Source organism: Haloferax sulfurifontis ATCC BAA-897, from assembly GCF_000337835.1.
Classification (GTDB): Archaea; Halobacteriota; Halobacteria; order Halobacteriales; family Haloferacaceae; genus Haloferax; species Haloferax denitrificans.
On sequence record NZ_AOLM01000002.1, the window covers coordinates 109,126 to 151,860 of the forward strand.

Here is a 42,735-nt window from a genome sequence, read left to right on the forward strand (position 1 = left end):
GTTCGTCGCCAGCCACGACAGGAGCCGTTGCGTTCGGGGCGTCTCCTCGCTCGCTTCCGGTGGAACCGCCCCCGCGATGACGCTCACGTGCCGAACCCTGTCCGCCCACGCCGCCGCGACAGCCAGCGCGTCGCGGCTCCCGCCGGAGAACGCGACCAACCCCGCCGACTGCGCGCCGATGTCGTCGAGAAGCGCGTCGAAGAAGCCCGCGGGCGCAGGTGTCGTGGGTTGCCGGCTCGGCTCGCCCGGTCCCTCGGGTGTCGGTCGCGGCGACGAACGACCGTAGCCGGGTCTATCGGGGGCGAGCACTCTGATTCCGCGTTCCTCGGCCGCCGCGTCGAACAGTGCCCCGAGCAGACGCGACCCCGGCGCGCCGTGGAGAAAGACGACCGGGATGCCGTCGGAATCGCCGTACTCGGCGTACGTGAGTCGCCGTCCGCCGTCCAGCCCGAGGGTCTTCGCTTCGGCGGACTCGGCGGCTTCGCGAGGGTCGGACGGCGACGCGTCGCGTGTTGCCATCGAGTGTACGTAGTCGGAACCGAGGGGTGCGAGTGGTGCCGGACTAGTGCGGTGGGATAAATACGAGCGGCGAGGCGAGCGCGGCGAGAACCACCGGCGGAGCGCGAACTACTTCGCCAGCGAGACGCGGACGCCGTCGTCGCCCTCCGCGACGTCGACCAAGCCGTCGGATTCGAGGTCATCCACGAGGCCGCGGAGCCACTCCGCGCCCGTGTCGCCGCCGTAATCGACGCGGACCCGCGGCCCCAACTCCGAGAGGCCGAGTTCGTCGTACTCGCCGAGCACCCTGACGACCCGCCCGCGGAACTGCCGGCGGCTTCCCTCGAAACTCGGTTGCGTCGGCACGTCGGGCGCGGTGAAGTCGCCCGTCTCGTAGGCGTGGCAGAACCGCCGCCACGGACAGCCGGACTCGTCGCAGGTGGGCGTCTTCCCGCAGGCGACGCCGCCGAGTTCCATGATGGCGTTGTTCCAGACGCGGGACTCGCCGTCGGGCATGAGTTCCGAGGCGGCGGCCTCGAAGGCCACGTCGTCGTCGGGGACCGCGAAGGCGCGGTGGAGGACCCGCTTGACGTTGGTGTCGACCACCGCGTCGCCGTTGTTGAACGCGAAGGAAGCGACCGCGTTGGCGGTGTATGGGCCGACGCCCATCAGTTCCGAGAGGCCGTCGGGCGTCCGAGGGAACTCGCCGCCGTGGTCTTCTTCGACCTGCCGGGCGGCCTCGTGGAGGTACTTCGCGCGGTTGTTGTAGCCCAGTCGGTGGTTCGTCCAGAAGCCCACCACGTCGGCGCGGTCGGCCGCCGCGAGGTCGGCCGTCGTCGGCCACTCGTCGAGGAACGCCTCCCACGCCTCGACCACGCGGCCGAGTTGGGTCTGCTGGCTCATCACCTCGGAGACGAGAATCTCGTAGGGGTCGTCGGTGCGCCGCCACGGGAAGTCCCGGTGGTCGGCCTCGTACCACTCGGTGAGCGCGGACTGGACTGCTTCGCGGTCGAGGTCGGCGGGGAGTTCGGACGGCGCGTCGCTCATCGCCCCGGCTTGGGACGGCCCGCGTTTAGCCGTGGCGATGCCGAACGGTTATCAGACGACCGCGTTTACGAGGTCCACTTCGTACGTGGTTCCCTCGTACTCGACGAGCGGGGGACCGTGGCTGGTCGCCCGATTCTCCGATATCTCGTATAGCCGGTCTTTGAGCGCGGCGAAGTCGTCGGAGAGCGGTTCGCACTCGTCTACCTCTCCCTCGATTGCGCGTTCGAACACCGCGCGCTCGGCGTCGGAGAGGTCGTCGAGCGGAACGACGAGTTCCTCGTGAACGAAGGCGGCGAACGCCGCCCGGTCTTCGCCGACCTGTTCGAGCGTGTATCTGAAGGTCTCCTCTTCGACGGTTCGCGTCTCGCCGACGGTCACCTCGAACGGTCGCCCACCGTAGCGTACCCAGACGGTTCCGGCGTCGATGAGTCGAGAGTCGGCACCGTCGGGATAGACGTACGCGTATCCGCCGACCGAGAATCCTCGCGGGCCGTCGCCGTTCTCGAAATTCTCGCTCGGATACGCGGCGAGGAACGCCTCGCGGTCGGCCTTCGGGAGTTCGGCGAAGTCGAAGACGGTCGCCCCGGTCGGCGGCGACTCGTTACGGTCGTATTCGATTCCGACCTCGCGGGCGGTGCGTTCTCGCGTCTCGGTTCGCTCGCGTTCGACGCGGTAGTACGCGCCGTCGTGTTCGACGTAGTCGCCCGAATCGAGCGGGAGATGGCGGTACGTACTGTACGTAGCTTCCCCCTCGTTGGCCGCAGTTGCGACGAGATTCGACACCGTGTCTGCGTGCTCGTGGAAGTCCTGCGTCACGGTATCGACCAGTTCGGGGTCGGAGAGTGCCGTCGCTTCGAGCGAGTAACTGGAGGGACAGCTACTGCCGGCTAATCCACCGCCGAGACAGCCCGAGAGAAGGGCCGAACCGACCGCGAGGCCGCCGAGGAGGGAGCGGCGAGAGAGTTCCGGGGACATGCGCGGAAATTGCCGAATCACCAGTAAGTGTCTTCTGTCGGGGACCGCCGACCGACCGGCGGGACGCACAGCGAACAGCTACCGCGGTCGAAACGCGTATCCCCGTGACGGCCCCATCGCCGGGCGATGACGCTCGACGAACTCACAGACGACGTTGACGCGGCCTACGGAGACCTCGGCGACAGCCTCGACGTGTCGCTCGACCGCGAGACGCGACACGAACTGGCCATGCTCGTCGCCCTGTTCGACCCCGACGACGCGGACGAACTCGTCCGCCGGGCGGTCCACGCGCTGTTCCAGTCGGAACTCGACCGCGGCCAGCTCGACTTCCACCTCCGGCAGGGCTACGACGTGACCTACGACGAGTACCTCGCGGGGATGACCTACGAGGAGATGACCGGGCAGTCGCAGGCCCCGCCGCGGGACGACGTGCGCCGCTACCAGATGTAACCGCGGCCGAGGTTGGGTATCTGTAATCGCGGTCGAGACGGGGCGTTCAGACGATTTCGGCCTCGATTTCGACGCCGTCGATGCGGCGGTAGCGGTGGGCTCCGTCGTCGCCGTCGCGGACGACTTCGAACGCCCGGAGGAGCACCACCAGTCGGCCGTCGCCGAGGTTGGCGCGGAGGACGACGCCCTCGCCGGTGACGACCACGTAGGGCGGGGCCGCGACGGGCGGCGCGGCCATCGGCCGGCCGGTGGCAGTCACCGCGTCGGCGAGCGCCCGCGGCAGGCGAGAGAGCGCGCCGGAGCCGTCGAGGGCGCGCCTGAACGGGGGTACGACGCGCTCGCGGTCGGTCACCGAGTCGCCGTCCCACTCGGCGGCGACGGCGATTGCGCACTGGCCGACGACGGTCAGCAGTCGCTCGTGGTCGTCGCGGAGCACGCGGACGGCCTCCTCGGCGGCCCCGGTGGCGGGTGTCACGTCAGTCACGACCCGAGGTGCGTCGTCCCCGGATAAAAACCTCCGTCGAGTCGTCGGGTCGGGCGGCGACGGCGGCGCTAGGGTGCGGCCACGCCGACCACGTCCGACAGCGCGGCGTCGAGGAGGTCGACCGCGAGGTCGAGTTCGCGCTCGGTCACGTCGAGCGGCGGCAGGAGGCGGAGCGACCGCGCGCCGCATCCGAGGGTGAGCAGGCCGCGCTCGAAGGCGGCGTCGACGACCGCGTCACGGCGTTCTTTGGTGTCGAACTCGACGGCGACCATCAGCCCGAGGCCGCGCACGTCGACGACCTCCGCGAGCGACTCGGTCGCCGATTCGAGGCGCGCCCGGAGGGACGCGCCCTTTTCAGCCGCGTTGGCCGCGAGGTTCTGTTCCTCGATGAGTTCGAGCGTGAGCGCCCCCTGCATCGCCGCGAGGACGTCGCCCGCGCCCCACGTCGACGAGAGCCGAGCCTCTTCTTCGGGGAAGACGTCGCTCCGCGAGATGGTCGCGCCGACCCGGAGCGCCTTGGCGCTGGTGATGACGTCGGGTTCGAGCGCGTAGTGGTCCGAGGCCCACATCTCGCCGGTCCGCGCGACGCCCGACTGAATCTCGTCGGCGATTATCGTGATGTCGTGGGCGTCGCAGAGCGCGTTCACCTCGCGCATGAACTCGTCGCTCGGGACGCGGTAGCCGCCTTCGCCCTGCACGGGTTCGAGGATGAGAAACGCAACTTGGTCGGCGGGGAGATGCCCGTTCGCCCCGTCGAGTTTGGCGCGCAGTCGCTCGACGCCCTCCATGGAGTACGGCACGTCGACGATGCCCGACACCTCCGGGAACTTCCGGCGGTGGACCGACTTCGAGCGGTTGAGCGAGAGCGCGCCGAGGGTGCGGCCGTGGAACGCGCCCTCGAAGGTGATGCCGTACTTCGGCGTCTCGCAGTTGTCGTAGGCGATTTTGATGGCGTTCTCGACGGCCTCGGCCCCGGAGTTCGACAGGAACACCGTGTCCATGTCGTACTGGCCCGTGACCTCGGTCAGGAGGTCCATCAGGTGCGCCGGACCCGGAAGCGACGCGTCGTCGGGCGTGCCGCCCGTGCTGACATAGAAGTCCTGACCGGCGATTTTCATCGGGTCGACGAGGTCGAACTCCCGCAGTCGGTCGATGAGGTCCGGGTTGTTGTAGCCGAGCGGCGCGGCCGCGACGTGGCTCGTGAAATCGAGGAGAACGTTGCCGTCGGGGTCGGTACAGAACGGCCCGACCGCGTCTTTGGTCACGTCCCAGACGAAGTCGTAGACGTACGTGCTCGGCGCGGCGGACCGCTGGTGGTACGAGACCCACTGCTCCGCCTTCGGGCCGGGGAACTCACCGACGCTCGGCTCGACCGTGTCTCGGTTCATACGCCACAGATTTGACATACATACATAAAATTTTGCTAAGTGAGTCGATTAGGCCAGACAAATTCCCAAATACGAGTTGTTTGTTTCTAAATTGGACGGCTGTATTTGATATATGCAGACGGATTATCGGGCGCAGTCCGGCGCGTTCGCTCGACGTTCGGTCGTGGTTCCGGTCGAACAGCGCCGAATCAAGAGAGACGGTGTCACACGACACGACGGGTGGAGCCGCTCGCTCGTTTGATATATCCAGACGCGGCGAGCTCGAACGCCGAGTTCACCGATTTCGCTCGAAAACCGCGGTTTCGAGGTTCAGTTCGATGAGGTTCGCCGTCTCGGTCACGAGTTCGGGAACCTCGGTCTCGAACCGTTCGCCGCTGAGTCGGCTGGTCGGCGCGGTCACGCTGACCGCGCCGCAGACCGCGCCGTCGACGCCTCGAACCGGCGCGCCGACCGAGCGCATCCCGCGGATTTCCTCCTCGTCGTTGACGGCGTAGCCGCGTTCGCGGACCCGTTCGAGCACTGCGAACAGTTCGTCGCGGTCCGTAATCGTGTTCGCGGTCTGTCCGTCGAGGCCCTCGCTGTCGAGTATCGACCGGACCCGGTCGTCGTCGAACTGCGAGAGGAGCGCCTTCCCGCTGGCGCTGTAGTGGAGGTGTTGGGGCGTCTCCCGCATCCTGAGGTGGTAGTCGGTGGCGACGGCGTCGTCGCCGCGGCTCTCGTAAATCGTCACCTCGCGGCCCCGGTGTTCGACCGTGAGATGGGCGTATTCGTGCGTGGTGGCGGCGAGCGCGTCGACCTCCTCTTTGCCCGCGCGGTACAGCGGCGTCTCGTTTCTGACGCTCTCGCTCAGGGTGATAAAGCGGAGACCGAGCCGGTAGGTTCGCCCCGTTCGCGTGAGGAACCCCTCGTCTTCGAGCGTGGCGAGGTAGGTGTGTACCGTCCCCTTCGACGCGTCGAGTTCCGCGCAGACCTCGCCGAGCGTCGGGTTCGAAAGCCGCTGGACCACGGAGACGATTCGGCTCGCGGTCTGGACCGACTTGATTCGCCGCGGCTCGTCTCCGGCGTCTCCCTCGCTCATCGCCCTTCGACGTGGAACGTCACGCTGTCTGTCAGCCCCTTCGGTTCCGCGTCGGCGACCAACCGGGCGTTCGCGCCGGAGAGGTACGGTGCGACGAGGTCCGTGGCCTCGGACCCCTCCGCGGCCGCCCCGCCCCGACTCGCTGTGTCGTCCGGACTCATGAGACGACCCGTCGAGGCGCGCCGAGTTATAGCTGTCCGAACCCCGACGCCGGACCCTCTCATACGAGGGGGCTGACTTTTGCCCGAAAGCTGACCCAGCTACAGTATGCATCTGACCGAACGCTACGAGGGCCCCGTCGAGGCGATTGTCTTCGCGGAGGGGGCCTTCGGTGAGACGGCGGGGAAGACCGCAAACGGCGTCGTCGCCCACGGCACGCTGTTCGACGTTCGCGCCGTCGTCGACTCCGAGAAGGCCGGCCGCGACGCCGCCGACGTGCTCGGAACCGACCTCGCTGAGCCGCCCGCGGTCGTCCCCTCCGTCGCGGCCGCGTTGGAGGAGGCCCCCGACGCCGAGGCGCTCGTGCTCGGCGTCGCGCCCGTCGGCGGGAGCCTCCCGCGAGACTGGGTTCCGGGCATCGAGGCCGCCATGAACGCCGGCTGTGACGTGGTCTCCGGCCTCCACGAGTTTCTCAGCGACGACCCCGAGTGGCGCGACCGCGCCGAGAACGCCGGGGTCTCCCTCGTCGACGTTCGGAAGCCCCCCGAAGACGCCCTCCGCGTGGCCGACGGGCGCGTCGACGACTGCGACGCCGACGTGGTGTTGACCATGGGGACCGACTGCGCCGTCGGCAAGCGGACGACCACGTTCGAACTGTATCGCGCCGCCCGCGAGGCGGGCCTCGACGCCGGCTGGGTCGCCACCGGCCAGACCGGCGTGATGATCGGTGCCGACGCCGGCGTCGTCATCGACCGCGTCCCCGCCGACTTCGTCGCGGGCGTGGTCGAAGACCTCGTCTGCACAGTAGCTGAGGACCGAGACCTCGTCTTCGTCGAGGGGCAGGCCGCGCTCTCCCACCGCGCCTACTCGGCGGTGACGCTCGGACTCCTCCACGGGTCGAACCCCGACGCGGTCGTCGTCGCCGACGAACCGGGCCGGGACTCCCGCGACGACTTCGACCGCTTCGAGGTCGAACCGCTCGCGGACGAAATCTCGCTCATCGAACACCTGTCTCCGGCGACGGTGGCCGCGGTTTCGACGTGGGGCGACGCCGAGGCGGTGACCGCCGAAACCGGCCTCCCCGCAGGCAACGTGTACGCGGACGGCGGGACGGAGGCGCTCCTCGACGCCGTGTTGGAGGCGCTGTGAGCGACATCGTCTCGGTCGGCGTCGAGGCGCTCGACCTGCCGCTTGTCGAACCGTTCGAAATCGCCCTCGGAACCCAGTACGAAGCGCCGAACGTCCTCGTGACCGTCGAGACCGAGTCCGGCGTCGTCGGCTACGGCGAGGGGTCGCCCGACCACTACGTCACCGGCGAGACGCAGGGCGCGACGCTCGACACGGCGAGGCACGCCCGCGACCTCCTGGTCGGCCGCGACGTGGCGGACTACCGCGCCGTCATCGAGTCGTTGCACGCGACGTACCCCGGCGCGGTGTCGGCGCTGTTCGCCCTCGAAACCGCGATTATCGACGCGTACTGCCGGGAGCGCGAGCTACCGATGTCGGAGTTCTTCGGCGGGACGCCCGAACCGGTACGGACCGACATGTCGATACCGATTCACCCGCCGGAAGTCGCGGCCGACCGCGCGGCGGCCGCCGCCAACGCGGGCTTCGAGACCATCAAGGTGAAAGTCGGACAGCGCGTCGAGACCGACCTCGAACGACTCCGCGCCGTCGCCGAGGCCGCGCCGGACGCGACGCTCACCGTCGACGCGAATCAGGGCTGGTCCGTCTCGGAGGCCGTCCGATTCGACGACGCCGTCCACGACGCCGGCATCCCGCTTTCCCTGCTCGAACAGCCCGTCGCCAAGACGGACGTGGCCGGACTCGCAAGCGTCAGGGACCGGACGAAAACGCCCGTCGCGGCCGACGAGACCGTGTTCACGCCCGAAGACGCCGTGCGCGTGGTCCGCGAGGACGCCGCCGACGTCATCAACGTCAAACTCGGGAAGTCGGGACTCCTCGGCGCGGCGGACATCGCCGCCATCGCCCGCGCCGCGGGCCGCGACCTGATGGTCGGCTGTATGCTGGAGAGCTCTATCGGCATCCACACCAGCGCCCACCTCGTCTCCGGCATCGGCGGCTTCTCGCACGTCGATTTGGACGCGACGCGGCTCCTCGCCGAGGACGTGGTCCCCAAGGAGACCGGCCCCGTCCACGCGCTCGACGGTCCCGGCCACGGCATCACGCCGAACGTCTGAGCACCGCTCGTTCGCCCGCGACCGATGCGCCGACCGCTTCCCGGACGCTTTTTGCCGGCGCGGGCCGCCAGTTGGGACATGGAACTCGCCGCCATCGAGGACCTCATCGAATCGCACATCGAGGACGCCGACGCGACGGTCTCGCGGCCCCGGACGGTCGACCAGGACCACGAGGACGACCACTACGCCGCCGTCGTCGTCTCGCCCGCCTTCGAGGGGAAGTCGCTCGTCCAACAGCACCAGCTCGTTTACGACGCCCTCGGCGACCACATGACGACCGACATCCACGCGATGGAGCTGAAGACGTACACGCCCGAGGAGTACGCGGCGCGAGAGGAGTAATCGGGCCACCGCGGTCGACGCACCGACAGACGCTAACGGACGCTGACAGACGCCGACGAGCGCCGACGGTCGCGGCTGTCAGTGAGGCGCACGGACCAATGGATTTTACCTCCTGCCAAAACGACCCCCGAATCATGGGCGACGATGATTATCGAATCGAGCGGGACAGTCTCGGCGAGATGGAAGTGCCTGTCGACGCCTACTGGGGCGCACAGACCCAGCGGGCGGTCGAGAACTTCCCCATCTCCGGTATCACCTTCGGGCGGCGGTTCGTCCGCGCGCTCGGCGTGGTGAAGAAGGCCGCCGCGCAGGCCAACCGCGACCTCGGCATGATTGACGAGGACGTCGCGGCCGCCATCGTCGAGGCCGCCGACGAGGTCATCGCCGGCGAGCTCGACGGCCAGTTCCCCGTCGACGTGTTCCAGACCGGCTCGGGCACCTCCTCGAACATGAACGCCAACGAGGTCATCGCCAACCGCGCCGCGGAGATCATGGGCGAGGGCATCGGCGACCGCGTCGTCCACCCGAACGACCACGTCAACTTCGGCCAGTCCTCGAACGACGTGATTCCGACCGCTATGCACGTCGCCTCCCTCGAAGCCGTCGAGAAGGACCTGCTTCCCGCGCTGGAGACGCTCGCCGAGGCGCTCGGCGACAAGGAAGACAAGTTCGACGGCGTCGTCAAGACCGGCCGCACCCACCTGCAGGACGCCACGCCCGTCCGTCTCGGACAGGAGTTCGGCGGCTACCGCACGCAGGTCGAAAAGGGCATCCGCCGCGTCGAGAACGTCCGCGAGCACCTCGGCGAGCTCGCGCTCGGCGGCACCGCGGTCGGCACGGGACTCAACACCCACCCCGAGTTCCCGGCGAAGGCCGCCGAGTACATGTCCGAGGAGACCGGCGTCGAGTTCCGCGAGGCCGACAATCACTTCGAGGCGCAGGCGGCCCACGACGCGATGAGCGAGGCCCACGGCGCGCTCCGCACGGTCGCCGGCTCCCTCAACAAAATCGCCAACGACCTCCGCCTGCTCGCGTCCGGCCCGCGCAACGGCCTCGGCGAACTCGAACAGCCCGAGAACCAGCCCGGCTCGTCCATCATGCCCGGGAAAATCAACCCGGTCGTCGCCGAGGCGGTCAATCAGGTCCACAAGCAGGTCGTCGGCAACGACGCCGCCGTCTCCGCCGGCGCGGCGGAGGGCCAAATCGACCTCAACCTCTACAAGCCCGTCCTCGCGCACAACTTCCTCGAATCGGCGAAACTGCTGGCGAACTCCTCCGAGGTGTTCGCCGAGCGGTTCGTCGCCAAGCTCGAAGCCAACGAGGAACACTGCGAGACGCGGGTCGAACAGTCGATGGCGCTGGCGACGGCGCTCAACCCCGCAATCGGCTACGACAAGGCCTCGAAGGTCGCAAAGCAGGCGCTCGCTGAGGACAAAAGCGTCCGGCAGGTCGCCGTCGACGAGGGCTACCTCACCGAGGCGGAAGCCGACGAGGTGCTCGACCCCGAGAAGATGACCCATCGCGGCATCCTCGGCGACGACTGAGCAGGCCGGAAAAGCAGTCCGCTTTTTGATACGTCGGGGCGAGCGGGCGAACCGCTCGGTTCGAGTCGCGTTCGCGTCGGTTTCGGTCCGTTCAGCCGCGGAGGCGGTTATATTTACTCGGCTCGCGGTAGCAATCGCATCCCCGCATCGCCGTGACAGTCCGTCCCGAGTGAAGAACTGTCACGAAATATCGAAAATCGGTATTTTGAAGCTTGATTTTGACGATTATACCAGTATGGCCGGACTGCAACAGCAGCGGGCCCGCGGGCGAGACATGTTGGAGTGTCGAGGTTGTGGGGCCGTATTCCCGGAGGGACGAGCGACGAACGACGGGTGGACGTACGTCTGTCCCGAGTGTGAACAGGTCGAAGGCATCGGCGAGGGGCTTCGTCGCCTCTGACGGCAGACTGAATCCTTTTTTACTCCCCCCGAACGCAGGGAGTACCAATGACCGAGTACGACTACGACTACGAGGACCTCGGCCTCGTGGCTGGGCTGGAGATTCACCAGCAACTCGACACCGAGACGAAGCTGTTCTGCGGGTGTCCGACCGACCTCCGCGAGCCAGACGAGGCGGCTCGCACGTTCTCGCGGTTCCTCCATCCGACAAAGAGCGAACTGGGCGAACTCGACGACGCCGCGCTCGAAGAGAGCCGCGTCGAACGCGAGTTCGAGTACCTCGCCTACGACTCGACCTGTCTGGTCGAAGAGGACGACGAGCCGCCGCACCGCCTCGACCACGAGGCGCGCACGGTCGCCATGCAGATCGCCGAACTGCTCGACATGAACGTCGTCGACGAGGCGCACGTCATGCGCAAGCTCGTCATCGACGGGTCGAACACCTCGGGGTTCCAGCGCTCGTCGCTCATCGCGCAGGAAGGCGAGATTGGGACCAGCGACGGGCCCGTCTCCGTCGTCGACCTCATGCTCGAAGAGGAGTCCGCCCAGCGCGTCGAAGAGCGCGACGACGGCGTCCTCTACAGCCTCGACCGCCTCGGCATCCCGCTGGTCGAAATCGGCACCGGCCCGGACATCTCCTCGCCCGAGCAGGCGCGCGAGGCGGCCCAGACCATCGGCATGCTCCTGCGTTCGACGGGTAAGGTCAAACGCGGCCTCGGCACCATCCGACAGGACGTGAACGTCTCCATCGCCGACGGCGCGCGCGTCGAAATCAAGGGCGTGCAGGCGCTCGACCAAATCGACGAAATCGTCCGCTTCGAAGTCGGCCGACAGGCGGAACTCGTCGAGATTCGCGACGAACTCCGGTCGCGTGACGCCTCCGTCGGCGACGTGGCCGACGTGACCAGCGTGTTCGAAGACTCGGACTCCGGCGTCATCCGCGGCGCGCTCGACGCCGGCGGGAAGGTCACGGCCGTTCCCCTGTACGGCTTCGACGGCCTCGTCGGCCGCGAACTCCAGCCCGACCGCCGCCTCGGCACGGAACTGTCCGACCACGCCAAGCGCCACGGCGCGGGCGGCATCTTCCACACCGACGAACTCCCGGCCTACGGCGTCACCGAGGCCGAAGTGGAGGCGCTCCGCGACGCCGTCGACGCCGGTCCCGAGGACGCGGTCGCCATCGTCGCCGACGACCCCGAGACGGCCGACCTCGCCATCGACGCGGTCGCAGAACGCGCCGCGGTCGCCATCGAGGAAGTCCCCGAGGAGACCCGCGGTGCCAACGACGACGGCACGACCCGCTACCTCCGCCCGCTCCCCGGCGCGGCCCGGATGTACCCCGAGACGGACGTGCTCCCCGTCGACCTCGACCCGAGCGACGTGGAGACCCCCGAACTCCTGACCGAGAAGGTCGACCGCTATCAGGCCGAGTTCGGCCTCGACGCCGGCCTCGCGGAACAGGTCGCCTACGGGCGGACGATGCCGCTGTTCGAGGAGGCCGTGGACGCCGGCATCGACGCGACGTTCGCGGCGGGCCTGCTCGAATCGACGCTGACCGAACTCCGCCGCGACGACGTGGCCGTCTCCGAACTCACTGACGACCACCTGCTCGCGGTCATGCATCTCGTCGAGGACGGCAACCTCGCCAAGGAGGGCGTCAACGACGTGCTCTCGACCATCGCCGAGGACCCGAGCCTCACGGCCGAGGAGGCCGTCGAGGAGGCCGGCCTCTCCGGCGTCTCCGAAGACGAGGTCCGCGAGGCCATCGCCGAGGTCGTCGAGCGCAACGCCGACCAGGTCGAACAACAGGGCATGGGCGCGTTCTCGGCGCTCATGGGCGAGGCGATGGGCGCGCTCCGCGGCAAGGCCGACGGCGGCGTCGTCAGCGACGTGCTCCGCGAGGAGATTCAAAAGCGCGCCTGAGCCAACTCTAACTGCTCTCTCCGACCGTCTTTTTCGTTCTCACGTCGGCGAGCGCCCGCCACCGCGGACGAACCGCCGCCAGCCCCACCGACCCGCGAACTCGACGCCGGCCGCGACGAGGAGAAGCACCAACAGCGCCGGTCCGAAGATGAGGAACATCCCGAGCGCGTCCGTCTCGCCGCGGACGTGGAGGAACGCCCACCAGACGAGTTCCGTGACGCCGAACAGGCCGACGAGCGGCGCGACCAGCCCCCGACGGGCGAAAAGCAGGGCCGAGACGGCGACGAACCCGGCGAGCAAGAGGAACGAGAACCCGAGGAAACCCGCCGAAGTCAGCGGGTCCTCGACGAAGCCCGAGGGAAGGGCGTCGGTGACGAGTCGCGCCGCGGCCCAGACGGCGAGCGTGGCGAGGGCGTAGCCGCCGCCGAGGAGCGCGGGCGTCAGAGACTCGCGGTCGCCCCGCGTGCGGGTCGCGTAGACGGCGCCGACGGTCGTGAGCGCGGCGGCGACGGCGACGACGTGGGTGAGAAGCCAATCACCGAGCACCGGGTCGGGCGAGCCGGGCATCTCACCGCACCTCGATTCGCGTCATCGACTCGTCGGCCATCGCGGCCAGTCGCTCGACGCGCTCGTCGGTCGAGGGGTGGGTCGAAAGCAGGTCCGACACCGGGTCTTCGACCTCGACCTCGCCGTACACCCACAGCGGCGACAGGCCGAACCCCGGCCGAGCGGCCCGCTCTAACTTCCGCAGGGCCGACGCGAGCGCCATCGGCTTGCCCGTCACCTCGGCGGCCCGCGCGTCGGCGGCGAACTCCCGCTTTCGCGACTGCGACCGGACGAACACGGTGAGGCCGAAGCCGAACAGGCCGACGAACTCGTCCAGTCGGAGGCGAACCCGCCCGGCGAGCGTCTCGGGTCACGACCCCGGCCGGCCGCGCATCCACGCCGAGCCGAGGGCGACGCCCGTCGTCAGGAACGTCACCGGCGAGACGAACAGGTAGCCGACGCCGACGACCGTCTGGAGGACGCTCGCCACGAGCGACTGGACCAGCCCGTCTTTCCGTTCGAGGTGGGCGAGTTCGTGCGCCAGCAGGGCCTCGAACTCGTCGGCGTCGAGGAGGCGGAACAGCGCGGCGTCGAGGACGACCACGTCGCGGCCCATCGGGTCGAGCGCCAGCGCGTTCGGCGCCGAAAAGCGCGCGAGCTTCAGCGTCGGCGGGTCGAGGTCCATCCGCTCGGCGAGGCGGTCGCGCAGGCGGTGAACCGACGGCGACTCCGCGGGCGACATGTCCCGCGCGTCGAGTCGGCTGAGCAGGCGCACCGTGCCGAAGCGGAAGCTCAGATAGCCGAGGACGACGGCGACGGCGACGCCGACGACGGCGGCGGTCAGGGGGTCGGGGCGGAGCCGCCAGAGCGTCACCACCGCGAACGCGCTGAGCGCGCTGAGCGAGAGGTAAAAGGCGAGGACGACGACGCCGACGGCGACCATCGGGAGGCGAGAGCGGCGCGGGGGCGATGCCATCTCGCGTGCCGATAGGGCGTCGGACCGCAAAAGCTGTCTGGCGCGCCGGGGGAACGACCGCGCGGGCACGCGGCCGTGAGCGCCCGCCCGGACCGCCGGCATCGCTACATTCTCAACGGGGGTGGGCAAAAAGGGGATATGCAGTTTTTCGAGGATTTCGCGGTCGGCGACACCCACGAGTTCGGCGAGTACGACGTGACGCTGTCGGAGGTTCTCGAATTCGCCGAGCGGTACGACCCCCAGTGGTTCCACACCGACCCGGAGCGGGCGGAAGCCGAGTCGATGTACGGCGGCGTCATCGCCAGCGGCTGGCACACCGCGTCGATGACGATGCGCCTTTTCGTCGACGGCGTCCTCAGCGACGCCGCCTCGCTCGGCGCGAAGGGCGTCGAGGAGCTTCGGTGGTGGAAGCCGGTGTACCCGGGCGACACGCTCGTCGTCGAAAGCGAAGTGCTGGAGACGACCGTCGAGACCGACGACCGCGGGCTCGTCGAGATTCGGACGCGGACCTTCGCGGAGCGCGAGTCGGGCGAGGTCGAACTGGTCTGTTCGTTCGTGAGCGACGTGATGCTCGCCCGGCGGAACGGTACGTGGGGAAGCCCGTAGGGCGTCAGGGTTCGGCGCCGTCGGTGTCGTCGCCGCGGTCGCCCAGTCCGTCGCCGGCGTCGCGGAAGCGGTCGGGGTCGCGGACGGCCTCGGCGGCGCGGCGGAACACGCCCGTCAGCGTCGCGGCCTCGCGCTCGGTCGGGTGGGCGCGGCCGAGCAGTCGGCGCATCATCCGCGAGGTTTTGGTGCGCTTGTGCTCGCGGTAGTCCACGGCGTCGAGCAGTTCGTCGAAAAAGCGGTAGACGACCTCGATTTCGTCTTCGGAGGCGCGCTCGCGCTCCACGTCCGGCAGTTGCGTCTCCTCGACCGTGAAGCGGCGAAGCTCGTACATGAGAATCGTCGCCGCCTGCCCGAGGTTGAGCACGGGGTATCGGTCGTCGGCGGGGATGCAACAGACCTCGTCGAGCATCGCCAGCTCCTCGTTGTCGAGGCCGGTGCCCTCGCGGCCGAACACGAGCGCGGTCTTCGTCTCCACCGACTCCAGCGAGTCGGCGATTTCGACCGGCGTCTTGAACGGATAGCGGACGTGCCGGGTGGAGTCCTCGTGGGAGACCGCGGTCGTCCCGATGGTGTGGAACTCCTCGACGACCTCCTCTAAGGTCGTCTCGGTGGCGTTCGGGAGCACGTCCTCGCGGGCGTGGCCGGCGAAGCCGTACGCCTCGCCGTCGGGGTCGAGCGGCGGCGGGTTGACGAGGCGGAGGTCGTAGATGCCGAAGTTCTTCATCGCCCGCGCGATGGTCCCGACGTTGCCGGGCGTCTCGGGTTCGACGACGACGACGACGAACTCGCGGCCCCCGTCGGCACCGGCGTCTCGGTCGCCGCTCATCTCGTCGGGTAGTCCGTGTCGAGGTCGACGCCGTCGAGGTCGTCTTCGGTCAGGGGCGTCGCGTCCTCGTCGTCGTCCGCGTCGGGACCGTAATCGCGGAGGTCGATGCGCTCGCCCTCGACGAAGTTCTCCTCCAGCCGGCGCTGTATCTCGTTTGCGTCCGGCGGCGACGGCAGTTCGTCGGGTTCGGTGTCGACGTACTCCAGTCCGCCGTACCCCTCGGGGGCGCGGCCGCCGTCGGCGAACCACTCGTGGAAGGCGTCGGCGAACACCGCGTCGCCGACGAGGTCGCGGCCGTCCTCCTCGCGGAACCAGTAGAGGAAGTCCGGCTCGTGGTGTTCGCAGAGGAGCACCTCCTCGCGGGGCTCGCCGTAGACGATGGACGCCTGTCGGCACTGCTGTATCTCCTCGTCGCCGTGAATCAGATAGCAGGCGTCGCACGGCTCCTCGACGAGCGAGACGAGGCGCACGAGTCGCTCCCGCGGGTCCTCGGGAATCTCGTCGAGCGGTTTGAACTCGCCCTCGTCGGTGAATATCTCGGCCTCCTCGAACCGCCATCCGCGGAGTCCGACGCTGACCTTCGCCATGGGCCGAGATAGCCGAGCGGCGGATAAAAATGGCGTGATGCCGGTCAGCCGTCCGCGAGGAGCGCGTCCAGCCGGTCGAGGTTGTCGGCGGCCGCCTCCTCCGTGACGGGCACGTAGCCGACGACCGCCGGCTCCGACGTGGACCGTTCGAGGTAGTAGCGGACGAACGCGGCGACCTCCGGACGCGACAGCGCCTCGCGGGCGACGTAGACGTACAGGGGTCGCGAGAGCGTGTCGTAGGTCCCGTTCTTCGCGTTCGCGGGCGACGGGAGGGCGCATCCGTCCGGCTCGGAAATCGGGACCGCGCGGACGGTGTCGCGGTTCTGGAGGTAGTACGCGAGGCCGAAGTAGCCCATCGCGTGCGGGGAGTCGCCGACGGTCTTGGCGATGACCGTGTCCTGTTCGGTCGTGAGGTGGTCGGTCCGCTGGACCGCGCTCGGGAGGACGGCGTCGGAGAAGTAGTCGAACGTGCCCGAGGCGGTCGTCGGGCCGGCGAGGCGAATCGGCTCGTCGGGCCACTCGGGTCGGACGTCGCTCCACGACGAGGCCCCGCCGACGCGCCATATCGCGGCGAGTTCGGAGAGCGTGAGGCAGTCCACCCAGTCGGCGTCGGGGTTGACGACGACCGAGACGGCGTCGGTGGCGATGCGGAACTCCACGGGGCCGATGCCGGCGGCCGCACACGCGTCGCGCTCGTCCGCCTCGATGGCCCTGCTCGCGTCGTTCACGACGGTCCGGCCCGCACAGAAGAAGTCGGCGAACCCCCCGCCGGTCCCGGTCGAGGCGACGGACACCGTCACGTCCGGGTGCGCCTCCGAGAACGACTTGCCGAGCGAGAGCGTCAGCGGGTAGACCGTACTACTCCCGGCGATAGCGATACGCCCCGAGAGCGCGTCGTCGGTCGTCGCGGTCGCGGTCCGACTCGCGGTCGGCCCCGGCACCGACCCGACGCTCCCGAGACAGCCCGCGAGCCCGACTGCCCCGGCCGCCCCGAGCGCGCCGAGGAACCCGCGCCGACTCGCTCCGTCTCCGCCCCGACAAGGTGGCTTCACGGTCGGTCGTTTCTCGCGTCCGGTCATGGTGGTTGCTAAGTGGGGTATATAGTCACACGAGGGAGACGGCGTCGTCGGCACCGCCGCCGACATGCTCGACGCCGCTGAGTTCGAACCGCGCGCCGCCGGTCGCCGACTCGCAGAGCGCGAGGTCCCAGCCGTGGGCGTCGGCGACCTGCAGGACGATTGGGAGGCCGAAGCCGGTCCCGCCGCCGGCGCGGTTCGTCGTGTAGCCCGGTTCGAGCACGCTCGCCCGGTCGGCCTCCGGGATGCCGGGGCCGTCGTCTTCGACGTAGAAGCCGGGGGCGTCGCAGAGCGCGCCGACGGTGACGGTCACTCCGTCTGGGTCGCCGTGCTCGACGGAGTTCCGAAACAGGTTCTCGAAGACGTGGGCCGCGAGGTCGGGGTCGGCGGCGAACCGGGCGTTCTCCTCGACGACGAGCGTCGCGTCCCCCGTCTCCACGTGCCCCCACGCCCGCCGGGCCGCGTCCGACAGCGCGACCGGGAGCGTGTCTTCGACCCGCCGCTGGAGCGCCAACACGAGCGCGTCGTCGATGATGGCGTCGATGCGGTCGAGCGACTCGACGAGCGGTTCGACGTGGTCGCTTTCGGTCTCGTCGGCGAGGAGTTCGGCCCGGCCGACCGCGACGTTGAGTGGGTTTCGCAGGTCGTGCGAGAGCACGTTCGAGACGGTTCGGAGCTGTTCGTTTCGCTCCTGTACGTCGGCCATCATCTCGTTGAACGAGCGGGCGACCTCGGCCATCGCCTCGCTCTCCTCGTCGGGCTCGATTCGCTCCGCGAGGTCGCCGTCGGCGCAGGCCCGCATCACCTCGCCGTAGGCCTCCGCGGTCCGTTCGAGGTGGCGGCGGCGGCGCTCGGAGGCCTCCTTTTCGGCCCACGCCACCCCTCTCGCCGCCTCGGCCTCCTCGCGGGCGCGCTCGGCTTCGAGAATCTGGTCGCGCAGGGAAACCCGCATCACGTCGAACGCCTCGTAGAGGTCGCCGAACTCGTCCTCGCGGTCGCGGTCGATTGAGACGTCGAGGTTGCCGTCGGTGAGTTCCCGCGCGTTCGACCCGAGGGTCCGAACCGCGTCCACGGTGTCCCGACCGATGGTGACCGCCAGCAGGGCCGCGCCCGCGCCGACGACGAACAGGGTCGCGAGTATCTGCGTGAGGATGTCCGTCCGCAGGGCGTACGCCTCGCCCGTGGGGACGCGGGAGGTGACGACCCAGTCGTGGGTCTCCATCCGGGCGAACCCGACCTCGGTCGACGAGCCGGCGAGCGACTGCCCGGGGACGAACCCCGACGCGGCGTCGTATCGGGTCGTGTCGAGCGCGTCGGTCTCCAACAGCCGCGACTCGTCCTCCGCGAGGACGACCGTCCCCGCCCCGTCGACGACGACGAACCGGCCGGCGTCGATGTCGTGGAGATGCGTCTCGGAGATGTCTCGGAGGTTCGCCACGGCGATGACGGCCCGGTTCGGGCGGTCGGGAATCGTCGTCGCGAAGAGGACGACGGGCGCGGCCCCCTCGGAGGGGCGGAACGGGTCCGAGACGACCACGTCGCCGTGGGACTGCTGGGCGAGCGCGGTGAACTCCCGGCGGCCGTAGTACGTCGTCACCGACTCGGCCGAGGCGACGCTGGCGCTCCCCGTGCTCGTGAGAACCGTCTCGTTTCTCGTGTCGATGTAGTACGCGGCGTCGATGTCGCGGTCGCGTTCGACCACCGACCACAGATAGAGGTTGATGTCGCGGTCGTCGCCGGACTGGAACGCCGCGGACTCAGATATCGACCGCATCTGCACCTCCATCCGCGTGAGCCACTCGTCGAGGTTCTGCGCCTGAATCTCGGCGTTCGTCACGAGGTCGTCGCGCGTCTCGTCGCCGATGACCTCGTTGGCGTGGAGATACGAGTAGCCGCCGACGGCCGCGATGGCGAGCGTGACGAGGCCGACCGCGAGCGCGAACTGCACCGCGTACCGCTTCCTGACGAACCGCGGCAGGAGGCGTCGCGTCACGGCCGGTCGAGCCTCCGGTCAGTCATCCGAAGTCGAGCGCCGCCTCCTCGAACGCGTCGTCGAGCAGTTCCGCGCGGGCGTCGTCGGCGCGGGCCGCCGCGTCATCGACCGAGGCGGTGAGTTCGCGGTACGACGCCGACTCTTCGAGCGTCTCGCGGTCGTAGGTGGACTCCAACACGGCCCGCTTGCGGGCGAGCGCGAAGTACTCGCGGAGCAGGTCGTTGTACGACCCGCGGACCACGAGCGAGCGGACGGCGCGGCGGACCTCCAGTTTTCCGACCGGCTTGACGAGGTAGTCGTCGAACGGCATCTCGACGATGTCGGTGTCGGGGTCGACGCCGGTCACCATCACGACCGGGAAGTCGTGGTCGCGCGCCCGGAGTTCGGACAGCACCTCGTCCCCGGTGCCGCCGGGCATCTGCCTGTCGAGCATCGCGGCGTCGAACGACTCGTCGGCGACGAGTCCGAGCGCCTCCTCCGCGCTCGAAGCCGTCTCGACGCGGTAGTCGTCCGCGAGCCACGCCTCGTACAGCGTCGTCAGGGACGGTTCGTCGTCAACGGCGAGTATCGTCGGTGGTCCGTCGCCAGTCATAATCCTGTGTGGGTGCGCCCGGAAGGCACCCGGTTGGCTGTGTAGTCCAGAGAGCGCTATTAAGCGGTTGCTATGAGGACTCAATAGCCCTCAATTCCGTCGCATGCGGCTTCGTACTCGACGAACTCGCCCGCCTTCCGCGACCGGTCGGCATATAATCGTGTGGTCCAACCGACGGGTATGCGAACCGTCGATGCGGCAGGACTCGAAATCGGCGACGACCACCCGCCCCGAATCATGGGTGTGCTGAACGTCTCCAAGGAGTCCCCGTACAAGCCGAGCGTGTTCAACGACCCGAGCGAGGCCGCCGAATACGTCGACCGCGAGCTCATCGACGAGGGGGCCGACATCGTCGACGTCGGCCTCGAATCGGCGAACAAGCGCCTCGACGTGCTGTCGGCCGAAGACGAACTCGACCGCCTCGACACGGCGCTTTCGGTCCTCGACAGCGTCTCCGGCGACGCCGTCTTCTCCATCGAGACGCGCTACCACGAGGTCGCCGAGGCGGCGCTCGACGGCGGCTTCGACATGGTCAACGACATCTGCGGCTTCGCCGACCCGGAGATGCCCCGCGTCTGCGAGGAGTTCGACGCCGCGGTCGCCAAGATGGCCAGCCCCCCGGACCTCACTCGCCCCGGCGCGATAGAGGAGGTCGACGACATCTACGACGCCCTCGAACTGAACGGCTTCACCGACAAGACCATCGTCGACCCCGCCTTCGGCGGCTGGTCGGAGGCGAAGACGCTCGAACACGACCGCGAGACGTTCGACCGCCTGCGGGAGTTCCGCGGCTACGGCCACCCCATCTTGGTCTCCATCAACCGCAAGAACTTCCTCCGCGACGTGGCCGGCCGCCCGACCGAGGAGGCCCTGCCCGTCAGCCTCGCCGCCACGTCGATGGCGGTCGAGCGCGGCGCACACGTCGTCCGGACCCACGACGTGAAAGAGACCCGCGACGCCGCCCTCATCGGCCACGAGTTCAAGCGCCGCCGCGTCCGCGAACCCGGCGACGTGTCGGTCGAGGAACTCGACGTGACGACGCCCGGCGAGGCCGCGAGACACCTCGACCGCGTCGGCGCGAACCGCGAGGTCGCCGCCGAGAGCGTCACGCGCGTCTTCGAACTGGAGGGGCTCGGGGCCGACGACCGGGAGGCCCTCGCCGCCGCCGCCGGCGACGCGGGAGCCGTCTTGGCCGGCGGCGACACCGGCGCGCTTCTGGTCGGGACGCCCGCCGCGCTCGCCCGGCTTTCGGCGCTCGTCACGGACGCGTCCGACGCCCTCGAAGCCGCCCTCGAAACGGTCGAGCGGGCGACGCGCTAGCCGGCCCGAGAACCCCTCACGAACCCGTCTCGCCGTCTGACGTTCGGCAGACGTTGACCGTTCTACTAAGAGAAAACTTATACCATCCGACTCTAAAACGGTCCTGTGGACGCCGGAAGGGCACGCGGGTAGGGGTACACGAGTGCCGTTCCGGCCCATACAGTTACATTCTGAGCGACAGCTACACCATGGATTTCACCACGTGGGAACCCGTCTACGGGCGGATTCTCGACGACTTCGGCTTCGACCGAACCGGCGACGAGCGGGCCAGAGACGCGCTCGCGGACCTCGTCACGCCGTTCGACCGGGACCGGCTGGACTGGGATGGCGCGACCGTCGCCGTCTGCGGGGCGGCCCCGACGCTCGACGACGAACTCGACCGGCTCGACGCCCCGGACGTTGACGTCGTCGTCGCCGCCTCCACCGCCGCCGATGCGGTTCGAGACGCCGGCTTCGACCTCGATTTAATGGTGACTGATCTCGATAAAAACCCCGAGACGGCGGTCGAACTGACCGAATCGGGCGTGCCGGTCGCGGCCCACGCCCACGGTGACAACCGCCCCGCGGTCCGCGAGTGGGTGCCGCGGTTCGATACCGACCACGTCCTCGGGACGACGCAGGCGGCCCCGGTCGGTCCCGTCGTCAACTGGGGCGGTTTCACCGACGGCGACCGGGCGGCCTTCATCGCCGACGAACTCGGGGCGGACCGGCTCGTCTTCGCCGGCTGGGACTTCGACGACCCGACCGTGGACGCGATGAAAGCGCAGAAACTCAGGTGGGCCGAGCGCCTGCTCCGGTGGCTCGAACGACGCCGCGGAGAGCGGTTTTCGGTACTCGATGGGCGACGCGACGGCATCGACCCGCTCCCCTGAGGGCCCGCTCACACCGACTCGTTGGCGCGGCGTCCCTCGCGCTCGCGCCCCGGTTACCGCGTGTTCTGCGGGTGCACGTCGGCTCCCTCCTCGGTCCCGGTCGGTTCGGCCGCCGACTGCTCGACCACGCCGTCGAACAGGGACGCGTCACAGCCGCGGCAGGTCGCCGAGACGCGCCGCTTCGTCCCGTCGCCTTCGGGGGCCGCCACCCGCTTCGTCTCGACCGTGACCGCGCCGTCGCAGGTCGGGCAGGTCCGGAGACACAGCCGGAGGGCACCGAGGACGCGGTTCCGGTCCGCGGTCGAGAGCCGCCACCACTCGGGGTAGTACCGCCGGAACGTCGCCACCGCCGTGAGGTCGGCGACGAACGCGGCGCGAGAGGCCCACCGGCCCACCGTCCCGCGGTCGAGGCGCGCGAACAGCCCCCGTTCGTCCCAGCCCAGTTCGATTCTATCCGGGGCGACGCCGAGGAGCGCCGCGAGCGCCTCGCGGTCGCGGTCCCGCCCCTCGGTGTCGAGCACGCGGGCGCGCCACTCCTCGGCGAACTGCGGCGACAGAGAGAGCGTGCCGTCCGCGCCGGCCGAAAGGACGCCCGCGGCGTGTAGCGCGGCCGCGAGGTCGACCCGGCCGTCGAGCGAGAGCGGCGGCGACGGGCGCGCCGACGGGAGTTGCGGGGGCGGCGGCGAGACCGACGAGAGTTCGACGAGCGCGAAACCGAAGACGACGACCGGCGGCAGAGCGCCGAGGAACGCGCCGTACGGCACCCAGACGAGCCACCCGAGCGTTCCGCAGACGAACGTCAAGAGGAGGAGCGGAAACACGAGCGGGGACCGGAGAGGCGGCTGTCGGACCGCGGAATCGGGAAGGAAGCGATGCCCGGACATACCAGAACCGTGGGCACGACGCCGTATAGGTATGGACTGGGTACACCAGATAGCAAGAACGTAAACGTGCTCCCGTCCCGGAATTCGGTCGATAACATCACATTACCCGCGACAGTCGCGCCGCCGCGAGTGTCGACTACCGTACCACATTCATGCCAACTGGTGTCCGAAAACGAGCGACTGCCGCCGCGAGACGTGGTAGGACATCGTTTCCCGCGCCGCGAGCAGATTAAGTTCAGTCGAACAGACTGGTCGGCCGGGTTTTCCCGCGTTTCGGTGTCGTCTGCCGCTACATTGACATGGACGCCGTCCTGAGGCGCGGCTATGCAACTGCACTGGCACCGCCGGGACCTGCGCGTCGCGGACAACCGCGGGCTCGCGGCGGCCGCGGAGGCGGGCCCCGTCGCCCCGCTTTTCGTCTTCGACCGGGACGTGCTCGACCACGCCGGCGCGCCCCGCGTCAGGTACCTGCTCGACGCGCTCGCCGAACTCCGCGAGGCGTACCGCGAGCGCGGGAGCGACCTGCTCGTCGCCCGCGGCGACCCGCGGACGGTCGTGCCGGCGGTCGCGGCGGCGCTCGACGCGGAACGGGCCGTGTGGGGCATCGACTACTCCGGGCTGGCCCGCGAGCGCGACGCCGACGTGCGACTCGCCCTCGACGACGCCGGCGTCGCCCGCGAGCCGGTCCACGACGCCATCTTCCACCCGCCGGGGAGCATCACGACCAACGCGGGCGACACGTACTCGGTCTACACCTACTTCTGGAAGAAGTGGCGCGATCGCGACAAACCCGACCCGTACCCGGAACCGGACGCCGACGACCTCGCCGACGCCGCGGCACTCGAAACCGCCGCAGAGTGCCTCTCCGACGCCGACTTCGACATCGCCGTCGGCGACCTCCCGACCATCTCGGACCTCGGGTTCGAGGAGCCGACGGCGGCGGTCCAGTCGGCGGGGACCGAGGCGGCCCGCGAGCGCCTGTCGGCGTTCTGCGCGGACGCCATCTACCGCTACGCCGACGACCGCGACTACCCGACGCGGGACGCCACGTCCCGGCTCTCGACGGACCTCAAGTTCGGGACCATCGGCATCCGCGAGGTGTACGCGGCGACCGCGGCGGCCCGCGAGGGCGTCGGCGGCGAGCGAGACGAGTCGGTCGAGGAGTTCCAGTCGCAGTTGGCGTGGCGGGAGTTCTACGCGCACGTCCTTCGAGAACACCCGAACGTCGTCACGGAGAACTACAAGGAGTACGAAAATGACATCGCGTGGCGCGACGATTCCGAGGAACTCGCGGCGTGGAAAGAGGGCAAAACCGGCTATCCAATCGTCGACGCCGGGATGCGACAGCTCCGCGAGGAGACGTACATGCACAACCGCGTCCGGATGATAGTCGCGTCGTTCCTCACGAAGGACCTCCTGTGCGACTGGCGACACGGCTACGCGCACTTCCGGGAGCACCTCGCGGACCACGACACCGCGAACGACAACGGCGGCTGGCAGTGGGCCGCCTCGACCGGGACCGACGCCCAGCCGTACTTCCGCATCTTCAACCCGATGACGCAGGGCGAGCGCTACGACCCAGACGGGGAGTACATCAAGCGATACATTCCCGAACTCTCGGACGTGACGGCAAACACCATCCACGAGTGGCACGACCTGACCGACCTCGAACGCGAGCGCCTCGCGCCGGACTACCCGGAACCAATCGTGGACCACTCCGAGCGCCGCGAGCGGGCGATTTCGATGTTCGAGGCCGCCCGCGGCGACGACTGAGCGACGGGCGCGCAGACGGGGGTCGCGAGCCGCCGCGCCCGCCCTCCACCCCCGGTCGCCGCGGCACGAACGACTTTCTCCTCGGAACCCGACTCCGAATCCATGCACGTCGCTATCATCCTCTACGACGGCTTCGACGAACTCGACGCCGTCGCCCCGTTCGAGGTGTTCCAGAACGCCGGCGCGGCCGGGGCCGACTGCGAGGCCGAACTCGTCGCGCTCGACGACCGCGAGTTCGTGACCGCGAGCCACGGCATGCGCGTCGGCGTCGACGGCGTCCTCGACCCCGAGACCGACCGCCCGGACCTCCTCGTCGTCCCCGGCGGCGGCTGGAACTCCCGCGCCGAACAGAGCGCGTGGGCGGAGGCCGAGAAAGGCGAGATTCCGGATGCAATCGCGGTACTCCACGAGGCCGGAACGACCGTCGCCGGCGTCTGTACCGGCGGGATGCTCCTCGCCCGCGCCGGCATCCTCGACGGCCGCCCCGCGGTCACCCACGGCGGCGCGCTTTCCGACCTCCGACAGACGGCCGCCGAAGTCGTCGAAGCGCGCGTCGTCGACGACGGCGACGTGCTCACCGCGGGCGGCGTCACCTCCGGTCTCGACCTCTCGTTGCACGTCGTCGAACGCGAGTTCGGAGCCGAAGTCGCCGACGCCGTCTCGACGGAAATCGAGTACGAGCGCCGGACCGACCCGTTCGACGGCTGATACGCTCGCGCGAACCGGAGTTTCTCGAAGCGGAGAAATCGACCGATAGCGACCCGCATACTGTGGTTTGTGCTAGCATACCTCTCCTCAAGTTTTAACAGGATTCCGCCCCACCCGTGATACGGAGGTTACACATTATGAGCTACGAACTCGACCCGCTTCCGTACGAGTACGACGCCCTCGAACCGCACATCTCCGAGCAGGTGCTGACGTGGCATCACGACACCCACCACCAGGGCTACGTCAACGGCTGGAACGCGGCCGAGGAGACCCTCGCCGACAACCGCGAAGCAGGCGAGTTCGGCTCGTCCGCCGGCGCGCTCCGCAACGTGACCCACAACGGCTCGGGACACATTCTGCACGACCTGTTCTGGCAGAACATGTCGCCGGAAGGCGGCGACGAGCCCTCGGGCGCGCTCGCAGACCGCATCGCGGAGGACTTCGGCTCCTACGAGGCGTGGAAGGGCGAATTCGAAGCGGCGGCCGGCGCGGCCGGCGGCTGGGCGCTCTTGGTGTACGACTCGTTCTCGAACCAGCTTCGGAACGTCGTCGTCGACAAGCACGACCAGGGCGCGCTCTGGGGTAGCCACCCGATTCTCGCGCTGGACGTCTGGGAGCACTCGTACTACCACGACTACGGCCCGGCCCGCGGCGACTTCGTCTCCGCGTTCTTCGAGGTCGTCGACTGGGAAGAACCGTCGGCCCGCTACGACCAGGCCGTCGAACTCTTCGAGTAAACCCGATACATCCCGACTTTTCTTTCGGACGCAACGCCGTCAGCGGCGGCGCTGTCCGCGTCGAACCGAACCGAGAGCGAGTCGTCTGCCGCGGGGTCGAACCGCCGCTCAGGGGCGGCGGTCGCGGGCGGTCGGGTCGGAAAACAGCTCCGTCCCGCCGAACTCCTCGTTCAGCGCACAGATTCGGTCGTGCAGTGCCGCGAAGTCGCGGCCGTCGGTCCCGCGGTCGAAGCCGGCGAGGACGCCGGTGGGGTGGTCGCCGACGAACGTCCGAAACTGCTCGAACGCGTCGAACCCGCGGACGGTGTAGCCGTAGTCCGCGTAGTACAGCGTCTCGTAGGTGTCTCTCGTGACGTACCCGAACCGCTCGTTGTCGATGAATCGAGAGACGTCGAGAGATTCGAGCGCGTCGGACACGTCCTCCCTGAGATAGAGGTGTTCGTAGCCGTGGTGGTCGAAGACCCAGAGGTCCCGGAGGTCGTCCCCGCCGAAGCTACGGAAAGCCTCGACGAGTCGTGCGGGGGCGTCGCTCATCGTTTCGGGTCTCGCGTCGCGGCTGATAAGCCTACTTATGGGGCCGTCGAGGCCTGTGCGGAGGCCATGGCCGCGCTCGTCAGCCACAGTGCCGTCGTCCCCGTCCCCGTCCCCGTCGCTCGCCGCCCGCGGTCGTCGGGGTTTTGCCCGTCGGCCGAGAAGCCTACGGCATGCCCAAGCCGAAAGACGACTTCGACACCCTCTACGGGTACCTCCTGTACGAACCCGCCGACATCCTCGACCCCGACTACATGTACACCGTCGGCGAAATCGCCCGCCTGATGCAGGGGCTGTCGCCGCAGGACGACCTCAGCGAGGAGACCGAAGACCGCATCGTCCAGTGGACGATTCCGTGGATCGTCGCCAATCAGGAGGACTTCGTCATCAACGACCCCCGGAGCGACGAACCGGGCTACTTCGGCCTCCACCCCGACGCCGTCCCCGAAGCAGACGAAGAGTAACGACCGCCGCGTCCCCGTTTCGCGGTTCGGCGTCCGCGAGTTCTTCCGACGTGAGACTCGCACAAACGGTTATCTGTCAGGTAGTTGTTTTCTCGCTCGTACTATGGCTCAATTCGACACCGAAGTCGCAGTCGTAACAGGCGCTGGCTCTGGAATCGGTCGCGCGACCGCGGAGGCGTTCGCCGCCGAGGGCGCGCGCGTCGTCGTCTCCGACGTGAACATCGAGGGCGGCGATGAGACCGTCGCGCGCATCGAGGAGGCCGGCGGGACGGCGACGTTCGTCGAGACGGACGTGACGGACGGCGACGCCGTCGCCGCGATGGTCGACACGGCGGTCTCCGAGTACGGCCGACTCGACTTCGCCTGCAACAACGCGGGCGTCGGCGGCGCGCAGAAACCGACCGCCGACCTCTCGGCCGACGAGTGGCAACAAGTCATCGACGTGAACCTCAACGGCGTCTGGCGGTCGATGCGACACGAGATTCCCGCGATGCTCGACGGCGACGGCGGCGTCATCGTCAACATGGCGTCGATTCTCGGGAAAGTCGGCTTCGCGAACGCGAGCCACTACGTCGCCGCCAAACACGGCGTCCTCGGGCTGACGAAGACCGCGGCCATCGAGTACGCCGAACAGGGCGTCCGCGTCAACGCGGTGTGTCCGGGCTTTATCGACACGCCACTGCTCGGCGAGGGCGGCCTCGACGACCCCGAAGCCCGGAAGGGAATCGAGTCGCTCCACCCGATGAACCGCCTCGGCGACGTGGACGAAATCGCCTCCGCGGTCGTCTGGCTCTGTTCGGACGGCGCGTCGTTCACGACGGGCGAAGCGCTCACCGTCGACGGCGGCTACACGAGTCGGTAAGAGGCGTCGACGAGGCGGTCGAGGCGGCGACTCACCTCGTCCGCGCCGCCTTCGCCGCGAGTTCGAGGTCCTCGCTCGGACGTGTCGTGACGCTCGGCCCGTGGCCGACGTGGAGTTCGGTCAGGTCGTCGCCGACCACCTCGCGCAGGCGGTCGATGCTCTCGACGAGCGCGCCGCGGTCACCCTCGGGGAGGTCGGTCCGACCGAAGCCGCCGTCAGCGAAGACGAGGTCGCCCGCGAAGCAGACGCCCGACCCGCGGGAGAAAAAGCACAGGTGGTCGTCCTTGTGGCCCGGCGTGTGGACCGCCTCGAACACGTCGTCGCCGATTTGGACGCGCTCGCCGTCGTCGATGCGCCTGTCCACGGCGAGGTTGCCGGTGTCGTAGCCCCACGTCTGCACGTCGAACGCCTCGCGGACGGCGTCCACGTTTCCGATGTGGTCGGGGTGCGTGTGGGTGAGGTACACCGCGTCGAGCGAGTCGGTTGCCTCCCGGACCTTCGGCACCACGTCGAAGTTCGCCCCGGCGTCCACGAGCGCGGTGGTCTCGCCGTCGACGAGAAAGACGTTGCTCGTGAAGGCCCGAGTGTCCCCTGCGAGGTTGCGAATCATGGCCACAGGTACGAAAAGCGGGGTATTCGGTGTTGTGGGCGAGCGGAAATCCGCGCTGATACGGGGAAGTTTAGTATGGTCCGACCACGACCAACAGTCAATCAGGGCACCTCTCATGCGCCAATATCTCGACCTCGTGACAGACGTTCTCGGCACCGGGCGACACAAACCCAATCGGACGGGCGTCGACACCATCTCGGGCTTCTCGAAGCACTACAGCGTCGACTTGCAGGAGGGCTTCCCGCTTCTCACGACGAAGGACCTCTCGGGCTTCCGCTGGAACTCCCTCATCCACGAACTGCTGTGGTACCTCTCCGGCGAGGAACACATCCGCACCCTCCGCGAGGAGACGGGCATCTGGGACGCGTGGGCCGACGACGACGGCCATCTCGACACGGCCTACGGTCGGTTCTGGCGGCGCTACCCGGTCCCCGAGGAGGGACTTTCGGGCGAGGCGTGGCCCGACGACGGCCACCGCTGGATGAACGACGAAGGGACGTTCGACCAACTCGCGTACGTCCTCGACACGCTCGAAGAGAACCCGAACTCCCGCCGGATGGTCATCAACGCGTGGCACCCCGCCAACGCGGCCGTCTCGACGCTCCCGCCGTGTCACTACACCTTCGTCTTCAACGTGCAGGGCGACGAACTCAACCTCCACCTGACCCAGCGCTCCGGCGACATCGCGCTCGGCGTCCCGTTCAATCTCGCGGCGTACGCCATCCTCGCGCAGGTCGTCGCCCAGCGCGCCGGCTTCGAACTCGGGTCGTTCGCCCACACCATCGTCGACGCCCACGTCTACTGCGGCACCGGCGAGCGCGGCGCGTGGTACGGCGACCACCTCGACGAACTCCAGTCCCGCCTCGCCGACGTGCAGTCGCCCGAAGGGTACCTCGACGTGCGCGAGTGGCTCCTCGACGCGGCACCCGAGGAGGCCGACGGAGAGGAGGACTACGACCACGTTCCCGGACTGCTCTTGCAGGCCTCGCGCGAACCCCGCGAGCGCCCCACGCTCGACGTGGCCGACGTGCGGCTCGAAGCCCTCTCGTTCGAGGACATCGTCCTCCGCGACTACGACCCGGCCGACGGGATTCGCTTCGCGGTGGCCGAATGAGCGGCGAGGAGATGGCCGAAGCCGAGGCCGACGACGCCGTCGGTTCCGCGGTCCGATTCGTCCTCGTCGCCGCCGTCGCCGACAACCGCGTCATCGGCCGCGACGGCGACATGCCGTGGCACCTCCCCGAGGACCTGAAGCACTTCAAGCGGACGACGACCGGGCACCCGGTCGTGATGGGCCGCAAGACCTACGAGAGCATCGCCCGCCAACTCGACGGCCCGCTCCCGGACCGCCACAGCGTCGTGCTGACGAGCCGCGACCTCGACCTTCCCGAGGGCGCTGAAGCGGTCGATTCGGTCGAATCCGCGGTCGCCGCCGCCGAGACCGCGGCCGCCGAGATGGGCGTCGAGACCGTGTACGTCGTCGGCGGCGCGACCGTCTACGAGCAGTTCCTCGACCGCGCGGTGGGGCTGGTTCTCACCGAACTCGACGCGCCCCACGAGGGCGACACGCGGTTCCCCGAGTGGGACCGCGAGGACTGGGTCGAGACCGACCGCGACGACCGCGACGGCTTCTCGTTCGTCACGTACGAGCGCCGGAAACGCGGGGACTCCGCGGCGGCCGGTGGAGCCGAGTTCGACCCGGAAGAGTCCGATGACTGATACCACCGCCCCCGGCGGCGAGTGGGAGTACAAAATCGTCCGCACGGCCGACGGCGGCCTGTTCAGCGGCGACACGTCCCCGATGGAAGACGCCCTCAACTCCCTCGGCGGCGACGGATGGGAACTCGTGGACACGATTTCCGACTCGCGCGGCGCCGGCGCGAACAGCGGGCAGACGGCGCTCGTGTTCAAGCGGCCGAAGCGCTGAGACGCCGGGGGTCGTCTCGGGGGGCGCTCGCAAACGACCCGTGTTTCCCGCGACGGTCCACGAGTAGCTTTATTGACGCGAACGACCTCCTAAGAGGGAACGAAGCTTTCCCGTCCGCCATGACCACTTCGACACTCGCAGACCGACTCCGCCAGCCCGAGTACACCGGCGAAAACCGGTGTACGCCGTGTACCGTCGTGAACGTCGTCATCGCCGCCGCGCTGAGCCTGTTGCTCGGCCTCGCGTGGCCGCCGCTCGCGCTCGTCTCGTTCGCCCTCTTCGCGGGCGCGATTTACTTCCGCGGCTACCTCGTTCCCGGCACGCCGACGCTCACGAAGACGTACTTCCCCGACCGGGTCCTCCGGTGGTTCGACAAGGAGCCGACGCCGACCCAGACTCGCGTCGGGGCCACCGCGTCCGCGCCCGGGTCGGCCGCCGGCGACGACGCTGACGCCGAATCACCGGCCGGCGAGGTCGAATCGGGGGAGTTAGACGGCGATGGCGCGTCGGTCGCGGCGTTCGACGTGGAGGCGACCCTGCTGGACGCCGGCGCGTTGGAGGTGGACGAGAGCGGCGACGAACTCCGCCTCGCCCCGGCGTTCGAATCGGCGTGGAACGACGAAATCGCGCGCACCGACGAGGCGGTCGCGCGACGGTGGCTCGCCCGCTTGACCGGGGTCGACGAAGCAGACGTCTCGCTGGAATCTCGCTCCCGGAGTCGGTGGCTCGTGGCGATAGTCGACGGCACCACCCTCGGCACTTGGGAGTCCCGCGGCGCGCTCGTCGCGGACGTGGCCGCCGACGCCGCCCTCGACGGCCGCCTCGACGACTGGGACCGCCTGACGGCCGAACAGCGGAGCGCGCTGGCGAGGGGACTCCGCATCTATCTCAACCGATGTCCGACCTGCGGCGGCGACGTCCGATTCGGCTCGGAGACCGCCGAGTCGTGTTGCCGGTCGTGGGAGGTGTTCGCCGTCCGCTGTGAGGACTGCGAGGCGCGACTGCTGGAAGTCGACGCCGAGGCGCTCGAACCCGAAACCGCCTGAGGCGACCGGGCCGGCGCGGCGGCCGCGACGCTCCGCCAGCGAATACATTTTTGTCCGTTGACAACAGATTCTCAGTATGAGCAAGGCGCACTTCGAGGTGTTCGTCGACGCGGCGGACGACTACCGCTGGCGGCTCGTCCACGACAACGGGAACATCCTCGCCGACTCGGGCGAGGGCTACGCGTCGAAACAGAAGGCGAAGCAGGGCATCGAGAGCGTCAAGCGGAACGCCCCCGACGCGGACGTGGTCGAAGCGTAGTTCCGCGGCTGGTGGCCTCGATTCGTCGGAAATCGGAGGATTGACCGCCGATTCGAGTACGAACCCCACACCGATGCCGGGTGTGGAGGCTTTTTCCGCCTCCGGGACTGACCGGAGAGTAATGACGAACGTCGCCGACGCGAGCGAGGAGGTCGCACGATGAACCGAAACGACAAGCAGGCCTACGACCGCGGGACGTCGCTTTTCTCCCCCGACGGACGCATCTATCAGGTCGAGTACGCCCGCGAGGCCGTCAAGCGCGGCGCGCCGGTCCTCGGCGTACGCACCGCCGACGGCGTCGTTCTGGCGGCTCTCCGGTCGACTCCGTCGGAACTCATGGAAGCCGAGAGCATCGAGAAGCTACACAAGCTCGACGACGCGCTCGGCGCGGCCACGGCCGGCCACGTCGCCGACGCGCGGAAGCTCGTGGACTTCGCGCGGACGACCGCCCAGCGCGAGCACCTGCGCTACGGCGAACCCATCGGCGTCGAGACGCTCACGAAGACCATCACCGACAACATCCAAGAGAGCACGCAGTCCGGCGGCACCCGCCCGTACGGCGCGTCGCTCCTCATCGGCGGCGTCGAAAACGGCTCGGGCCGCCTCTTTGCGACCGACCCGTCCGGGACGCCCCAGGAGTGGAAGGCGGTCGCCATCGGCGGCCACCGCGAAGACGTGCAGGCCGCCCTCGAAGACGGGTACGCCGAGGACCTGTCGCTCGAAGACGGTCTCGCGCTCGCCGTGAAGGCGCTCGTCGCGGCCGACGACGAAATCGAGAGCGACGAGCTGAACCTCGTCACCGTCTCCGAGGCGGGCTACGAAATCGTCGACGAGGAGAGCATCGCCGAGCTGTTCGCCGACGCGACCGCGGACGACGGGTCCGACGAGACGGACGAAAGCGAGGAGTAGATGACGGACGGGAGCCCGACCGACGACGACTCGTCGGCGCCGACCGCGAACGCGACCGCCGGCGCGGCGGCCGTGACGCTCGACCGCATCGCGGTCTACCCGGTGAAGTCGCTCGACGCCGAGTTCGTCGACGCCGCCGACATCGTCGAGAACGGCGGGCTCCGCGGCGACCGCGAGTACGCCATCTTCGACGGGGACGACCAGTACGTCAACGGCAAGCGCGAGCGGGCGGTCCATCGCATCCGAAGCTCCGTCTCGCTCGCCGACGGCACGGTCGAACTCTCGGCCCCCGAGATGGACGACTACGACGGCCCGATAGCCGAGGCCGACGACTGGCTCTCGGCGTACTTCGGCTACCCGGTCGAACTCCGGCGCGACCCCGCCGGCGGGTTCCCCGACGACACCGAAGCCAGCGGCCCGACGGTCATCTCGACGGGAACGCTCGACGCGGTCGCCTCGTGGTTCGACGGCGTCGACGCCGACGAGATGCGCCGCCGCCTCCGGCCGAACCTCGTCCTCGACGCGACCGAGCCGTTCTGGGAGGACCACCTGTTCGACCGGCGCGGGACGGTCGTCGAGTTCGGCGTCGGAGGAGTTTCCTTCGAGGGCGTCAACCCCTGCCAGCGCTGTGTCGTCCCGAGCCGCGACCCCGACACGGGCGCTGAAACGGCCGACTTCCGGACGACGCTCATGACGAAGCGCCGGGAGACGCTCCCCGAGTGGTCCGGCGGCGACTGGTTCGACCACGACTTCCGGCTCATGGTCAACACCGCGGTTCCGGAGTCGTCGTGGGGCGAGACGCTGTCGGTCGGGGACGTCGTCACCGTCGGCGACATCGTCCCCGAGTGAGTCGAGCCTGTTTTCGTCGCGTTCGAACGCCGCGCAGACGGTTCGTTATTCTTCGTTGACACCCGCGGCTTTAGGTCACCTGCCCCGGTTGAGAGACACATGTTCACGCTATCCGGCGTGCGGGTCGTCGACGCCGACGGGGGCCGCGAGGCGAACGTGGTGATAGACGAGTCGACCGGGCGCATCGCGTCCGTCGGCGACGAGGTAGAAGGCGAGACGCGGGACCTGTCGGGTGCGGTCGTCGCGCCGGGACTCGTCGACGCCCACGTTCACCTCATGATGGACGGCCGCCCAGACGTGGCCGCCTACCGGTCCGAGCCGGTCGAACGCGCCTGCTACCGAGCGGCGGCCAACCTCCAGAAGACGCTGGCGGCGGGCGTCACGACCGTCCGCGACCTCGGTTCGCCCGGCGACACTGCGACGAGCGCGAAGGCCGCGGTCGCCGCCGGCGAACTCGACGGGCCGCGCGTCCTCGCCGCCGGGGAGAACATCACCATGACGGGCGGCCACGCCCACTGGTTGGGCCGGGAGGCCGACGGCCCGAACGAGGTTCGAAAGGCCGCCAGAGAGCAACTGAAGCGCGGCGCGGACGTGGTGAAATGCATCGCGACCGGCGGCGTCCTCACCACCGGCGCGGTCACGGGCGCGCCCGAGTTCACGGAAGCGGAGATTCGCGCCCTCGTCGACGCCGCGAGCGCGAAGGGCGTCCCGACCGCGGCCCACGCCCACGGCGAGGCGGGTATCAAAAACGCCGCCCACGCGGGGATTTCGAGCGTCGAACACGGGATGTTCATGGACGAGGAGGCCGCGGAACTCATGGTCGAACACGGCACGTACTGGGTGCCGACGGCCTCGGCCGTCCGCGAAATCGTCGAGGCGGGCGTCGAGGGCGGCATCCCGCCGGAGGCCGTTGCGAAGGCCGAAGACGCCGCCGAACGCTTCGAAGGCGCGTGGGACCGCGCGCTCGACGCCGGCGTGAAAATCGCCATGGGGACCGACGCGGGCACGCCGTTCAACGACCACGGCGAGAACGCGCTCCGCGAGATGGAACTGCTCGTCGAGTACGGCCTGTCGCCCGCCGAGGCGCTCGAAGCCGCGACCGTCGGCGGCGCGGACCTCCTCGGATTGGACGACGTGGGGAGGGTCGCCGAGGGCTACGTCGCGGACCTCGTCGTCCTCGACGCCGACCCGAGCGAGGACGCGGGCGCGTGGCGGACGGTCCGGCAGGTGTACCGCGAGGGCGAGCGAGTCGTCTAATCGCAACACGGCAGTCGGTATCACACCCGATTTGAAGCGACAACCTTTTACAATCACGAGCAATACGGAATGATGTACCAACGTGCTCTGTTGGTGTAGTCCGGCCAATCATATCACCCTCTCACGGTGATGACCAGGGTTCGAATCCCTGACGGAGCACTTCTCTCAACCCTGAACCACGAGCGACAGCGAGCGTTCTCTCCGCCGTCTACGCGTCCGGGTCGCCGAGTTGCGACATCACGATGTCTTCTGCGGTTCGCAACCGGTACTGAACAGTCGAACGCGGCACGTCGAGCACGTCGCTGAGGTCCTCGACGGTCACCTTCCGCGGGCGCTCGTAGTAGCCGTGTTCGACGGCTGTTTCGAGCGCCTCCCAGTGGGCCGCCGAGAGGTCGGCCGCGATGCGCGCCTCGGCGTCCCAGTTGCCGGCGTTCGTGAGATGTTCAACGTCCAGTTGCAGGCCTTCCCTGAGTTGCGCCTCGATGGTCTCGTACAGTTCGCCGAGCGGGTGGTCGCCGGGGTAGAGGATGCGCCAGCGGTACTCGCCCGCGCGGCGGGACGACTCGAAGATGACGCCCGGTCCGACGTGTTCGAGGACGTACCGGGGAATCGAGTGGCAGTTGCTCACCTCCTCGCGGTAGGTGTAGACGGTCATCGAGTGGTCCGAGCGGTCGAGGACGTGGTAGTCGCGGTGGGTGTGGCAGTCGGGCGCGTCGAGGCACTCGTTGCACCGCGTCTCGTCGGTGAACACCTCCTCGAACGCCGACAGCCCCTCCGGCGTGCCGACGACGTGGTCGACCCGCCACATCACGTCCTCCGTGGACGAACAGACCGACGAACGAGAGCGCAGACTCGGGTACTCGTAAAACAGGTCCATCAGCTCGTCGGTCCCCTCCGAAAAGCGAACGACGAATTCGAACTCGCGCATTCGGTCTTCGTTCTGTCGCGGAGTGACTTAGCATGTACTAATCCGACATCGACTGTGTTCTCAGCCCCTTTCCGGGTCACATTCGTTTTCGTCACCGCTTCGCGACCAGGGTTAGCAGGTGCTAACGAAATAGTGAGGCCAGTTTAGCACGGAGCGAAACACGAGCGAGCAGACCGGTGCGACACGGCAGACACGGGTTCCGCCCGTCGATTCGGAAACGTACGTGTGGCTCGGGGGCGCTCGCTCGCGGGGACCGGTTCCGACCGTCCCCTCCCACCACCGACCGCATCCGTTCACTCCAACCAACCTCGGACGGCGGCCGGGTCACCACCTATTTGACGCCCGGTCGTCTACCCGCACGAGGATGTTACTCGCGGGTACGGTGGTCGCCGACGCGTCCACCATCATCGAAGAGGGCGCCGTCGTCGTCGACGGCGACCGCATCGTCGCGGTCGGAGCGCGCGCGGACCTCACAGAACGGTATCCAGACCACGAGCGACGCGAGTTCGGCATCGTCGCGCCGGGACTGGTCGGCGGCCACGTCCACTCGGTGCAGTCGCTCGGCCGTGGCATCGCTGACGACACCGAACTGCTGGACTGGCTCTTCGACCACGTGCTCCCGATGGAGGCCGGCCTCGACGCCGAAGGGATGCGCGTCGCCGCCGAGCTCGGCTACCTCGAATGCATCGAGTCCGGCACGACGACGGTCGTCGACCACCTCTCGGTCAACCACGCCGAGCAGGCGTTCGAGGCCGCGGGCGAGATGGGCATCCGGGGACGCATCGGCAAGGTGCTCATGGACACGAACGCCCCCGAGGGACTCCAAGAAGACACCGACGCGGGCCTCGCCGAGTCCGAGCGCCTCATCGAGCGCTATCACGACGGCTTCGACGGCCGCATCCAGTACGCCGTCACGCCGCGGTTCGCCGTCACCTGCTCGGAGGCGTGTCTGCGGGGCGTCCGCGAACTCGCGGACCGCTACGACGGCGTCCGCATCCACACCCACGCCAGCGAGAACCGAAACGAAATCGCCACCGTCGAGGCGGAGACGGGCATGCGCAACATCCACTGGCTCGACGAGGTCGGTATCACCGGCGACGACGTGGTGCTGGCCCACTGCGTCCACACCGACGACTCCGAGCGCGAGGTGCTCGCCGAGACCGGCACGCACGTCACCTACTGCCCGTCGTCGAACATGAAGCTCGCGTCGGGTATCGCACCGATTCCGGACTACCTCGACCGCGGTATCAACGTCGCGCTCGGGAACGACGGCCCACCGTGTAACAACACGCTCGACCCCTTTACCGAGATGCGACAGGCAAGCCTCCTCCAGAAGGTCGACGCGCTCGACCCGACGAGCACGCCCGCCGCGACGGTCTTCGAGATGGCGACGCGAAACGGCGCGAAGGCCGCCGGCTTCGACCGCGTCGGCGAACTCCGCGAGGGGTGGAAAGCGGACGTCGTCGGCATCGACACCGACCTCACGCGGGCGACGCCGCTCCACGACGTGCTGTCGCACCTCGTGTTCTCCGCCCACGGCGACGACGTGGTGTTCACCATGGTCGACGGCGACGTGCTCTACGACGGGGGCGAACACGTCCGCGCAGACGCCGACGACGTCCGAGAACGGGCGCGGGCGGTGGCCGCCGGTCTCGACTCGGCACCGACGAGCGACTGAGTACCCCCGCTCACGAGACCACCTCGCACGCAAGACCGGCCGGCCGTGTCCGCGAGGCCCGCCGCCACCGTCGCCTCTTTCTCTCCGCGCGACCCCACCTGAGTCATGACTGTCCGACTCCGTGCGGCGACGCCGTCCGACCTCCCGTCGATTCGGGAGATTTACGCGCCGTTCGTCGAAGACACCGCGATTTCGTTCGCCTACGACCCGCCGAGCGTCGCTGACCTCGAAGCGAAACTGGAGCAGAAGACCGACTACCCGTGGCTCGTCTGCGAACTCGACGGCGAGGTGGCCGGCTACGCCTACGCCGGGGCGATTCGGGAACGCGTCGCCTACCAGTGGGCCGTCGAGACCTCGATTTACGTCCACCCGGAGTTCCAGCGCCGCGGCGTCGCTCGCGGGCTCTACACGGCGCTTTTGGACCTGCTCGAACGGCAGGGCTACGTCTCCGCGGTCGCCGTCATCACGACGCCGAACCCCGCGAGCATCGCCTTCCACGAGTCGTTCGGGTTCGAGCGCGTCGGCCGCTTCGAGCGCGTCGGCTACAAAGGCGACGCGTGGCACGACGTGGAGTGGTGGAGTCTCGACCTCGGCGACCGACCCGACGAACCCGACGCGCCGCTGTCCGTCGCCGACGCTCGCGAACGTGACTGGTGGGACGACGCGCTCGCCCGCGGCGCGGCGCTCGTCGAAAACAGCGCATAACGGTTCCCGGTTCCCGTTCTCCCCGAACCGGGAGCCCTTCTTCCCGTCAGCCCGCGCGTTCAGACGCCGGCTTCGAGCGAGTCTTCGGTCTCGGCGTCCGCCGAGTCGCCTCCGTCGGCCGTCTCGACCTCGTCGAGCGCCTCAACTTCGTCGGCCGGGTCGCCGGTCCCCGCCTGTTCGAGCACGTACCGCTCGACGCCGGCCGAGAGCATCTCCTGCCAGTCGTCGAACTCGGTGTTCGACTCGACGTACCGGTCCCACTCGTGGGTCGGTATCGACTCGAAGGAATCCTGATCTGCGACCGCGAACCCGCTTTCTTCGAGGAATTCACTGATCGATGCCGCCTGACAATGTGACTCGACCCACGACGACGGGAACAAGTCGGCCAGCGTCACCTCGCCGCCGAGACCCCCAATCTCGACGTCGAGTGTCGCGGCCGTCGTTTCGGCCTCACCCATACCCGGGTCCTACAGCCACGGATATAACGGTGTTGCGGTTGGCGTCCGAGAGAGTCAGTTCGTCGAGACGATTTCGACCACGTCGCGGTGCGAGAGCTCGTGGTCCGACCCGATTTGACGCTTCGAGTGGCAGTCGATGCCGTGGAGGAGACCGTCGCCGATGTCCGAGTGCAGGTGGTACGCGAAGTCCTCGGTCGTCGAGCCCTCGGGGAGGATAAAGCAGTCGCGGAAGACGCCCTGCGAGTCGCTCTTGCCGTTCGCGCTCCCGGGGAAGATGGCGATGGCACCCATCACGTCGAACAGCGCGTTTTCGAGCGACTGCTGGACGCCCGTGCCGCCGAACTCGGTGACGAACTCGCGAATCTGTTCGAGCCCCGCCTCCTGTTCGTCGCTCACGTCGCCGACGATGTCGAAGTCGTCGTCGCCGGGGCGGTAGTCGACGACGCCGCCCTCGTCTGCCTTCTTCAGCGCCTTCTCGGCGTGCGCCGAGGTCGGAACGAACGTCAGGTGCTCGTAGTCGGGGTCCGCCGTGATTTCCTCGTAGTTCTCCTGGGAGACCGGCTTGTCCATCTTGTTCGCCGCGATGATGATGGGCTTCGTGCGCTTCCGAATCTCGCGGGCGAGCGACTCCTTGTCCGCGTCGTCCCACTCGTCGGGGTCGAGCTCCAGCCCGAGAGAAAGGATTATCTGCTTGATTTCGTCTTTGTTCGTCTTGAACGCCGACATCTGCTCCGCGAGGTCGACTTCGATGTCCTTGTCCTCGCCGTGGTAGCCCGAGCGGTAGCGGTCGATACCCTTCTCTAAGACGTCGAGATACCACATGTCAAGTTCGTTTTCGAGGAAGTCGATGTCCTCGCGGGGGTCGTGGCCCTCCGTCGCCTCGCCTTCGATGTCCGTCTCACCGGAGAAGTCGACGACGTGGACGAGCACGTCCGCCTCGTTGAGGTCGGTGAGGAACTGGTTCCCGAGGCCCTTGCCCTCGTGTGCACCGGGGATGAGCCCCGCCACGTCGACGAGTTTGACCGGGACGAACCGCATCCCGTGGTCGCAGTAACCGACCGAGGGCGTACACGACTCGTCGAACTCCGGGGCCGCACACTCGACGCGGACGTACGCCTCGCCGATAGAGGGGTCGATGGTCGTAAACGGGTACGCACCCTCGGGCACGTCGTTCATCGTCGCCGCGTTGAAGAAACTCGACTTCCCGACGGATGGCTTTCCGACGAGACCGATCTTGTAACTCATTCGTTGGTCGGACTGGTGTCTCGAACGCTAATAACCGTTCGAGGTTCGTCTCGCTATGCGTGAAATTCACACGCCATCGGTGTCGAGGAGGCCGGTTCCCCGCGCTCGACTCCCGGGTTCGAGCGCCGGGGACGCGACTCCGTCGGCGAGTTCGCGGCGGGGAGAGCCAAGTCGAATCCGCGAGCCGACGGTCGTTCCGCGCCGGGCGCGGTCCCTTCGGCCCACGTCCGGTGCACCTTTGTCTTCACGTCACCGACTGCCGGGCATGACCGACCGCGACGAGACGGCGAGCGAAACCGCATCCGCGCCGAACGCGAACGCCGACGCGGCCGCCGCCGAGCCCTCGCCGGACGACACGGCCGACGCGGACACGTTCCGCGTCGGCATCCACGTCACCGAGACCGAGCTCCGGTTCGTGGTCAACGTCCCGTCCGACATCGACTCGGGGTGGACCGACCCCGGCGCGTTCCAGCGCCTCGTCGAACGCGTCACGTGGGAACAACTCGACCAGCGGGAGACGCTTCAGACCGTCGCAACCCGCGCCGCCGAGGGCGAAACGGTGTTCCTCGGGACGGTGACGCTCCGACCGGACGAGACCGTCGTCGACCACACCCTCCGCGTGCCGCCGCTCGACGGGGCGTGACCAGACTCAGCGTCAGATGACCGAACCCACGACCGAGACCGCGATTCGAGAGATTCAGGACGCCGCGCTCAGCCGCGCGCTCACCGACGACGACCACGCGAGACAGTCGCTCGCCGTCGCCGGCGCGCTCGAAACGGCCAGAACGGAAGCGACCGACGCCGCGTTCGACGACGGCGGCGTGACCCTCGCGGCGTCGCTGGCGTTCGTCTCGACGCTGTTCGCACACCGTCGCCTCCGCGAGTCGCTCCGGTCCAGCGTCCGCGCGTCCGACGATTCGGCGTGGTATCCCAGCGGCGCACCCGCCCGCGTCGACGACGACCTCGTGGTCGCGGGCGCACGGCTCGCGGTTCGACGGTTCGACGTCGACCCGGCGCTCGTCGGCGCGCTCGGTGACGTTTCGATAGAAAAAATCGCGTCGGGCGAGTGAGTAGCCCGACCGTCAGCCTCTGACAACGACGGTCGAGGGCGTAGTGGGATGGGGTGCCTCTGACCCACAGTACCCTCCCGGACGCGGATGGCTGAAACCCAAGCCCACGCTCGATGCGTGGGAAACCCGTGCCCGATTAGTTAGTTGTTGGCGTGGTCCGGCGGGCCACCGCCGTTGCCGTTACCGTTCGAACTGTCCGAGGAGTCGTCCGAATCGTCCGAATCGTCCGAATCGTCCGAGGAGTCGTCGTCTGACTCGTCGTCAGCGTCGTCTGCGGTCTCCTCGTCGTCGCTCTGGTCGTCCTCGTCGGTCGCCTTGTCGTTGTTCGCGTGCTCCGGCGGACCTCCACCGTTGCCGTTCTTGGCGTTGGCGGAGTTCCCGGGTGCGTCCTCGTCGTCGTCAGCGTCGTCGCTGTGCTTCGGACCGGCGTGGTCCGGACGCTTGTCGTCCGCGTTACCCGGGTTGTTCTCGGTCACGAAGTCGGAGACGGCCTGTCCGAGCGGGCCGTCACTGCCCGTGTCCTTGAGACGCTCGACGAAACTGCTGACGAGCTGTCCGAACGGGTCGTCCGCGGCGACTTCACCCTGCAGGGTGACGGTCGTCTCGGCGGTGAGGCCGTCGTATTCGGCGGTCACGTCGACCGTGACGGTCTGCAACGGCGAGATGAGGTCGACCGTACCGTTCTCGTCCGTCTCGTACTCTCCCGCGTCCGTGTAGTTCCCATCGACCGCGACCGACGCGTTCTCGACGGGTTCGCCGTCCTCGGTCACGGTGATGGTGACCGACTCGTTTCCGTCCTGCGAGACGGAGACGTTGAGGTCGTCAGCCTCGACGGCGACCGTCGTCTCGGCGGTGAGGCCGTCGGCGGTCGCGACGAACGTCAGGTTCGTCGTGGTCGTCGGCTCTGCGACTTCGACAGTGCCGTTCGCGTCCGTCGCGTACGTTCCGTTCCCGGCGTAGTCGGTCCCGTTGACCTGAACCGATGCGTTCTCGACGGGTTCGCCGTCCTGCGTGACGGTGGCGACGACCGTGTCGTTGGCGTCGTCAACCTCGGCGGAGACCGAAAGGTCGTCGGCCTCGACTTCGACCGTCGTCTCGGCCGTGAGGTCGCCGTCCATCGCGACGAACGTCAGGTCCGTCGTGGTCGTCGGCTCGTCGACCTCGACGGTGCCGTCCGCGTCCGTCTCGTACGTTCCGTTCCCGGCGTAGTCGGTCCCGTTGACCATGACGGACGCGCCTTCGACGGCGTCACCGTACTGGGTGACGGTGGCGACGACCGTGTCGTTGGCGTCGTCGGCCTCGACGGACACGTCGAGGGACTCGTCGAGCGGGACGAGGATGACGGACGTGCTAGTCGTGTTGTTCCCCTCGGAGACGGTGAACGTCGCGTTCACGCGTTCCTGCGGATTGGGGAGGTCGACGGTGCCGTCCGCGTCCGTCGCGTACGTTCCGTTCCCGGCGTAGTTATCGCTCGATTCGACGACGACCGTCGCGTTCTCGACGGTCGTCTCGTTCCGTGTCACGGTCACTGTCGCGTCGCCCGTGTCGGCGTCCTGCGTGACGCCGACATGGAGGGCATCGGTGCTCGCGGCACCGACGGTCCCGGGGACCATCGCGACGGCGAGCATCGCAACGACCATGACTACGGTGAGGTGTTTGCTGCCGCGCATGCAACCGTTCCTTCTAACCCTGATACGGTAAAAGGGGAGAATCGTAACCCCGGTTTTCGCTGAATTTCACCCCAATCAACGCGTTCGAAATCGGGCCTTCGTCTGTCGATTTCGTCGAGTTTCGCACCGAACGACTGACTGGGTCGCATCGAAACGCCCTCACGGTCGAGCTTAGGGGTGCATCGGAGGCGGCCCGCACTGCGAGAGTGTTGCCACTCTCGAACGACGAGAGAGACGCGACCGGAGTGCGGTCGCTGTCTATGTGTGATGGGCGAGCGGACCA

Annotated in this window: 47 protein-coding genes, 1 tRNA gene and 1 pseudogene (1 of these 49 only partly in view); 28 read left to right on the top strand and 21 right to left on the bottom strand. The window is 68.5% G+C overall.

Features of this window, described 5'->3' with window-relative positions; translation table 11 throughout:
- The 3 genes from C441_RS00595 to C441_RS00605 form a co-directional block, all read right to left on the bottom strand.
- Positions 1 to 519: the 5' portion of an alpha/beta fold hydrolase gene (locus C441_RS00595; protein ID WP_007273312.1), read on the bottom strand. 486 nt of this gene lie to the left of the window's left edge; only the first 519 of its 1,005 coding nucleotides appear in the window; its start codon is at positions 517 to 519; its stop codon lies beyond the left edge, outside the window.
- A gap of 108 nt (positions 520 to 627) precedes the next feature.
- Entirely contained in the window at positions 628 to 1,545 is a 918-nt protein-coding gene (locus C441_RS00600; RefSeq protein WP_007273313.1) for an A/G-specific adenine glycosylase, read from the bottom strand.
- 51 nt (positions 1,546 to 1,596) lie between these two features.
- On the bottom strand, positions 1,597 to 2,520 hold the full coding sequence (locus C441_RS00605; protein WP_007273314.1) for a hypothetical protein: 924 nt from the start codon (positions 2,518 to 2,520) through the stop codon (positions 1,597 to 1,599).
- A 126-nt stretch (positions 2,521 to 2,646) separates the two neighbouring features.
- Between C441_RS00605 and C441_RS00610 the strand changes: the two genes are divergently transcribed.
- On the top strand, positions 2,647 to 2,970 hold the full coding sequence (locus C441_RS00610) for a hypothetical protein (RefSeq protein ID WP_004969267.1): 324 nt from the start codon (positions 2,647 to 2,649) through the stop codon (positions 2,968 to 2,970).
- Between the two features lie 46 nt (positions 2,971 to 3,016).
- Here C441_RS00610 and C441_RS00615 read toward each other — a convergent pair whose 3' ends face one another.
- The 4 genes from C441_RS00615 to C441_RS19670 all read right to left on the bottom strand — a co-directional run bounded on the left by C441_RS00615 (position 3,017) and on the right by C441_RS19670 (position 6,081).
- A complete protein-coding gene (locus tag C441_RS00615; RefSeq protein ID WP_007273315.1) occupies positions 3,017 to 3,454 on the bottom strand; it encodes a hypothetical protein in 438 nt (145 codons plus the stop codon).
- Positions 3,455 to 3,522: 68 nt separating this feature from the next.
- A complete protein-coding gene (locus C441_RS00620) occupies positions 3,523 to 4,842 on the bottom strand; it encodes a class-III pyridoxal-phosphate-dependent aminotransferase (RefSeq protein WP_007273316.1) in 1,320 nt (439 codons plus the stop codon).
- Positions 4,843 to 5,116: 274 nt separating this feature from the next.
- Positions 5,117 to 5,920 carry an IclR family transcriptional regulator gene (locus C441_RS00625; protein ID WP_007273317.1) on the bottom strand — a complete coding sequence of 268 codons (804 nt, stop codon included), beginning with the start codon at positions 5,918 to 5,920 and terminating at the stop codon, positions 5,117 to 5,119.
- Positions 5,917 to 6,081, bottom strand: coding sequence for a hypothetical protein (locus tag C441_RS19670; RefSeq protein ID WP_161618808.1), 165 nt, complete (start codon positions 6,079 to 6,081; stop codon positions 5,917 to 5,919). Before C441_RS19670 ends, C441_RS00625 begins: the two co-directional genes overlap by 4 nt.
- A 106-nt stretch (positions 6,082 to 6,187) precedes the next feature.
- On the opposite strand from C441_RS19670, the gene C441_RS00630 reads away from it, so the two are divergent.
- The 6 genes from C441_RS00630 (at position 6,188) to gatE (ending at position 12,488) form a co-directional block, all read left to right on the top strand.
- Complete coding sequence (locus tag C441_RS00630; RefSeq protein ID WP_007273318.1) at positions 6,188 to 7,228, top strand: DUF1611 domain-containing protein; 1,041 nt, start codon at positions 6,188 to 6,190, stop codon at positions 7,226 to 7,228.
- Positions 7,225 to 8,280, top strand: a complete 1,056-nt coding sequence (locus C441_RS00635; protein ID WP_007273319.1) for a dipeptide epimerase — start codon at positions 7,225 to 7,227, stop codon at positions 8,278 to 8,280. The genes C441_RS00630 and C441_RS00635 overlap by 4 nt, the downstream gene beginning before the upstream one ends.
- Positions 8,281 to 8,358: 78 nt before the next feature.
- A complete protein-coding gene (locus C441_RS00640; RefSeq protein ID WP_004044717.1) occupies positions 8,359 to 8,622 on the top strand; it encodes a BolA family protein in 264 nt (87 codons plus the stop codon).
- A gap of 134 nt (positions 8,623 to 8,756) precedes the next feature.
- A complete protein-coding gene (locus C441_RS00645; protein WP_007273320.1) occupies positions 8,757 to 10,166 on the top strand; it encodes a class II fumarate hydratase in 1,410 nt (469 codons plus the stop codon).
- Positions 10,167 to 10,401: 235 nt separating this feature from the next.
- The gene (locus C441_RS20550) at positions 10,402 to 10,566 is read left to right on the top strand and encodes an HVO_2901 family zinc finger protein (protein ID WP_013035362.1); all 165 of its coding nucleotides are present in this window, start codon (positions 10,402 to 10,404) and stop codon (positions 10,564 to 10,566) included.
- Positions 10,567 to 10,613: 47 nt separating this feature from the next.
- The gene (gatE, locus tag C441_RS00650; RefSeq protein WP_007273321.1) at positions 10,614 to 12,488 is read left to right on the top strand and encodes a Glu-tRNA(Gln) amidotransferase subunit GatE; all 1,875 of its coding nucleotides are present in this window, start codon (positions 10,614 to 10,616) and stop codon (positions 12,486 to 12,488) included.
- Positions 12,489 to 12,527: 39 nt separating this feature from the next.
- On the opposite strand, the gene C441_RS00655 is transcribed toward gatE, so the two are convergent.
- A complete protein-coding gene (locus C441_RS00655) occupies positions 12,528 to 13,055 on the bottom strand; it encodes a hypothetical protein (RefSeq protein WP_007273322.1) in 528 nt (175 codons plus the stop codon).
- A 1-nt stretch (position 13,056) separates the two neighbouring features.
- Positions 13,057 to 13,977, bottom strand: a pseudogene (locus tag C441_RS00660) (M48 family metallopeptidase).
- Positions 13,978 to 14,148: 171 nt separating this feature from the next.
- Here C441_RS00660 and C441_RS00665 point away from each other — a divergent pair.
- Positions 14,149 to 14,616 carry a MaoC family dehydratase gene (locus C441_RS00665; RefSeq protein ID WP_007273323.1) on the top strand — a complete coding sequence of 156 codons (468 nt, stop codon included), beginning with the start codon at positions 14,149 to 14,151 and terminating at the stop codon, positions 14,614 to 14,616.
- A 4-nt stretch (positions 14,617 to 14,620) separates the two neighbouring features.
- On the opposite strand, the gene C441_RS00670 is transcribed toward C441_RS00665, so the two are convergent.
- Genes C441_RS00670 through C441_RS00690 form a run of 5 tightly spaced genes read right to left on the bottom strand, consistent with a single transcriptional unit; the run spans position 14,621 to position 19,690 of the window.
- A complete protein-coding gene (locus C441_RS00670; RefSeq protein ID WP_007273324.1) occupies positions 14,621 to 15,442 on the bottom strand; it encodes an RNA methyltransferase in 822 nt (273 codons plus the stop codon).
- Positions 15,439 to 16,029: a hypothetical protein gene (locus C441_RS00675; RefSeq protein ID WP_007273325.1), complete on the bottom strand. Its 591-nt coding sequence runs from the start codon at positions 16,027 to 16,029 to the stop codon at positions 15,439 to 15,441. The genes C441_RS00670 and C441_RS00675 overlap by 4 nt, the downstream gene beginning before the upstream one ends.
- Positions 16,030 to 16,073: 44 nt before the next feature.
- The gene (locus C441_RS00680; RefSeq protein ID WP_229722439.1) at positions 16,074 to 17,081 is read right to left on the bottom strand and encodes a PstS family phosphate ABC transporter substrate-binding protein; all 1,008 of its coding nucleotides are present in this window, start codon (positions 17,079 to 17,081) and stop codon (positions 16,074 to 16,076) included.
- Between the two features lie 52 nt (positions 17,082 to 17,133).
- Positions 17,134 to 19,098, bottom strand: coding sequence for a HAMP domain-containing sensor histidine kinase (locus C441_RS00685; protein ID WP_007273327.1), 1,965 nt, complete (start codon positions 19,096 to 19,098; stop codon positions 17,134 to 17,136).
- Between the two features lie 22 nt (positions 19,099 to 19,120).
- Positions 19,121 to 19,690, bottom strand: a complete 570-nt coding sequence (locus tag C441_RS00690; protein ID WP_007273328.1) for a response regulator — start codon at positions 19,688 to 19,690, stop codon at positions 19,121 to 19,123.
- A 180-nt stretch (positions 19,691 to 19,870) separates the two neighbouring features.
- On the opposite strand from C441_RS00690, the gene C441_RS00695 reads away from it, so the two are divergent.
- Complete coding sequence (locus C441_RS00695; RefSeq protein ID WP_007273329.1) at positions 19,871 to 21,010, top strand: dihydropteroate synthase; 1,140 nt, start codon at positions 19,871 to 19,873, stop codon at positions 21,008 to 21,010.
- Positions 21,011 to 21,198: 188 nt separating this feature from the next.
- Positions 21,199 to 21,882 (top strand): 6-hydroxymethylpterin diphosphokinase MptE-like protein, encoded by a 684-nt coding sequence (locus C441_RS00700; protein WP_007273330.1) that lies wholly within the window; start codon positions 21,199 to 21,201, stop codon positions 21,880 to 21,882.
- Between the two features lie 53 nt (positions 21,883 to 21,935).
- Here the strand turns inward: C441_RS00700 and C441_RS00705 are convergent, their stop codons facing one another.
- A complete protein-coding gene (locus tag C441_RS00705; protein ID WP_083874826.1) occupies positions 21,936 to 22,703 on the bottom strand; it encodes a hypothetical protein in 768 nt (255 codons plus the stop codon).
- A gap of 387 nt (positions 22,704 to 23,090) precedes the next feature.
- Here C441_RS00705 and C441_RS00710 point away from each other — a divergent pair, with 387 nt between their 5' ends.
- The 3 genes from C441_RS00710 to sod all read left to right on the top strand — a co-directional run bounded on the left by C441_RS00710 (position 23,091) and on the right by sod (position 25,984).
- Positions 23,091 to 24,539, top strand: a complete 1,449-nt coding sequence (locus C441_RS00710) for a cryptochrome/photolyase family protein (RefSeq protein ID WP_007273332.1) — start codon at positions 23,091 to 23,093, stop codon at positions 24,537 to 24,539.
- A gap of 102 nt (positions 24,540 to 24,641) precedes the next feature.
- Positions 24,642 to 25,247, top strand: a complete 606-nt coding sequence (locus C441_RS00715; protein ID WP_007273333.1) for a DJ-1/PfpI family protein — start codon at positions 24,642 to 24,644, stop codon at positions 25,245 to 25,247.
- 137 nt (positions 25,248 to 25,384) lie between these two features.
- Entirely contained in the window at positions 25,385 to 25,984 is a 600-nt protein-coding gene (gene sod, locus C441_RS00720) for a superoxide dismutase (RefSeq protein ID WP_007273334.1), read from the top strand.
- Between the two features lie 108 nt (positions 25,985 to 26,092).
- Here the strand turns inward: sod and C441_RS00725 are convergent, their stop codons facing one another.
- Positions 26,093 to 26,518, bottom strand: a complete 426-nt coding sequence (locus tag C441_RS00725) for a DUF7522 family protein (RefSeq protein ID WP_007273335.1) — start codon at positions 26,516 to 26,518, stop codon at positions 26,093 to 26,095.
- Between the two features lie 170 nt (positions 26,519 to 26,688).
- Between C441_RS00725 and C441_RS00730 the strand changes: the two genes are divergently transcribed.
- Positions 26,689 to 26,979 carry a DUF5827 family protein gene (locus C441_RS00730; RefSeq protein WP_007273336.1) on the top strand — a complete coding sequence of 97 codons (291 nt, stop codon included), beginning with the start codon at positions 26,689 to 26,691 and terminating at the stop codon, positions 26,977 to 26,979.
- A gap of 103 nt (positions 26,980 to 27,082) precedes the next feature.
- Complete coding sequence (locus C441_RS00735; RefSeq protein ID WP_007273337.1) at positions 27,083 to 27,841, top strand: SDR family oxidoreductase; 759 nt, start codon at positions 27,083 to 27,085, stop codon at positions 27,839 to 27,841.
- Positions 27,842 to 27,872: 31 nt separating this feature from the next.
- Here the strand turns inward: C441_RS00735 and C441_RS00740 are convergent, their stop codons facing one another.
- Positions 27,873 to 28,451, bottom strand: coding sequence for an MBL fold metallo-hydrolase (locus C441_RS00740; protein WP_007273338.1), 579 nt, complete (start codon positions 28,449 to 28,451; stop codon positions 27,873 to 27,875).
- Positions 28,452 to 28,566: 115 nt separating this feature from the next.
- On the opposite strand from C441_RS00740, the gene thyA reads away from it, so the two are divergent.
- The 9 genes from thyA to C441_RS00785 all read left to right on the top strand — a co-directional run bounded on the left by thyA (position 28,567) and on the right by C441_RS00785 (position 34,857).
- A complete protein-coding gene (gene thyA, locus C441_RS00745) occupies positions 28,567 to 29,565 on the top strand; it encodes a thymidylate synthase (protein WP_007273339.1) in 999 nt (332 codons plus the stop codon).
- On the top strand, positions 29,562 to 30,170 hold the full coding sequence (locus C441_RS00750; protein ID WP_007273340.1) for a dihydrofolate reductase: 609 nt from the start codon (positions 29,562 to 29,564) through the stop codon (positions 30,168 to 30,170). Before thyA ends, C441_RS00750 begins: the two co-directional genes overlap by 4 nt.
- On the top strand, positions 30,163 to 30,378 hold the full coding sequence (locus C441_RS00755) for a DUF4177 domain-containing protein (protein ID WP_007273341.1): 216 nt from the start codon (positions 30,163 to 30,165) through the stop codon (positions 30,376 to 30,378). Before C441_RS00750 ends, C441_RS00755 begins: the two co-directional genes overlap by 8 nt.
- 119 nt (positions 30,379 to 30,497) lie before the next feature.
- Positions 30,498 to 31,424 carry a hypothetical protein gene (locus tag C441_RS00760; RefSeq protein WP_007273342.1) on the top strand — a complete coding sequence of 309 codons (927 nt, stop codon included), beginning with the start codon at positions 30,498 to 30,500 and terminating at the stop codon, positions 31,422 to 31,424.
- A gap of 76 nt (positions 31,425 to 31,500) precedes the next feature.
- The gene (locus tag C441_RS00765; RefSeq protein WP_004969233.1) at positions 31,501 to 31,683 is read left to right on the top strand and encodes an HVO_2922 family protein; all 183 of its coding nucleotides are present in this window, start codon (positions 31,501 to 31,503) and stop codon (positions 31,681 to 31,683) included.
- 159 nt (positions 31,684 to 31,842) lie between these two features.
- On the top strand, positions 31,843 to 32,592 hold the full coding sequence (gene psmA2 / locus C441_RS00770) for a proteasome subunit alpha (protein ID WP_007273343.1): 750 nt from the start codon (positions 31,843 to 31,845) through the stop codon (positions 32,590 to 32,592).
- Positions 32,593 to 33,441 carry an MOSC domain-containing protein gene (locus C441_RS00775; RefSeq protein WP_007273344.1) on the top strand — a complete coding sequence of 283 codons (849 nt, stop codon included), beginning with the start codon at positions 32,593 to 32,595 and terminating at the stop codon, positions 33,439 to 33,441.
- Positions 33,442 to 33,540: 99 nt separating this feature from the next.
- Entirely contained in the window at positions 33,541 to 34,698 is a 1,158-nt protein-coding gene (locus C441_RS00780; protein ID WP_007273345.1) for a metal-dependent hydrolase family protein, read from the top strand.
- A gap of 84 nt (positions 34,699 to 34,782) precedes the next feature.
- A tRNA-Glu gene (locus tag C441_RS00785) sits at positions 34,783 to 34,857 on the top strand.
- A 49-nt stretch (positions 34,858 to 34,906) separates the two neighbouring features.
- Here the strand turns inward: C441_RS00785 and C441_RS00790 are convergent.
- Positions 34,907 to 35,626, bottom strand: coding sequence for a helix-turn-helix domain-containing protein (locus C441_RS00790; protein WP_007273346.1), 720 nt, complete (start codon positions 35,624 to 35,626; stop codon positions 34,907 to 34,909).
- Positions 35,627 to 35,990: 364 nt separating this feature from the next.
- On the opposite strand from C441_RS00790, the gene C441_RS00795 reads away from it, so the two are divergent.
- Both C441_RS00795 and C441_RS00800 read left to right on the top strand, forming a co-directional pair.
- On the top strand, positions 35,991 to 37,304 hold the full coding sequence (locus C441_RS00795; RefSeq protein ID WP_007273347.1) for a 5'-deoxyadenosine deaminase: 1,314 nt from the start codon (positions 35,991 to 35,993) through the stop codon (positions 37,302 to 37,304).
- A 105-nt stretch (positions 37,305 to 37,409) separates the two neighbouring features.
- Positions 37,410 to 38,009 (top strand): GNAT family N-acetyltransferase, encoded by a 600-nt coding sequence (locus C441_RS00800; RefSeq protein WP_007273348.1) that lies wholly within the window; start codon positions 37,410 to 37,412, stop codon positions 38,007 to 38,009.
- 59 nt (positions 38,010 to 38,068) lie between these two features.
- Here C441_RS00800 and C441_RS00805 read toward each other — a convergent pair whose 3' ends face one another.
- On the bottom strand, positions 38,069 to 38,467 hold the full coding sequence (locus C441_RS00805; protein ID WP_007273349.1) for a hypothetical protein: 399 nt from the start codon (positions 38,465 to 38,467) through the stop codon (positions 38,069 to 38,071).
- Between the two features lie 54 nt (positions 38,468 to 38,521).
- A complete protein-coding gene (locus C441_RS00810) occupies positions 38,522 to 39,712 on the bottom strand; it encodes a redox-regulated ATPase YchF (RefSeq protein ID WP_007273350.1) in 1,191 nt (396 codons plus the stop codon).
- 265 nt (positions 39,713 to 39,977) lie between these two features.
- Between C441_RS00810 and C441_RS00815 the strand changes: the two genes are divergently transcribed.
- Together C441_RS00815 and C441_RS00820 are read left to right on the top strand one after the other, a co-directional pair.
- On the top strand, positions 39,978 to 40,355 hold the full coding sequence (locus tag C441_RS00815) for a hypothetical protein (protein ID WP_007273351.1): 378 nt from the start codon (positions 39,978 to 39,980) through the stop codon (positions 40,353 to 40,355).
- A 16-nt stretch (positions 40,356 to 40,371) separates the two neighbouring features.
- On the top strand, positions 40,372 to 40,782 hold the full coding sequence (locus C441_RS00820; RefSeq protein WP_004969223.1) for a hypothetical protein: 411 nt from the start codon (positions 40,372 to 40,374) through the stop codon (positions 40,780 to 40,782).
- A 140-nt stretch (positions 40,783 to 40,922) separates the two neighbouring features.
- Here C441_RS00820 and C441_RS00825 read toward each other — a convergent pair whose 3' ends face one another.
- Positions 40,923 to 42,452 carry a hypothetical protein gene (locus C441_RS00825; protein ID WP_007273352.1) on the bottom strand — a complete coding sequence of 510 codons (1,530 nt, stop codon included), beginning with the start codon at positions 42,450 to 42,452 and terminating at the stop codon, positions 40,923 to 40,925.
- Between the last annotated feature and the right edge of the window lie 283 nt (positions 42,453 to 42,735).

Bases quoted from the DNA above. Each gene is read 5' to 3' on its own strand.
- C441_RS00825 (WP_007273352.1), bottom strand. From the start codon at position 42,452: ATGCGCGGCAGCAAACACCTCACCGTAGTCATGGTCGTTGCGATGCTC.
- C441_RS00670 (WP_007273324.1), bottom strand. From the start codon at position 15,442: ATGAGCGGCGACCGAGACGCCGGTGCCGACGGGGGCCGCGAGTTCGTC.
- C441_RS00620 (WP_007273316.1), bottom strand. From the start codon at position 4,842: ATGAACCGAGACACGGTCGAGCCGAGCGTCGGTGAGTTCCCCGGCCCG.
- C441_RS00665 (WP_007273323.1), top strand. From the start codon at position 14,149: ATGCAGTTTTTCGAGGATTTCGCGGTCGGCGACACCCACGAGTTCGGC.
- C441_RS00790 (WP_007273346.1), bottom strand. From the start codon at position 35,626: ATGCGCGAGTTCGAATTCGTCGTTCGCTTTTCGGAGGGGACCGACGAG.
- C441_RS00645 (WP_007273320.1), top strand. From the start codon at position 8,757: ATGGGCGACGATGATTATCGAATCGAGCGGGACAGTCTCGGCGAGATG.
- C441_RS00815 (WP_007273351.1), top strand. From the start codon at position 39,978: ATGACCGACCGCGACGAGACGGCGAGCGAAACCGCATCCGCGCCGAAC.
- C441_RS00800 (WP_007273348.1), top strand. From the start codon at position 37,410: ATGACTGTCCGACTCCGTGCGGCGACGCCGTCCGACCTCCCGTCGATT.
- C441_RS00795 (WP_007273347.1), top strand. From the start codon at position 35,991: ATGTTACTCGCGGGTACGGTGGTCGCCGACGCGTCCACCATCATCGAA.
- C441_RS00605 (WP_007273314.1), bottom strand. From the start codon at position 2,520: ATGTCCCCGGAACTCTCTCGCCGCTCCCTCCTCGGCGGCCTCGCGGTC.
- C441_RS00695 (WP_007273329.1), top strand. From the start codon at position 19,871: ATGCGAACCGTCGATGCGGCAGGACTCGAAATCGGCGACGACCACCCG.
- C441_RS00630 (WP_007273318.1), top strand. From the start codon at position 6,188: ATGCATCTGACCGAACGCTACGAGGGCCCCGTCGAGGCGATTGTCTTC.
- C441_RS00715 (WP_007273333.1), top strand. From the start codon at position 24,642: ATGCACGTCGCTATCATCCTCTACGACGGCTTCGACGAACTCGACGCC.
- C441_RS00700 (WP_007273330.1), top strand. From the start codon at position 21,199: ATGGATTTCACCACGTGGGAACCCGTCTACGGGCGGATTCTCGACGAC.
- sod (WP_007273334.1), top strand. From the start codon at position 25,385: ATGAGCTACGAACTCGACCCGCTTCCGTACGAGTACGACGCCCTCGAA.
- C441_RS00755 (WP_007273341.1), top strand. From the start codon at position 30,163: ATGACTGATACCACCGCCCCCGGCGGCGAGTGGGAGTACAAAATCGTC.
- C441_RS00810 (WP_007273350.1), bottom strand. From the start codon at position 39,712: ATGAGTTACAAGATCGGTCTCGTCGGAAAGCCATCCGTCGGGAAGTCG.
- C441_RS00780 (WP_007273345.1), top strand. From the start codon at position 33,541: ATGTTCACGCTATCCGGCGTGCGGGTCGTCGACGCCGACGGGGGCCGC.
- C441_RS20550 (WP_013035362.1), top strand. From the start codon at position 10,402: ATGGCCGGACTGCAACAGCAGCGGGCCCGCGGGCGAGACATGTTGGAG.
- C441_RS00655 (WP_007273322.1), bottom strand. From the start codon at position 13,055: ATGCCCGGCTCGCCCGACCCGGTGCTCGGTGATTGGCTTCTCACCCAC.
- C441_RS00690 (WP_007273328.1), bottom strand. From the start codon at position 19,690: ATGACTGGCGACGGACCACCGACGATACTCGCCGTTGACGACGAACCG.
- gatE (WP_007273321.1), top strand. From the start codon at position 10,614: ATGACCGAGTACGACTACGACTACGAGGACCTCGGCCTCGTGGCTGGG.
- thyA (WP_007273339.1), top strand. From the start codon at position 28,567: ATGCGCCAATATCTCGACCTCGTGACAGACGTTCTCGGCACCGGGCGA.
- C441_RS00735 (WP_007273337.1), top strand. From the start codon at position 27,083: ATGGCTCAATTCGACACCGAAGTCGCAGTCGTAACAGGCGCTGGCTCT.
- C441_RS00600 (WP_007273313.1), bottom strand. From the start codon at position 1,545: ATGAGCGACGCGCCGTCCGAACTCCCCGCCGACCTCGACCGCGAAGCA.
- C441_RS00760 (WP_007273342.1), top strand. From the start codon at position 30,498: ATGACCACTTCGACACTCGCAGACCGACTCCGCCAGCCCGAGTACACC.
- C441_RS19670 (WP_161618808.1), bottom strand. From the start codon at position 6,081: ATGAGTCCGGACGACACAGCGAGTCGGGGCGGGGCGGCCGCGGAGGGG.
- C441_RS00710 (WP_007273332.1), top strand. From the start codon at position 23,091: ATGCAACTGCACTGGCACCGCCGGGACCTGCGCGTCGCGGACAACCGC.
- C441_RS00775 (WP_007273344.1), top strand. From the start codon at position 32,593: ATGACGGACGGGAGCCCGACCGACGACGACTCGTCGGCGCCGACCGCG.
- psmA2 (WP_007273343.1), top strand. From the start codon at position 31,843: ATGAACCGAAACGACAAGCAGGCCTACGACCGCGGGACGTCGCTTTTC.
- C441_RS00725 (WP_007273335.1), bottom strand. From the start codon at position 26,518: ATGAGCGACGCCCCCGCACGACTCGTCGAGGCTTTCCGTAGCTTCGGC.
- C441_RS00730 (WP_007273336.1), top strand. From the start codon at position 26,689: ATGCCCAAGCCGAAAGACGACTTCGACACCCTCTACGGGTACCTCCTG.
- C441_RS00750 (WP_007273340.1), top strand. From the start codon at position 29,562: ATGAGCGGCGAGGAGATGGCCGAAGCCGAGGCCGACGACGCCGTCGGT.
- C441_RS00640 (WP_004044717.1), top strand. From the start codon at position 8,359: ATGGAACTCGCCGCCATCGAGGACCTCATCGAATCGCACATCGAGGAC.
- C441_RS00675 (WP_007273325.1), bottom strand. From the start codon at position 16,029: ATGGCGAAGGTCAGCGTCGGACTCCGCGGATGGCGGTTCGAGGAGGCC.
- C441_RS00625 (WP_007273317.1), bottom strand. From the start codon at position 5,920: ATGAGCGAGGGAGACGCCGGAGACGAGCCGCGGCGAATCAAGTCGGTC.
- C441_RS00765 (WP_004969233.1), top strand. From the start codon at position 31,501: ATGAGCAAGGCGCACTTCGAGGTGTTCGTCGACGCGGCGGACGACTAC.
- C441_RS00805 (WP_007273349.1), bottom strand. From the start codon at position 38,467: ATGGGTGAGGCCGAAACGACGGCCGCGACACTCGACGTCGAGATTGGG.
- C441_RS00610 (WP_004969267.1), top strand. From the start codon at position 2,647: ATGACGCTCGACGAACTCACAGACGACGTTGACGCGGCCTACGGAGAC.
- C441_RS00820 (WP_004969223.1), top strand. From the start codon at position 40,372: ATGACCGAACCCACGACCGAGACCGCGATTCGAGAGATTCAGGACGCC.
- C441_RS00740 (WP_007273338.1), bottom strand. From the start codon at position 28,451: ATGATTCGCAACCTCGCAGGGGACACTCGGGCCTTCACGAGCAACGTC.